General features: G+C 68.5%; 53 protein-coding genes (2 of these 53 only partly in view). 25 read left to right on the forward strand and 28 right to left on the reverse strand.

The window, feature by feature from the left end; translation table 11 throughout:
- Positions 1-857, reverse strand: partial view of an MFS transporter gene (locus tag ACIA12_RS11640; RefSeq protein ID WP_396366859.1) — the 5' portion only. Its footprint begins 589 nt before the window's first position; 857 of the gene's 1,446 nt are visible here — the first part of the coding sequence; it begins with the start codon at positions 855-857; the stop codon falls past the left edge of the window.
- 128 nt (positions 858-985) lie between these two features.
- Between ACIA12_RS11640 and ACIA12_RS11645 the strand changes: the two genes are divergently transcribed.
- A complete protein-coding gene (locus ACIA12_RS11645) occupies positions 986-1,330 on the forward strand; it encodes an ArsR/SmtB family transcription factor (RefSeq protein ID WP_396366860.1) in 345 nt (114 codons plus the stop codon).
- Here ACIA12_RS11645 and ACIA12_RS11650 read toward each other — a convergent pair.
- Positions 1,327-2,088 (reverse strand): SDR family NAD(P)-dependent oxidoreductase, encoded by a 762-nt coding sequence (locus ACIA12_RS11650; protein ID WP_396366861.1) that lies wholly within the window; start codon positions 2,086-2,088, stop codon positions 1,327-1,329. The genes ACIA12_RS11645 and ACIA12_RS11650 overlap by 4 nt on opposite strands.
- Before the next feature lie 230 nt (positions 2,089-2,318).
- On the opposite strand from ACIA12_RS11650, the gene ACIA12_RS11655 reads away from it, so the two are divergent.
- Both ACIA12_RS11655 and ACIA12_RS11660 read left to right on the forward strand, forming a co-directional pair.
- Positions 2,319-3,257 (forward strand): ScbA/BarX family gamma-butyrolactone biosynthesis protein, encoded by a 939-nt coding sequence (locus ACIA12_RS11655; RefSeq protein WP_396366862.1) that lies wholly within the window; start codon positions 2,319-2,321, stop codon positions 3,255-3,257.
- Between the two features lie 3 nt (positions 3,258-3,260).
- Entirely contained in the window at positions 3,261-4,175 is a 915-nt protein-coding gene (locus ACIA12_RS11660; RefSeq protein WP_396366863.1) for an NAD-dependent epimerase/dehydratase family protein, read from the forward strand.
- Here ACIA12_RS11660 and ACIA12_RS11665 read toward each other — a convergent pair.
- From ACIA12_RS11665 to ACIA12_RS11695, 7 genes are all read right to left on the reverse strand, one after another.
- The gene (locus ACIA12_RS11665; protein WP_396366864.1) at positions 4,172-5,425 is read right to left on the reverse strand and encodes a hypothetical protein; all 1,254 of its coding nucleotides are present in this window, start codon (positions 5,423-5,425) and stop codon (positions 4,172-4,174) included. The genes ACIA12_RS11660 and ACIA12_RS11665 overlap by 4 nt on opposite strands.
- Positions 5,422-6,189 carry a WecB/TagA/CpsF family glycosyltransferase gene (locus tag ACIA12_RS11670; RefSeq protein ID WP_396366865.1) on the reverse strand — a complete coding sequence of 256 codons (768 nt, stop codon included), beginning with the start codon at positions 6,187-6,189 and terminating at the stop codon, positions 5,422-5,424. The genes ACIA12_RS11665 and ACIA12_RS11670 overlap by 4 nt, the downstream gene beginning before the upstream one ends.
- Before the next feature lie 3 nt (positions 6,190-6,192).
- Positions 6,193-7,227 carry a GDP-mannose 4,6-dehydratase gene (gene gmd, locus ACIA12_RS11675; protein WP_396366866.1) on the reverse strand — a complete coding sequence of 345 codons (1,035 nt, stop codon included), beginning with the start codon at positions 7,225-7,227 and terminating at the stop codon, positions 6,193-6,195.
- Positions 7,224-8,186 carry a GDP-L-fucose synthase family protein gene (locus tag ACIA12_RS11680; protein WP_396366867.1) on the reverse strand — a complete coding sequence of 321 codons (963 nt, stop codon included), beginning with the start codon at positions 8,184-8,186 and terminating at the stop codon, positions 7,224-7,226. Before ACIA12_RS11680 ends, gmd begins: the two co-directional genes overlap by 4 nt.
- Complete coding sequence (locus ACIA12_RS11685; RefSeq protein WP_396366868.1) at positions 8,186-9,769, reverse strand: sugar transferase; 1,584 nt, start codon at positions 9,767-9,769, stop codon at positions 8,186-8,188. Before ACIA12_RS11685 ends, ACIA12_RS11680 begins: the two co-directional genes overlap by 1 nt.
- 284 nt (positions 9,770-10,053) lie before the next feature.
- Positions 10,054-10,329, reverse strand: a complete 276-nt coding sequence (locus tag ACIA12_RS11690; protein ID WP_396366869.1) for a hypothetical protein — start codon at positions 10,327-10,329, stop codon at positions 10,054-10,056.
- The gene (locus tag ACIA12_RS11695; RefSeq protein ID WP_396366870.1) at positions 10,329-11,138 is read right to left on the reverse strand and encodes a PspA/IM30 family protein; all 810 of its coding nucleotides are present in this window, start codon (positions 11,136-11,138) and stop codon (positions 10,329-10,331) included. Before ACIA12_RS11695 ends, ACIA12_RS11690 begins: the two co-directional genes overlap by 1 nt.
- 165 nt (positions 11,139-11,303) lie before the next feature.
- Between ACIA12_RS11695 and ACIA12_RS11700 the strand changes: the two genes are divergently transcribed.
- On the forward strand, positions 11,304-11,894 hold the full coding sequence (locus tag ACIA12_RS11700) for a DUF3043 domain-containing protein (protein WP_396366871.1): 591 nt from the start codon (positions 11,304-11,306) through the stop codon (positions 11,892-11,894).
- 69 nt (positions 11,895-11,963) lie between these two features.
- Positions 11,964-12,905 (forward strand): hypothetical protein, encoded by a 942-nt coding sequence (locus ACIA12_RS11705; protein ID WP_396366872.1) that lies wholly within the window; start codon positions 11,964-11,966, stop codon positions 12,903-12,905.
- Here ACIA12_RS11705 and ACIA12_RS11710 read toward each other — a convergent pair whose 3' ends face one another.
- Entirely contained in the window at positions 12,906-13,232 is a 327-nt protein-coding gene (locus ACIA12_RS11710; RefSeq protein ID WP_396366874.1) for a YciI family protein, read from the reverse strand. It abuts the gene before it with no gap.
- Between the two features lie 103 nt (positions 13,233-13,335).
- On the opposite strand from ACIA12_RS11710, the gene ACIA12_RS11715 reads away from it, so the two are divergent.
- From ACIA12_RS11715 to ACIA12_RS11770, 12 genes are all read left to right on the forward strand, one after another.
- A complete protein-coding gene (locus ACIA12_RS11715) occupies positions 13,336-14,349 on the forward strand; it encodes an aldo/keto reductase family protein (RefSeq protein WP_396366876.1) in 1,014 nt (337 codons plus the stop codon).
- Positions 14,346-14,555, forward strand: coding sequence for a hypothetical protein (locus ACIA12_RS11720; RefSeq protein WP_396366877.1), 210 nt, complete (start codon positions 14,346-14,348; stop codon positions 14,553-14,555). The genes ACIA12_RS11715 and ACIA12_RS11720 overlap by 4 nt, the downstream gene beginning before the upstream one ends.
- A 48-nt stretch (positions 14,556-14,603) precedes the next feature.
- Positions 14,604-15,311: an SCO2322 family protein gene (locus ACIA12_RS11725; protein WP_396366878.1), complete on the forward strand. Its 708-nt coding sequence runs from the start codon at positions 14,604-14,606 to the stop codon at positions 15,309-15,311.
- Entirely contained in the window at positions 15,312-16,409 is a 1,098-nt protein-coding gene (locus tag ACIA12_RS11730) for a CbiQ family ECF transporter T component (RefSeq protein WP_396366879.1), read from the forward strand.
- Complete coding sequence (locus ACIA12_RS11735) at positions 16,406-18,016, forward strand: ABC transporter ATP-binding protein (RefSeq protein ID WP_396366880.1); 1,611 nt, start codon at positions 16,406-16,408, stop codon at positions 18,014-18,016. Before ACIA12_RS11730 ends, ACIA12_RS11735 begins: the two co-directional genes overlap by 4 nt.
- On the forward strand, positions 18,013-18,819 hold the full coding sequence (locus ACIA12_RS11740) for an ECF transporter S component (RefSeq protein ID WP_396366881.1): 807 nt from the start codon (positions 18,013-18,015) through the stop codon (positions 18,817-18,819). The genes ACIA12_RS11735 and ACIA12_RS11740 overlap by 4 nt, the downstream gene beginning before the upstream one ends.
- Entirely contained in the window at positions 18,812-19,513 is a 702-nt protein-coding gene (locus tag ACIA12_RS11745; protein WP_396366882.1) for a bifunctional adenosylcobinamide kinase/adenosylcobinamide-phosphate guanylyltransferase, read from the forward strand. The genes ACIA12_RS11740 and ACIA12_RS11745 overlap by 8 nt, the downstream gene beginning before the upstream one ends.
- Before the next feature lie 23 nt (positions 19,514-19,536).
- On the forward strand, positions 19,537-20,472 hold the full coding sequence (locus ACIA12_RS11750) for an adenosylcobinamide-GDP ribazoletransferase (RefSeq protein ID WP_396366883.1): 936 nt from the start codon (positions 19,537-19,539) through the stop codon (positions 20,470-20,472).
- A 140-nt stretch (positions 20,473-20,612) separates the two neighbouring features.
- Positions 20,613-21,803, forward strand: coding sequence for an ROK family protein (locus ACIA12_RS11755; protein ID WP_396366884.1), 1,191 nt, complete (start codon positions 20,613-20,615; stop codon positions 21,801-21,803).
- Between the two features lie 103 nt (positions 21,804-21,906).
- A complete protein-coding gene (locus ACIA12_RS11760; protein WP_396366885.1) occupies positions 21,907-22,986 on the forward strand; it encodes a sugar ABC transporter substrate-binding protein in 1,080 nt (359 codons plus the stop codon).
- Between the two features lie 123 nt (positions 22,987-23,109).
- A complete protein-coding gene (locus ACIA12_RS11765) occupies positions 23,110-23,922 on the forward strand; it encodes an ATP-binding cassette domain-containing protein (protein WP_396366886.1) in 813 nt (270 codons plus the stop codon).
- Positions 23,919-25,214, forward strand: a complete 1,296-nt coding sequence (locus ACIA12_RS11770; protein ID WP_396366887.1) for a sugar ABC transporter permease — start codon at positions 23,919-23,921, stop codon at positions 25,212-25,214. Before ACIA12_RS11765 ends, ACIA12_RS11770 begins: the two co-directional genes overlap by 4 nt.
- 105 nt (positions 25,215-25,319) lie before the next feature.
- On the opposite strand, the gene ACIA12_RS11775 is transcribed toward ACIA12_RS11770, so the two are convergent.
- The 12 genes from ACIA12_RS11775 to gcvT all read right to left on the reverse strand — a co-directional run bounded on the left by ACIA12_RS11775 (position 25,320) and on the right by gcvT (position 41,470).
- Entirely contained in the window at positions 25,320-26,171 is an 852-nt protein-coding gene (locus ACIA12_RS11775; protein WP_396366888.1) for an IclR family transcriptional regulator, read from the reverse strand.
- Between the two features lie 44 nt (positions 26,172-26,215).
- A complete protein-coding gene (locus ACIA12_RS11780; protein WP_396366889.1) occupies positions 26,216-27,028 on the reverse strand; it encodes an iron-sulfur cluster assembly protein in 813 nt (270 codons plus the stop codon).
- Complete coding sequence (locus ACIA12_RS11785; protein ID WP_396366890.1) at positions 27,028-28,056, reverse strand: amidohydrolase family protein; 1,029 nt, start codon at positions 28,054-28,056, stop codon at positions 27,028-27,030. The genes ACIA12_RS11780 and ACIA12_RS11785 overlap by 1 nt, the downstream gene beginning before the upstream one ends.
- 12 nt (positions 28,057-28,068) lie before the next feature.
- Positions 28,069-29,097, reverse strand: coding sequence for an NAD(P)-dependent alcohol dehydrogenase (locus ACIA12_RS11790; RefSeq protein ID WP_396366891.1), 1,029 nt, complete (start codon positions 29,095-29,097; stop codon positions 28,069-28,071).
- 131 nt (positions 29,098-29,228) lie between these two features.
- Entirely contained in the window at positions 29,229-32,186 is a 2,958-nt protein-coding gene (locus tag ACIA12_RS11795) for a BTAD domain-containing putative transcriptional regulator (RefSeq protein WP_396366892.1), read from the reverse strand.
- Between the two features lie 223 nt (positions 32,187-32,409).
- On the reverse strand, positions 32,410-33,459 hold the full coding sequence (locus tag ACIA12_RS11800; protein ID WP_396366893.1) for an ABC transporter ATP-binding protein: 1,050 nt from the start codon (positions 33,457-33,459) through the stop codon (positions 32,410-32,412).
- Positions 33,460-33,467: 8 nt separating this feature from the next.
- On the reverse strand, positions 33,468-34,580 hold the full coding sequence (locus ACIA12_RS11805; protein WP_396366894.1) for an ABC transporter ATP-binding protein: 1,113 nt from the start codon (positions 34,578-34,580) through the stop codon (positions 33,468-33,470).
- On the reverse strand, positions 34,577-35,569 hold the full coding sequence (locus ACIA12_RS11810) for an ABC transporter permease (protein WP_396366895.1): 993 nt from the start codon (positions 35,567-35,569) through the stop codon (positions 34,577-34,579). The genes ACIA12_RS11805 and ACIA12_RS11810 overlap by 4 nt, the downstream gene beginning before the upstream one ends.
- 93 nt (positions 35,570-35,662) lie before the next feature.
- The gene (locus ACIA12_RS11815; protein ID WP_396366896.1) at positions 35,663-37,417 is read right to left on the reverse strand and encodes an ABC transporter substrate-binding protein; all 1,755 of its coding nucleotides are present in this window, start codon (positions 37,415-37,417) and stop codon (positions 35,663-35,665) included.
- A gap of 41 nt (positions 37,418-37,458) precedes the next feature.
- On the reverse strand, positions 37,459-38,466 hold the full coding sequence (locus tag ACIA12_RS11820; RefSeq protein WP_396366897.1) for an ABC transporter permease: 1,008 nt from the start codon (positions 38,464-38,466) through the stop codon (positions 37,459-37,461).
- A gap of 379 nt (positions 38,467-38,845) precedes the next feature.
- Complete coding sequence (locus ACIA12_RS11825; RefSeq protein ID WP_396366898.1) at positions 38,846-40,093, reverse strand: BTAD domain-containing putative transcriptional regulator; 1,248 nt, start codon at positions 40,091-40,093, stop codon at positions 38,846-38,848.
- A 270-nt stretch (positions 40,094-40,363) separates the two neighbouring features.
- Positions 40,364-41,470: a glycine cleavage system aminomethyltransferase GcvT gene (gene gcvT / locus ACIA12_RS11830; RefSeq protein ID WP_396366899.1), complete on the reverse strand. Its 1,107-nt coding sequence runs from the start codon at positions 41,468-41,470 to the stop codon at positions 40,364-40,366.
- A 156-nt stretch (positions 41,471-41,626) separates the two neighbouring features.
- Here gcvT and ACIA12_RS11835 point away from each other — a divergent pair, with 156 nt between their 5' ends.
- Complete coding sequence (locus tag ACIA12_RS11835; protein ID WP_396366900.1) at positions 41,627-43,120, forward strand: leucyl aminopeptidase; 1,494 nt, start codon at positions 41,627-41,629, stop codon at positions 43,118-43,120.
- Here the strand turns inward: ACIA12_RS11835 and ACIA12_RS11840 are convergent.
- Together ACIA12_RS11840 and ACIA12_RS11845 are read right to left on the reverse strand one after the other, a co-directional pair.
- Positions 43,117-43,437: a cupin domain-containing protein gene (locus tag ACIA12_RS11840; protein ID WP_396366901.1), complete on the reverse strand. Its 321-nt coding sequence runs from the start codon at positions 43,435-43,437 to the stop codon at positions 43,117-43,119. The genes ACIA12_RS11835 and ACIA12_RS11840 overlap by 4 nt on opposite strands.
- Entirely contained in the window at positions 43,434-44,117 is a 684-nt protein-coding gene (locus tag ACIA12_RS11845; RefSeq protein WP_396366902.1) for a DUF2848 family protein, read from the reverse strand. The genes ACIA12_RS11840 and ACIA12_RS11845 overlap by 4 nt, the downstream gene beginning before the upstream one ends.
- Before the next feature lie 88 nt (positions 44,118-44,205).
- On the opposite strand from ACIA12_RS11845, the gene ACIA12_RS11850 reads away from it, so the two are divergent.
- Positions 44,206-45,558: an MFS transporter gene (locus ACIA12_RS11850; protein ID WP_396366903.1), complete on the forward strand. Its 1,353-nt coding sequence runs from the start codon at positions 44,206-44,208 to the stop codon at positions 45,556-45,558.
- 1 nt (position 45,559) lies between these two features.
- On the opposite strand, the gene ACIA12_RS11855 is transcribed toward ACIA12_RS11850, so the two are convergent.
- Positions 45,560-46,201: a GntR family transcriptional regulator gene (locus ACIA12_RS11855; RefSeq protein WP_396366904.1), complete on the reverse strand. Its 642-nt coding sequence runs from the start codon at positions 46,199-46,201 to the stop codon at positions 45,560-45,562.
- 29 nt (positions 46,202-46,230) lie between these two features.
- Here ACIA12_RS11855 and ACIA12_RS11860 point away from each other — a divergent pair, with 29 nt between their 5' ends.
- Positions 46,231-47,001, forward strand: a complete 771-nt coding sequence (locus tag ACIA12_RS11860) for a carbon-nitrogen hydrolase family protein (RefSeq protein WP_396366905.1) — start codon at positions 46,231-46,233, stop codon at positions 46,999-47,001.
- A gap of 4 nt (positions 47,002-47,005) precedes the next feature.
- Here ACIA12_RS11860 and ACIA12_RS11865 read toward each other — a convergent pair whose 3' ends face one another.
- The gene (locus ACIA12_RS11865) at positions 47,006-47,323 is read right to left on the reverse strand and encodes a hypothetical protein (RefSeq protein ID WP_396366906.1); all 318 of its coding nucleotides are present in this window, start codon (positions 47,321-47,323) and stop codon (positions 47,006-47,008) included.
- A 135-nt stretch (positions 47,324-47,458) separates the two neighbouring features.
- Between ACIA12_RS11865 and lpdA the strand changes: the two genes are divergently transcribed.
- The 3 genes from lpdA (at position 47,459) to ACIA12_RS11880 (ending at position 51,974) form a co-directional block, all read left to right on the forward strand.
- Positions 47,459-48,847 carry a dihydrolipoyl dehydrogenase gene (lpdA, locus tag ACIA12_RS11870; protein ID WP_396366907.1) on the forward strand — a complete coding sequence of 463 codons (1,389 nt, stop codon included), beginning with the start codon at positions 47,459-47,461 and terminating at the stop codon, positions 48,845-48,847.
- Between the two features lie 121 nt (positions 48,848-48,968).
- Positions 48,969-50,984: a 2-oxoglutarate dehydrogenase, E2 component, dihydrolipoamide succinyltransferase gene (gene sucB, locus ACIA12_RS11875; protein ID WP_396366908.1), complete on the forward strand. Its 2,016-nt coding sequence runs from the start codon at positions 48,969-48,971 to the stop codon at positions 50,982-50,984.
- A gap of 102 nt (positions 50,985-51,086) precedes the next feature.
- Positions 51,087-51,974 carry a TIGR01777 family oxidoreductase gene (locus ACIA12_RS11880; protein ID WP_396366909.1) on the forward strand — a complete coding sequence of 296 codons (888 nt, stop codon included), beginning with the start codon at positions 51,087-51,089 and terminating at the stop codon, positions 51,972-51,974.
- A gap of 17 nt (positions 51,975-51,991) precedes the next feature.
- Here ACIA12_RS11880 and ACIA12_RS11885 read toward each other — a convergent pair whose 3' ends face one another.
- On the reverse strand, positions 51,992-53,356 hold the full coding sequence (locus ACIA12_RS11885; protein WP_396366910.1) for a protein kinase: 1,365 nt from the start codon (positions 53,354-53,356) through the stop codon (positions 51,992-51,994).
- Between the two features lie 120 nt (positions 53,357-53,476).
- On the opposite strand from ACIA12_RS11885, the gene lipB reads away from it, so the two are divergent.
- Both lipB and ACIA12_RS11895 read left to right on the forward strand, forming a co-directional pair.
- The gene (gene lipB, locus ACIA12_RS11890; protein ID WP_396366911.1) at positions 53,477-54,196 is read left to right on the forward strand and encodes a lipoyl(octanoyl) transferase LipB; all 720 of its coding nucleotides are present in this window, start codon (positions 53,477-53,479) and stop codon (positions 54,194-54,196) included.
- A gap of 144 nt (positions 54,197-54,340) precedes the next feature.
- Positions 54,341-55,681: a hypothetical protein gene (locus tag ACIA12_RS11895; protein WP_396366912.1), complete on the forward strand. Its 1,341-nt coding sequence runs from the start codon at positions 54,341-54,343 to the stop codon at positions 55,679-55,681.
- 55 nt (positions 55,682-55,736) lie between these two features.
- Here the strand turns inward: ACIA12_RS11895 and ACIA12_RS11900 are convergent, their stop codons facing one another.
- Positions 55,737-56,333, reverse strand: partial view of a LysR family transcriptional regulator gene (locus ACIA12_RS11900; protein WP_396366913.1) — the 3' portion only. 369 nt of this gene lie beyond the right edge of the window; the window shows 597 of its 966 coding nt (coding positions 370-966); its start codon lies off the right edge, out of view; its stop codon occupies positions 55,737-55,739.

Genomic DNA, 56,333 nt, shown 5'->3' on the forward strand with positions numbered 1-56,333 from the left:
ACCGTGCTGTACGTCGCGCCGAAGACCAGCGCGATCGCCATCGCGGTGCTGAGGCTGCGGTTGGTGAACAGGCGCAGCGGCATCAGCGGATCGGCACTGCGGCCCTCGATCACGGCGAAGGCCGCGAGCAGGACGACAGCGGCGACGATGCAACCGATGATCTCGGGCGAGGCCCAGCCGGAGACCGGGCCCTGCACCAGCACGAAGACGACCAGGGTGATGCCGACGGTCGCGGTGATCGCGCCGGGCAGGTCGAAGGTGCGGCCGTGCTCGCGGGCACCGTCGCGCGGGATCAGCGCGAGGGCGAGCAGAGCGGCGCCACCGGCGAGCGGGACGTTGACGAAGAACACCGCGGCCCAGCCGAAGGCACTGGTCAGCACGCCACCGAGGATCGAGCCGACGCACAGACCACTGGCTCCGCAGGCGCTCCAGACGGCGAGCGCGCGATTGCGCTCCTTGCCCTCCTGGAACAGCGTGTTCACCAGGGCCAGAGTGGCCGGGAACAACAGCGCGCCGCCCAGGCCCTGAACCGCGCGGACACCGATCATCACGCCGTCGTTCGGCGACAGGCCACCGATCAGCGACGAGATCGAGTAGATGCTCAGCGCCAGCACGAACATCCGCCGCCGCCCGAGCAGGTCAGCGGCCCGGCCGCCGAGAACCAGCAGGCCGCCGAAGGCCACCGCGTAGGCGCTGATCACCCACTGCAGGTTCTGCGAGCTGAAACCGAGCGCGCTGCCGATCTCCGGCAGGGCCACGTAGACGATGTTGAAGTCGATCGTGATGATCAGCTGCGCGAACCCGAGCAGCAGCAGGATCTGACCGAGCCGCCTCGGCGGCGCTGCGGTGATGGACATGAGACTCCCTCAAGAGGACAACCGTGAATTGGATGACCGTACGTGGATAGTCGTACAGTTATCTCGCTGCGGGTGTCAAACGAGCTACCAGGAGTTAGTCATTACGGTTGTCCGCGTACACTTTCACCGTGCTCGAACCACATCACCCGGCTCGTGACCAGATCCGTCTCGAGGACGTGCTGGCTGCCCTCGGCAACCCGCTGCGGATGACCGTGCTCCAGGTCCTCGCCGACGGCGGGGAGTATCCGTGCGGCGCCATCGTCGAGGGAGTGTCGAAGTCGACCCTCACCCACCACTGGCGGGTGCTGCGCGAGAGCGGCGTGATCAACCAGCGCGCCTCCGGGCGGGAGCTGCTGCTCTCGCTGCGCCGCGACGACCTCGACGCCCGCTTCCCCGGCCTGCTCAGCACGATCCTGGCAGCTCACCAGCAGCCCGCGGACGCGGTCGAAGCCGGCCCCTCTCCCCGTACCTAGGCGGTAACGCCGCCGTCGGCGACCAGGTCGTGACCGACCACGAACGCCGCTTCGTCCGAGGCCAGCCACAGCACGGCCGCCACGATCTCGTCGGTACTTCCCACGCGACCGATCGGCACGACGCCCGCAAGCCGCGCGGCGCGACCATCCACGTCCTCACCCGGACGGAACGACATCGCGGTGTCGGTCGCGCCGGGGCTGACCGCGTTGATCCGGATGCCGTCCTTGATGTGGTCCAGCGCGGCGACCCGGGTCAGCGTGCTCGCCGCGGCCTTCGACGCGGCGTACGCGGCCATCCCGGGCCGGCGGCCATGGGCGCCGATGTTCGAGCTGGTGTTGACGATCGCGCCACCACCGTTGTCGCGCATGTGCTGGATCTCGTACTTCAGCGAGAGCAGCAGCCCGGTCAGGTTGATGTCGACGGCCCGCTGCCAGACCTCGAGGTCGATGTCGCCGACCGGTCCGGGCTTGGGAAACACACCGGCGTTGTTGTGCGCGATGTGCAGACCACCGTGCTGCTCCACGGTGGTCCGGACCAGATTGGCGACCTCGTCGGCCTTGCTGACGTCGGCCTCGACGGCGCTCGCCTTGCCACCCGCCGCCTCGATCAGCGCGACGGTCTCCTTGATTCCCTCGCTGCCCCGGGCCGCGGCGACCACGGTGGCGCCTTCGCGCGCGAACGCGAGGGCGCTGGCCCGGCCGATGCCGCTGCCGGCACCGGTGACCAGGACGACCTTGCCCCCGAAACGATCGGTCATGTACTGCTCCTCTTCTTGTCTGCGCCGCCGCCACGGTTACCCGCGACGGCAGGAGAAGACAACGCGCGCCGCGTTACTTAGTCAGGTACGGGTCACCGATGAGACAACGAGTCCCTCAGGTGGATAGCAGACCGGTCGGTATGTATCTTGCTAGGCACCGGCCCCCGCCCGGCCGGTTCCGAGGGGAGTCGGAGGCTCGCGCCTCCGCTCGATGGAGGGGTCCAACGAGCATGTCCACACCGATCGCGACTGCCGCCGATCGGAGCCCGCTGACGGCTTCGATCCCAGTTCTCACCAGTACCGTGCCGAGCCAGTACGTCCATCGCGCCGCCATCGCCGAGGTGCTTCTCACCTCCTGGCACGCCGACCGCCCGGACAGTTTCAGCGTCACGGCGCAATGGCCGCGCTGCCACGCCTTCTACACGCCGGTCGCCGGGCAGCGCTGGCAGGATCCGATGCTCGGCGCCGAAACCGTCCGGCAGGCCGGGCTGCTGCTCGCGCACGCCGAGTTCGGGGTCCCGCTCGGCCACCAGTTCCTGGTGTCGGAGCTGTCCTTCGAGACGACGCCGGAAGCCCTGCGGGTGTCCAGCACGCCGACCGATCTCGAACTGCAGGTCACCTGTCACGACATCGTCCGCCGCGGCAGCCGCCTCAGCGGGATGCGCTACGAGGTGAAGTTCTTCCGCGACGGCGTCCTGGCCGGCTCAGGCCAGGCCAAATACACCTGTACTTCGCCGTCCGTCTACCGCCGCCTCCGGGTCGACCGGGATCTCGCTCCGATCCCAGAGCTCACCCCGGAGTGCCCGGTCGCCGTCGGCCGGACGGACGCGCGGGACGTAGTACTGACTCCGTTCGACGGTGGCTCCCGCCGGCTGCGGGTCGACCTGTCCCATCCGGCGCTGTTCGACCATCCGCTTGACCACGTACCGGGGATGCTCCTGCTCGAGGCGGCTCGGCAGGCAGCGCTCGCCGCGTCCTTCCCGGAGTCGGTGCTGCCCGTCGCGCTGGACATCGATTTCCTGCGCTACACCGAGCTCGACCAGCCCTGTGTGGTGACAACCGTGCGCGGCCAGACCGGCAGCGACGGTCGGACACCGATCAAGGTGACCGCGACCCAGGAAGGCGAGGCCGTGTTCACCTCGACCGTGACCGTCGAGCCGGTCCGCTGAGAGATGACGACGGTCACCATCACCGGCGCGACCGGCTTCGTCGGCCGGCAGGTCGTCCGGGCCCTCACCCGGCCGGACGTCAGCCTTCGGCTGGCCACTCACCGCAAGCCGATGGCTGCGGCGCCGCCGGGCAGTGTCGTGCAACCGGTCGATCTCGCGGTGCCGGGATCGCTGACCGGCCTGTGCGATGGCGCTGACGTCCTGATCCACTGCGCCTCGCTGATCGGCGGCACGACGGCCGCGAGCAACGCGGTGAACGTCGACGGCACCCGCACCCTGTTCCGCGTCGCCGCGAAGGCCAAAGTCAGCCGGGTGATCTACCTGAGCACAGCCAGCGTGTACGGCCGTGGCGTCTACCGCAACGCCTCGCCCGACGAGCTGATCCCCGCCCCGCTCTCGATCGCCAGCCGCACCAGGCTCGCCGCCGAGCAAGAGGTCCTGGCGGCGGGCGGTGTCGTCGTACGGCCCTATCTCGTGTACGGCGACGGCGACCGCTGGGTCATTCCCGGACTGGCGAAACTGCTCGGCGCCCTGCGCGCTGACGTCGACGGCTGGCCGGCGCGGGTCTCGATGGTTGATGTCGAAGACCTGGCTCAGGGCCTCGCCGGTCTGGCTCTCGCCCCGGCACTCAGCTCGGCGATCTACCACGGGAACCATCCGCTGCCGGTGCCGGTGGCCGAGCTCATGGAGGCTATTTCCTGCTTGCTGCCAAGGACTTCTGATGGCCCGACGAGTCTCACGTACGACGAGGCCGCGGCGCGGCTGACTGCTGTCGGTGGCTCGACGCACGCGCTCGACATGATCGCCACCGATCACTGGTTCGAGAGTGCGAGCCTCTGGCGCGACACAGCGTGCGATCCCGGCCCTGGCTTCGCCAGCCGGTTCCCCGACCGCCTCGACTGGTATCGCCAGGGCTAGCGCGGATTTGCGGCGCGGTGCGCTGCGATGGCTCGGTGGGCTTCGTTCCACCACAGCAGGAGCGTGCAGAAGGACGCGACCGCAAGACCCCAGGCAGCACCCTTGGGTCCTTCCAGGAAGGCTCCCCCGACGCCGATGGTGATCAGGATGATCGACGAGATCAGCCTGACCCGCAGGCCACGGGTGGCAGCGGTCAATGCACGCAGGATGGCGAAGGCGCCGGCATTGGACGCTCCTAGTGCCTGCAGCAGGATCACCGGCACCAGTACCGTCCTGGCTTGAGTCCAGACACCAGGGCCGAGCAGGTGCTCCCCCACGGTCTCAGGGAGCAGCAAGAAGACCGCTCCCCAGGCCAGGGCACCAGCACCGACTCCCAGCGAGATCGCCAGGCCAACCAGCCACAAGCGCCGGTACGAGTGCTTCAGCGCACGTGCGGCCTCCGGTACCGCGATCATGCGGATCCCCTGGTTCAGCACGTTCACCGGGCCGAGCAGTACCTGCGCACCCCGGATACCGGCCGTAGCGACCAGCCCTGCGGCCACCGTGATCCCCAGCATGTACACCTGGATCGTGCCGCTAACGGCGAGCATCTCCCCGACGTACTTCGGCGTGAGATCGCGATGCGTGAGCAGCCACTCCTTGATCAACTGCCGACGCGGACTCACTCCAGCCTGGAAGCGCCCGGCTATCGCAGCGACCACCGCACCCAGGCCCCAGCCCAACGTCAGCGAGAATGCCGTGTCCGTGTTGGTCAGGTAGAGCCCGCCGAAGATCGCACCCATCGCGAGCAGCCAGATCAGGTCGTTGAGGAAAGCCTTCTGCCCTTCCCCCACGACGAAGAAGGCCCAGCGCCACGCGTCCTGCAGCAGCAGGCCCGGCAGAGTCAGCGCAAACGCCAACAGCACGCCCTTGGACGGCACGCCGGGGAACAGCGCGATCGCGAGGCCGACGATCATCCCCATCAGACCGGCGAACAGCGCCGTCGCGGTCGCCGCTCGGACAGCACGCTGCCACGCCGGGTTGCGGTCGCCGGAGTACCGGACGGACAACGGCTCGGTGGCCACCGCCCGGGAGACGTTGAGGGCGATCGTGTATCCGCCGAAGGCGAGCGCGTAGACGCCGAAGTCGGACACCGTCCCACTGCGTGCGACCAGCACGCCGACCGCCAGATTGCTCAGGCTGGACAGCGCTTGGTCGCCGAGCCCCCAGCCCGCCCGGCCGGCAGGACCGGCCAGCTTCGACAATTTCAAGATGCGACGGGCCTCGGCGGCTTCCGCAGGATGCCCACCCCGAACTTCGGAATGCCCAGCACGTACCGCCGCCAGAGCCGGCGCGGCTCCTTGTAGATCCGGTAGCTCCACTCGAGCCCGGACTTCTGCATCCACTTCGGCGCGCGGTCGACCCGGCCGGTGTGGAAGTCGAAAGCCGCGCCGACGCCGATCAGGATCGCCGCGTTCAGCCGGTCGCGGTGATCGGCCATCCAGCGCTCCTGCTTCGGTGCGCCGAGACCGACCCAGATGATGTCCGGGTTCGCCTCGTTCAGCCGGGCGACGATCTCATCGTCCTCCTCGGCGGTCAGTGCCCGGTACGGCGGCGAGTAGGCGCCCGCCACCTTCAGCCCCGGATGCCTTGCGGTAAAGGTGTCGCGCAGCTTCTCCGGTACGCCGTCGGCACCGCCGTAGAAGTACTGCGACCAGCCGCGAAGCTCGGCCTCGGCCATCACACGCTCGATCAGGTCCGGCCCGCAGACCCGGTCCATCCGGTCGAAGCCGGCCTTCTTGCCGGCCCAGACCAGCGGCATCCCGTCGGGCAGCGTCATCCCGGACGTGTTGTAGACCTGGGTGAGCCTGGCGTCGGCGCGAGCCTGCAGCAGCGCGTTCATGTCCGAGACGCAGACCAGGTGCCGTTCGCCGCCGTCGATCCAGCGCGCGAAGGTGCCGACGGTGTGCTCCATGTCGGTGACGCTGACATGGATGCCCAGTACGTCGACGCGGTCCTGTGTCTCAGCGGTCATCGGTCAGTCCTCGCGGGTCAGGGCGGCGAGATCGGCGTCCACCATGATGCGGACGAGCTCCGGCACGTGCACCTGGGCCTTCCAGCCCAGCTCGGCGAGCGCCTTCGACGCGTCGCCGATCAGCGAGTCGACCTCGGTCGGCCGCTCGTAGCGCTGGTCGTAGTCGACGTACTGCTCCCAGTCCATCCCGGCGTGCTCGAAGGACAGCTGGACGAAGTCGCGGACCGAGTACGACGTACCGGTGGCGACCACGTAGTCGCCCGGCTTGTCGTGCTGCAGCATCCGCCACATGCCCTCGACGTACTCCGGCGCGTAGCCCCAGTCGCGACAGGCGTCCAGGTTGCCCAGGTACAGGCGCTTCTCCTGGCCGAGCTTGATCCGGGCGACCGCCCGGGTGATCTTGCGGGTCACGAACGTCTCGCCGCGGCGCGGGCTCTCGTGGTTGAACAGGATCCCGTTGACCGCGAACATGTCGTACGCCTCGCGGTAGTTGCGGGTCATCCAGTACCCGTACAGCTTGGCCGCGCCGTACGGCGAGCGCGGGTAGAACGGGGTCTCCTCGTTCTGCGGCGGCGGCGTCGCGCCGAACATCTCCGAGCTGCTGGCCTGGTAGAAGCGGCAGTTCAGCCCGATCATCCGGATCGCCTCGAGCAACCGGGTGGTGCCCATCCCGGTGGTGTCGCCGGTGTACTCCGGTTCGTCGAAGCTGACCCGGACATGGCTCTGAGCGGCCAGGTGGTACACCTCGTCGGGCTGGATCGACGCCAGCAGCGTCACCAGCCGCGAGCCGTCGGTCAGGTCGCCGTAGTGCAGGAACAGGCGCTTGTCCTGCTCGTGCGGATCCGTGTACAGGTGGTCGATCCGGTGCGTGTTGAAGGTGCTCGCGCGGCGGATCAGGCCGTGCACCTCATACCCCTTGCCGAGCAGCAGCTCGGCCAGGTACGAACCGTCCTGGCCGGTGATGCCGGTGATCAGAGCCTTCTTCGCAGCGCCCCCGGCTGCGGCGTGCTCCGGCGTGTGGCCCCCAGTGGTGGTCATGCGTCGTTCCTCCCGTTGGCGAGGTACCAGGCGTAGACACTGGCCACGCCCTCCTCGAGGTCGATACCGGGCTTCCAGCCCAGGGCGCCGAGCTTGCTCACGTCGAGCAGCTTGCGCGGTGTGCCGTCCGGTTTCGACGGATCGGTGCCGATGGCACCGTCGTAGCCGACCGCCTTCGCGATGATGCCGGCCAGCTCGCGGATCGTCACGTCGGTACCGACGCCGACGTTGATCGGGCCCGGCTCGTCGTACTGCTCCAGCAGGTGCAGGCTCGCGTCGGCCAGGTCGTCGACGTGCAGGAACTCCCGCCGCGGGGTTCCCGTCCCCCACAGCACGACCTCGTCGGCTCCTGCCTGCTTCGCGTCATGGAACCGGCGGATCAGGGCCGGCAGCACGTGCGAGCTGGTCAGGTCGAAGTTGTCGTTCGGCCCGTACAGGTTGGTCGGCATCGCTGAGATCCAGCGCAGGCCGTGCTGGCGGCGGACCGCCTGGACCTGCATGATGCCGGCGATCTTGGCGATCGCGTACGCGTCGTTGGTCGGCTCGAGCTCACCGGTGAGCAGGCTCGACTCCTTGATCGGCTGCTCGGCGAACTTCGGGTAGATGCAGGACGACCCGAGGAAGAGCAACCGCGGCACCCGGACGTCGAGCGCGGCGTCCATCAGGTTGACCTGGATCCGCAGGTTGTCGCTGAGGAACTCGGTCGGGTGGTCGCGGTTGGCCAGGATCCCGCCGACCTTCGCGGCGGCGTCGATCACCACCTGCGGGCGGTGCTCGGCGAAGTAGGCTAAGGTGGCGTCCCGGTCGCGCAGGTCCAGCTCCTTGGAGGTCGCGCCGATCAGATCGGTGAAGCCCTCCGCCTGGAGCTTGCGCCAGATGGCCGAACCGACCAGGCCGCGGTGTCCCGCGACATAGACCTTTGCGTTCCGGTCGAGCCGGCCATCCACGACGTCTCCCATCAGTAGGCACCAGACCCGCGGATCACCGCGCGGGCCGTCTTCCACAAGATCAGCAGGTCCAGCGTCATCGACCAGTTGTCGACGTAGCGCAGGTCGAGCACGACCGATTCTTCCCACGACAGATCGCTGCGGCCGCTGACCTGCCACAGCCCGGTCAGTCCGGGCTTGACCAGCATCCGACGGGTGTCGTCTGCGGCGTACAGGGCGACCTCTTGCGGCAGCGGCGGGCGCGGGCCCACCAGCGACATCTCGCCGCGCAGCACGTTGATCAGCTGCGGCAGCTCGTCCAGCGAGAACCGGCGCAGGATCCGGCCGAGGCTGGTGACGCGAGGATCGTCGCGCATCTTGAACAGCATCCCGTTGCCGTCGCTGAGCGCATGCAGGTCGCCCAGCCGTTGCTCCGCGTCGACGAACATGCTGCGGAACTTGAGCATCGAGAACTCTTCGCCCGCGCGGCCGACCCGGCGCTGCTTGAACAGCACCGGTCCCTTGCTGCTCAACCGGACCGCGACGGCGAGGCCGAGCAGCAGCGGCGACAGCACGATCACCAGGATCAGGGCGAGCATCCGGTCGAAGACGCCCTTCAGCAGGTGCGGTCCACCGCTGACCGACGGGCGCTCCAGGTGGAGGAGCGAGAGCCCGGCGACCGGACGGACCGAGATCCGCGGACCGGCGACCTCGATGATGCCTGGCGACACGATCAGCTCGACGCCGCGCTGTTCCAGCGCCCAGGACAGCCGGCGCAGCGACTGACCGGCGAGGTCAGGATCGGAGGCGACGGCGACGACATCCACGGCGTGCCGGTCGACGGCGGCCATGATGTCGGCCTCGTCCAGCTCGTCCGGGCCGAGCAGCAAGGCGTCGTGCTCGCGGTGCGGCCTGCCGTCGCCACGGGGGCGACAGGTCGCGACCACCCGGAAGCCGTCCGAGGGACGCTTCTCGAGATGTTCGCTCAAGGTCGCGGCCTGGCCGTTGCGGCCGACGACCAGCACCCGGCGCATGCAGCGGCCGCGGTACCGGTGCCGGCTGAGGTCACGGCGCAGGCCGTACCTGAGCAGCAGCGCGAGGAGCACCGTGGCCGGGATCGCCAGCACGACGAAGCCGCGGGCGATCTCACTCTTGGTGGCGTACGAGACGATCGCGACGACGGCGGTCAGCCCGGCGCCCGAGCGCAGGATCGAGCGGAACTCGTCCGGTCCGGCGCCGAAGAAGCGCGGCTCGTAGCCCTTCGACATCGCCACCGCGGCGACCCATGCCAACGGCAGCAAACTGCCGAAGACCAGGTAGGCGCCGCCGACCTGGTAGCCGAACCTGGTCAGCAAGGCGATCGAGACGCCGATGACGGCCGCGAGCAGGTCTCCCCCGAGAGCTGCCCAGCGGTAGACCGCCACCCACTGCGGCTCGGTCAGCCGGGCCGACCGCGGCACGATCGCGGGCACCGAGTCCGGCACCACCCAGACCGGGCGGCGCCGGTCGAAGTACTCCGACGGCACGACCGTGGTCTGCAGCGTCGCTGATGGCAGGCCCGTCGACGACAGGCCCGTAGTAATGGTCGCGTCTGTTTCAGACGCGGCTTCCCCCATGACGGCATGATCCGTCACCCTTAGTCACCCCCCGGTGAACCGGCCGCGTTTCGAGTCACACTCTGTCACAATCTCCAGTGGACCCAGTCGCGTTACGCCGTGAAGTACACCGTCCCGTCGACGGCAGTTCACCGAGGGTACTACGCGCAAAGCGGGTCCGACAGTAGTAACTACGGAGTGTTGGGAAGCGTTACGCACGGGAGTTCGGGGCTTCCTCGGACACGGCACCGCGGGACCGTGACGACGGTCCCGCGGTGTTCGCAAGGGGTGGTGGAACAGCGTGCTCAGCCGGCGATCAGGCCGTCGCCGCTGATCAGTTCGCGCATCTCGGCCAGCGTGCTGTCACCCGGCGGCAGGATCGCGTCGGAGTCGTGCAGCTCGGTGTCCGGCACCCGGTCGCCGGCCCGGACGAACGCCAGCAGCGCGGCGAAGGTGGTCTTGAAACCCTCTTCGTCTCCGGCCGAGACGGCCTTCTCCAGGTCGGTGTCGACCAGGTTGAGCTGGTCCAGCTTGTCGTCGGCCAGCTGGTACTGACCTTCGCCCATGATCCGGACGATCATCACGCGTCTCCATCCTGCGGTCGGACCGGCTGCTGCACGGGTTGCTGAGCCGGCTGCTGGGGCTGGGCCGCGCCGGGCGCGTCCTGGGCGATCTGCTTGGGCGCCTCGGCCGGAGCGATCTGTGCCTTCAGGGCGGCGAGCTCGGACTCCACGTCCGAACCCGTCGACATCCGCTCGAGCTCCAGCGTGATGCTGTCCTTGGACGAGCCCGAGGCGTCGTCGAGCGCGCCGGAGGCGAGCAGCTCGTCGATCGCGCCGGCCCGGGCCTGCATCTGCAGGGTCTTGTCCTCGGCCCGCTGGACCGCCAGACCGACGTCGCTCATCTCCTCGGAGATGCCGGAGAAGGCCTCGTTGATCCGGGTCTGCGCCTCGGCGGCGGTGTAGGTGGCCTTGATCGTCTCCTTCTTGGTGCGGAAGGACTCGACCTTGGCCTGCAGCCGCTGCGAGGCGAGGGTGAGCTTCTCCTCCTCACCCTGGAGCTGGGCGTGCTGGGTGGTCAGGTCGTCGATCTGGCCCTGCAGCCCGGACTTGCGGGTGAGCGCCTCGCGGGCGAGGTCCTCACGGCCCATCGAGAGCGCCTTCTGGGCCTGGTCCTGCAGCTTCTGCGACTGCGACTGCAGCTGTGACGCCTGCAACTCGACCCGCTTGCGGCTGGTGGCCACGTCGGCCACACCCCGGCGCACCTTCTGCAACAGTTCGAGCTGCTTCTGGTACGAGTAGTCAAGGGTCTCGCGAGGATCCTCAGCCTTGTCCAAAGCCGAATTGGCCTTGGCCTTGAAGATCGTCGACACCCGCCTGAAGATGCTCATCGATATCCGTACCCCTTCTGTGCCGGAGGTGACCCGGCGTGCGTGTCAACCACCCTATGTCCCTGCGGGTCACCACACCATCAGGACCGGCCCGGATAAAGTGGACCAAAGGTCCGGGGACCACCCCGAGACCGGCGCCGCCAGTCCCGAATGAGGTTCATCCCCGTGTTCCGTCGTACCAAGTCTGAGACATCGTCCCAAACGCAGGCCACGGCCCCCCAGCCGAAGGTCGGGGGCAAGGGGCGTCCGACCCCGACCCGGCGCGAGGCCGAGGCGTCCCGCAAGGCGGCGCTGAAGAAGCCGCGCAACCGCAAGGAGGCGGCGGCGTACCGGCGGGAGAAGGTACGGACCGAGCGCGCCAAGATGCAGGACGCGATGAAGACCGGCGACGACCGGTACCTGCCGGCCGCCGACAAGGGCCCGGTCCGCCGGTTCGCCCGCGACTACGTCGACGCCCGCTGGTCGGTGATGGAGTTCGCGCTGCCGGTGCTGCTGGTGATCTCCCTGGTCGGGGTCGTTTTCTCTCAGGCCTTCCCCTGGTTGCCCGGACTGGTCAACATCCTCTTCCTGCTGATGATCGTCGCGATCGCGGGCGACTGGTTCATCGTGACCGGCGGGCTGAAGCGCGCGGTCAAGGCCAAGTTCCCGAACGAGTCGGCCAAGGGCATCGGCTTCTACGCGGTCCGCCGGACCATGCAGATGCGCCGCTGGCGCCTGCCCAAGCCGATGGTCGCCCGCGGCGAGAAGCCCGCGTAACTTTCCGGCCCCCAGCGGTATCGAAGTAGGCAGAAGCATTACTTCGCACTGTGGACCAAGGGGCTGCACATGTCCGGTCGGCCGATCGCAGCGGCTGTCGCCGCGTTGCTGGTACTGACGATCACCCCCGGGGCCGCGCGGGCCTCGGGTACGCAGGCATCGGGGCAGGCAACGGCCGCCGCCGCGTGCGCGATAGCGCTCGGGTCGGTGACCGCCGGTGGCGACCACACGACCAGCGGGATCATCGCCGGCTCGCCACCGACGGTGCAGGAGGGCCGTACCTTCACCGACATCTACCCCGACGGCCAGGTCCGGCTGAGTTCGATGATCGCGATCGATCCGGACGTCACCGGTACCGGCGGGGTGTACTCGGGCTTCGTGGTGATGGGCTCGACCATGTACAACAGCGGATTCGTCCTCACGGAGGACGGCGAGGTCGACCGGTCGAGGCCGACGGTTTCCCGGGTCGGTGGCGGCTGGGGTGAGATGACCTTCTTCGAGACCAGCAAGTACTGGGACTACCCCGCCCTACCCAACCTCACCACCCAGTACGCTCTGCGCTCCGACGGGGTGCTGATCCGCTGGGAGATGCGTCCCGCCAGGCTCTGGGCCAACAAGCAGACCGCGGGCGGGTTCGCCGCGGTGAAGACGATGGCGCTGATCAGCCAGACCAAGACGTACGAGACCTTCCTGGCGAACACCCGGGGCGGCGCCCTCTACACGATCCGGATCCCCCGGACCTCGCCGATGAAGCCGGTCGTCAAGTTGGTCCGCAGCTCGACCTGGCAGGGCTTCGAGGCGCTGATCGCCGAGAAGTGCGGCCAGTACGGCACGCTGCTGCTCGGCATCGACAAGGACACCCGGTCCGGCTACCTGTACGCCGTCGGCCACGCGAACGGCGCCGCCACCGTGATCAAGGGACTCGGCAGGGTACCGGCGACCTTCGCCGACGCCGTCTACTTCCGCCACGCTCTCCGGCCCGGTGACGCCCCGACCCTGTTCGGGGAGTGATCAGGCGTCGAAGGGAGTGACCTCGATCGGGCGGGCGCAGGCCGCGCTCGCCCGGGTCGCCCAGTCCTGCGCGGTCGCCAGGTCGGGTGCCTCGATCACCCAGAAGCCCGCCATGTACTCCTTGCTCTCCACGAACGGCCCGTCGGTGATCAGCACGTCGCCCTGGTGGGCGCGGACCACCGACGCGGTCGTCCGCGGCTCCAGGCCGCCACCGAAGACCCAGACGCCCTTGGCCACCATCTCCTCGTTCAGCTTGCCGACGTCGCCGCGCTCGTGCTCGTCGGACTCGCCGTCCACGTGAATCACGCCCAGCAGGTACTGCGTCATGGCACTCACCTTCCGTTCTCGTCGTACGGGTCATCCCCTACACGAGGTGGACCCGCCCGGATCGACACCGCGTCCAAGAGTTTCTCGCAGTAGGGTCAGTGGCATGGACTTTCGGTATCTCGGAAACAGTGGGTTGAAGGTCAGCGAGATCTCGTACGGGAACTGGCTCACGCACGGGTCGCAGGTGGAGAACGATCAGGCCAAGGCCTGTGTGAAGGCGGCCCTGGAGGCCGGGATCACCACCTTCGACACCGCGGACGTCTATGCGAACACCAAGGCGGAGACCGTCCTGGGTGAGGCGCTGGAGGGCGTGCGGCGCGAGTCCCTGGAGATCCTCACCAAGGTGTACTGGCCGACCGGGCCGGGCGGACCGAACGACGCCGGGCTGTCCCGCAAGCACATCCACGAATCGATCAACGCGTCGCTGAAGCGGCTGAAGACCGACTACGTCGACGTCTACCAGGCACACCGGTACGACACGGAGACGCCGCTCGAGGAGACGATGGAGGCGTTCGCCGACGTCGTCCGGGCGGGCAAGGCGCTCTACATCGGGGTGTCGGAGTGGACCGCGGAGCAGCTCCAGGAGGGCCACCGGCTGGCTCGTGAGCTGCACGTCTCGCTGGTCTCCAACCAGCCGCAGTACAGCATGCTCTGGCGCACGATCGAGGCCGAGGTGGTCCCGGCCTCGGAGGAGCTGGGCATCGGCCAGGTGGTCTTCTCCCCGATCGCGCAGGGCGTGCTGACCGGGAAGTACAAGCCGGGCGCCGAGCTGCCGGCCGGGTCGCGGGCGACCGACGACAAGGGCGGCTCGAACATGATCAGCCGGTACCTGAACGACGACGTGCTGACCCGGGTGCAGGAGCTCCAGCCGATCGCGGACGAGGTCGGGCTGTCGATGTCCCAGCTCGCGATCGCCTGGGTGCTGCAGAACCCGAACGTCTCCTCGGCGATCACGGGCGCCTCCCGGCCCGAGCAGGTCACCGAGAACGTGAAGGCGGCCGGAGTGAAGCTCGAGGACGGGCTGCTGAAGCGGATCGACGAGACCCTCGGCGGCATCGTCGAGCGGGATCCGGCGAAGACCGCGCAGAACTCGCCGCAGACCCGGCCGGGCTCATGAGCTGGACCTGGCGGTTCGAGACCGCCACCGGTGAGACCGCCGACCCGGGCGACCTGACGGGTGCTGAGTTCTCCGCCCAGGGCGACGCCGAGAGCTGGCTGGGCGAGACCTGGCGCGAGCTGGCCGAGAAGGGCGTCGGGCAGGTCTATCTGCTCGAGGACGGCCGTGAGGTCTACGGCCCGATGAGCCTGGCGGCCCAGGAGTAGCTGACTGTAGCGGTCGTGGCCCGGAGCCCGGGAGATAGGCTCCGGGCCATGATTGCTGTTAAGCGACTGGTCCTCGCGCTGCTGGGCGGCCTTTTGCTCGCTGGTGGCGTTGGTGTGACCGCCCAGGCCGAGGACGGGTACCGGTTCTGGGGTTACTACCAGTACACGGCTGGACAGTGGGCCTTCGCTCAGAAGGGCTCCGAGGCCGTAGTACCGGCGGACGGCGCCGTGGAGGGCTGGCGGTTCGCCGTGGGTGGCTCCAAGCCACGGGTGCCCCGCGCTGCTGGGGACTTCAACGCCATCTGTGGTGCGACTCCTGCCGAGACCGGCAAGAAGCGGATCGCCCTGGTGATCGACTCCGGTACTCCGGCCGACTCGGCCTCCGGCGCGACTCCTCCCCCGGCGAGTGGCACCTGTGTCGTCACTGACCTCAAGGCGACCGGGGCGAAGATCCTGGCCGCGGTGAAGCCGGTGCGGATCGAGAAGGGCCTCACCTGCGCGATCGACGGCTACCCGGCGACCGGCTGTGGCGACCAGGTCAAGAACATCTCCGTGCCCGCCACGGACGAGCCGGTGAAGCTGGAGATCGGCCCTGCGGTCGGAGCCGCCCCCTCCGCCACCCCGTCAGGCACCCCGGCTGACAACCAGCCGGCCAAGGGACACAAGGTGGGCTGGGCGGGTGGCGTACTGATTCTGCTCATCGCGGTCGGCGGGTACCTCACCAGCCGCCGCCGTAGGAAGTTCTTGAAGCAATAGGTGCGCGCTGTCAATCGTCCCGACCTCCCCAGAGCACTGCACCCGGGGGCTTGGTGGCTGTGGGCGCTGGGGCTTGCCGTGGCCGCCAGCAGGACCCGCAATCCCCTCCTGCTGATCCTCATCCTGGTGATAGCCGGCTTCGTGGTGGCTGCCCGTCGCAGTGACGCTCCCTGGGCCAACAGCTATGTGGCGTTCCTCAAGCTCGGTCTGGTCGTCATCGGTATCCGGGTGGTGCTGCAGGCGCTGCTGTCGACCCGCTCGCAAGGCAACACGCTCCTGTTCACACTGCCGCAGATTCCCTTGCCTGACTGGGCCAGTGGCGTAAAGCTCGGCGGTGAGGTCACAGCCGAGGCAGTACTGACCGCCCTGTACGACGGTGGCCAGCTCGCGGTGATGCTGTGTTGCATCGGCGCCGCCAACGCGCTGGCCAGTCCGCGCAGGCTGCTCAAGTCGCTACCGGGTGCCCTTTACGAGATGGGCGTCGCCTGCGTCGTCGCATTGACCTTCGCACCGCAACTGGTCACCGATGCTCGCCGTATCCGGGCCGCTCGACGTCTACGCGGCCGCACCCGCGGTTCCTTCCGTACTACCGCCATGCCGGTCCTCGAAGGCGCACTCGACCGGTCGGTCGAGCTGGCTGCGGCTATGGACTCCCGTGGCTACGGCCGAACTGCGCATGTCCCCCGGCGGCAGCGGCGGATCACTGGTGGCGCAGTACTGCTTGGGCTGCTCGGGATCGCCTTAGGCGTCTATGCGTTGCTGACTGACTCCATGGCCTTCCCCGTCGCCGCTGGTGCACTAGCTGTCGGATTGCTGCTCGCTGTCGGCGCCATGGCGGTCGGGCGGCAGCGGGTGACTCGTACCCGCTACCGGCCGGATCCGTGGGCCTTGCCCGAGTGGCTCGTCTGCATGTCGGGTGCCTTGGCTGCTGCGGTGATGATCGTCGCTGCTGCTCGTGGAGTGCCTGGGTTGGTCCTGCCGGGTCCCTTGGTCGTTCCGCCGGTGCCCTGGCTGCCGGTGATCGGTCTGCTGTTCGGTCTGGCTCCTGCGGTGGCCGCTCCGCCATTGGCCCGACGACGTGAGCTGGTACCGGCATGATCGAGTTCGACCGCGTGACGGTCACCTACGACGGCGCCACCGAGCCGGCCGTCCGGGACGTGAGCTTCACCATTCCGGAGGGCGAGCTGGCGCTGGTGATCGGCCGGACCGGGTCAGGCAAGTCGACGCTGCTCCGGACCATCAACGGGCTGGTCCCCCACTTCACCGGCGGGACGCTGGCCGGACGAGTGCTCGTCAACGGCCGGGACACCCGCGAATACCGGCCGCGCGATCTGGCTGACGTGGTCGGCATCGTCGGGCAGGACCCGATGGCCGGGTTCGTGACCGACACGGTCGAGGACGAGCTGGCTTACAGCATGGAATCGCTCGGGATCGCGCCGGACGTGATGCGGCGGCGGGTCGAGGAGACTCTTGATTTGCTGGGGCTGGCCGGCGTACGGGACCGGGCGCTGACCTCGTTGTCGGGCGGACAGCGGCAGCGGACGGCTATCGGGGCTGCGCTCACCTCTCACCCTGCGGTACTCGTCCTGGACGAGCCGACGTCGGCGCTGGACCCCCAGGCGGCTGAGGAGGTGCTGGCCGCGTTGCAGCGGCTGGTGCATGACCTGGGCGTCACCGTCGTGATGGCGGAGCACCGGCTTGAGCGGGTGATTCAGTACGCGGACCGGGTGATCGAGGTGCCTGGAGGTTCGGGTGCAGTCTCTACCGGGCTCCCTGCCGACCAGATGATCACTGCGCCGGTCGCGCCGCCGGTGGTTGAGCTGGGTCGGCTGGCTGGTTGGTCACCGCTGCCGCTGTCCGTGCGAGACGCCCGTAGGGCTGCAGTCGCGCTGCGCTCCCGGCTGACCAATCTGGCTCCGCTGAGGCCAGCAGCTGTCGAGGGGCGTGAGTTGGCCTCGTGCAAGGACCTTGTGGTCGCCTATGGCAGCACCCCGGCTCTGCGTGGGGTGTCGTTGAGCATCAAGTCCGGCGAGGTCGTCGCGCTGATGGGCCGGAACGGCGCGGGCAAGTCCACGCTGCTCAATGCACTGGTCGGGCTCGTGCAGCCGCGTTCCGGTAGCGCTGCGGCGGCTGGGGCCGACCCGCGGCGTACCAGGCCGGCGCAGTTGGTGAAGGCTGTCGGGTTGGTGCCGCAGGAGCCGGCTGACCTTCTCTATGCCGCCACTGTGGCTGACGAGTGCGCGGGGGCCGACAGTGACTTCCGGGTGGCGGCCGGGAGTTGCCGGGCGGTACTGGACCGGCTCGCACCGGGTATCGATGACCAGTTGCACCCGCGCGACCTGTCGGAGGGACAACGGCTCTGCCTGGCGCTGGCGGTCGTACTGTGCGGTGCTCCTCCCCTGTTGTTGCTGGACGAGCCCACGTGTGGGTTGGACTACGGCGCCAAGCACCGGTTGGTCGAGATCCTGCGGGAGCTGGCGCTGGCCGGGCACGCGGTGGTGCTGTCGACACATGACGTGGAGATGGTGGCTGAGGTCGCTAATCGCGTGCTGGTGCTGGCTGAGGGCGAGTTGGTGAGTGATGGCGAGACTGCGACGGTCATCGCGGGCTCCCCGGCGTTTGCTCCTCAGGTGGCGAAGATCCTGGCGCCACTGCCGTTCCTGACCGTCGGCGAGGTCGCTTCGGCGCTGGAACGGGCGTCGTGAGACTCGTCCGGCTCAAGCCGCGCAGTACGGCGACGCTGGTGCTTGCTTCTGTCGTGGGGGTTCTGGCGTTCGGGTGGCCGCTGCTCTGGTCGTCGTCACAGGGCGGGGAGTCGGCCATCGGGCATACGACCGATGCGCCTTGGCTCTTTGTGCTGTTGCTGCCGTTGCTGGTGGCCGTAGTACTGGCTGAGCTGTCCGAGGACGGGATCGACGCCAAGGTGATCTCGCTGCTGGGCATGCTCGCGGCGGTTGGGGCTGCACTGCGGGCGCTCGGGCCTGGGACTGCTGGGCTGGAGCCTGGGTTCTTCCTGTTGATCCTGGCGGGGCGGGCGTTCGGGGCTGGCTTCGGTTTTGTGTTGGGGGCTGTGTCATTGCTGGCCGGGGCGCTGGTCAGCGGCGGGGTCGGGCCGTGGATGCCGTTCCAGATGTTCGCCTGCGCTTGGGTTGGGTGCCTTGCCGGGCTACTGCCCCGGGTGGGTGGGCGACTGGAGTTGCTGCTGCTGGCGGCGTACTCGATGGTCTCCGGGGTGCTCTATGGCCTGGTGATGAACCTCTGGTTCTGGCCCTACGCCACCTTCGGCAGCGACTTCTCCTTCATCCCCGGCGACTCACTCGCCGACAACCTGCACCGGTACGGGTTGTTCGTGGTGGCGACGTCGCTGGGATGGGACATCCCCCGCGGTGTGCTGTGCGCGGTACTGGTGCTGGTCCTCGGCCGCCCGATCCTCAATGCCTTCCGCCGGACAGCCCGCAAGGCTGCCTTCGACGTACCTGTTGTGTTCGAGAGGGGGTCTGATGGCTGAACTGATCACTGGGCCTGACGGGGCGGTGGTGGACGGCGTACTGCGTCTTGGCATCGATGGAGTGGTTGGTGCAGCCGGTTACGAGGTGACGACAACCAGAACCCCCAGCGGCCTCCGGTACGACATACGGACACCAACTGGCGAGCAGTTGTCCTGGACAGCTCCTGCGGTGGCGCAGAGAACTCTGGTACTCGGCGGTGCTCGCTCCGGCAAGTCAACCGAGGCCGAGCGGCTCCTGGCCGGCCATGCCGACACCGTCTACGTCGCCACCGGTGGCGACGGGTCGGCTGACCCGGAGTGGGCTGAGCGGATCGCGTTGCATCGCGCACGGCGTCCCGCATCCTGGGGACTCGTCGAGACCATCGATCTGGTGCCGTTGCTGGAGAGCCCCGGACCGCCGCTCCTGATCGACTGCTTCACGCTCTGGCTGGCGCGGGTGATGGACGAGTGCGAGGTCTGGACCGACCACAGCCGGGCAGCCGAGGTCGAGAGGCGGATCGAGCACCTCGCCGAGGCCTGGACAGCAACCACCAGGTTGGTCGTTGCTGTCAGCAACGAAGTGGGCTCAGGCGTAGTACCGGCCGACGCCGGCACCCGGCTGTACCGAGACCTGATGGGCCGCGTGAACGCCACCCTCGCCAGGCGCTCGGAGACGGTCCTGTGGTGCGTCGCAGGACGAACCATCGCGATCTGAAATCAGCTGAGGAGAGCACAGAGATGGTTGATGGGTTGAAGCTCGCGTTCGGGACCTTGTCGGTTTTGCCGGTGGGGGCGCCGGGGGTTGTGGATCGGCGGGTGGCTGGGCGGGCGATGGTGTGGGCTCCGCTGGTCGGGTTGGTACTGGGCGGGATCGCCGGGTTGGTGGTTTATGGCGCCGACCGGCTGAAGCCCGATGCGCCGTTGCTGGCGGCGGTACTGGGGGTCATCGTGCTGATGGCCTTGTCGGGCGCCTTGCATCTGGACGGGCTGGCGGACAGCGCCGATGGCTTCGGCAGCCGGCGGGATCGCGAGACCAAGCTGCGGATCATGAAGCAGAGCGACATCGGACCGTTCGGGGTGGTGTCGATCGCGGCCGTCCTGCTGATCGACGTTGCCGCCCTACACACCTGCATCCAGAACGGTTTCGGCTGGCAAGCACTGGTCATCGCCGCCGTCGCCAGCCGCCTCACCCTCCCCTGGTCCTGCCGCACGTCGGTCCCGTCCGCCCGCCCCGACGGCCTCGGCGCCATGGTCGCCGGCACAGTACGCCCGTACGCCGCCGCGCTCCTCACCCTCGTCACCATCACCGCCGCCGCAACCCTCGCCTGGCTAACCTCCCGCGCCACCACCCGCGGTTGGTGGGCGTACAGCGACGAGGGCAGCATCCCGGTCGGCGGCCTCTTCGGCAGCGGCCAGTCCTACCCGCCCAGCAGCCGGCCGTGGGACAGCAACTACCTCCCCGGCAACACCCAACTGGCGGACTGGCTCGGCCTGTCAACGCTCGACCTCACCATCCTCGGCGCAACCGTCGCGGTGCTCGGTGCCGTCCTGCTGAGCTTCGCCGCAACGCGGCGTACCAGGAAATCCCTCGGCGGCATCACCGGCGACACCCTCGGCGCCACCGTCGAACTCGCGCTGCCCGTGACGCTCATCATCCTCGCCTTCACCAGCTGAGCCACCAACGTGCATTAGTGTCCTTTCGGGCATAGGGGTGGGCAGCACTACGCGTAACGGTGAGGACACGTGACGGTTACCCGGAGATTCCATGACGGCGGTTCGGGAACGAACCCGCCGCGATCCGTTATCTTTATGTAATGAACGCAACCCGCCCAGCGCCTGGCTCGCAGGCTTCGCTGCGCGAAGCCAACCGCGAGCGCGTCCTGGGGGTTGTCCGGCGGCACGGGCCGCTCACCCAGGTGGAGATCGCCGCGGCCTCCGGGTTGTCCGCCGCGACCGTGTCGAACATGGTCAAGGAGCTCGACGCCGCCGGCATGGTCGGGCTGTCCCGCAGCATCCGCAACGGGCGTCGCGCGGTACTGGTCTCCCTGGCCTCCGGCGGTGGCTTGCTGGCCGGAGTCGCCTTCGGTGAACGCGATGTCCGGGTAGCGATCGCCTCAGAGAGCCGCGAGATCCTCGCCCAGCAACTGATGCCACTCCAGGCCGACCACGTCGCCGACGACGGCATGGAGCGCGCCGCCCGCCTGCTCGCCGACCTGTGCGAGACGGTCAACGCCAGCGTCGAGGACATCGGCGCGATCGGCTTCGGCCTGCCCGCGCCCGTCGACTCGGTCAGCGGCGAGGCGGGCTCCGACGCCGTACTGCCCGGCTGGCGCGGCGTGAACGTCGCCGAGGCGATGGCCGGCCACCTGCGCGCCCCCGTCGCACTCGACAACACCGCCAACCTCGCTGCCCTGGGTGAACTGCGCGAAGGCGCCCTGCGCGGCGTGAAACACGGTTGCTACATCAAGTTCTCGTACGGCGTCGGCGCCGGCATCGTGCTCGGCGGCGAGGTCTTCCGCGGCTCCGCCGGTACCGCGGGCGAGATCGGCCACCTCACCATCGACGAGAACGGGCCGATCTGCCGGTGCGGCAACCGCGGCTGCCTCGACACCTTCGTCGGCTCGCGCGCATTGCTCGCCAGCCTGCAGGCCTCCCATGGAGCGCTCCGGCTCCGGGACATCGTCACCCGCGCCCTGGCCGGTGATCTCGGCTGCCGACGGGTGATCGAGGACGCCGGACGCCGCGTCGGAGTCGCGGTCGCCGGCCTGGTGAACCTGTTCAACCCCGAGGTGATCGTGGTCGGCGGCAAGATGGCCGGGGCCGGCGACCTGATCATGCTGCCGCTGCGGGAAGCCCTCGACCGGTGCGCGATCCCGAGCGCCGCCGCCACCGTCGAGCTCCGGCCCGCCGAGCTCGGTGACGATGCGGATGTGCTCGGTGCCATTCAGTTGGCGTCGGTGCTGAGCCATGCCCGGACGGCCCGGGCGCTCGAGACAACCGTGTAACAACGATATGTCTATTTCTTGAATTCAAGCCTTGACGTCAAGCTGGTTCTGGGTCTTGACTCTGCTCAGGCCTACTCGGGCCCTCACGTCAAGGAGTCGCTCTATGTCCGTCTCACCAACCCGTCTTGTCGGCCTCGGCATCGCCGTATCGGCCCTTGCCCTCTCACTGGTGGCCTGTGGGTCGGACGACAAGTCCGACGCCGCCGGCGGCGGTGACAGCAAGGGCGGCAAGATCGCCCTGCTGCTGCCCGAGTCGAAGACGACTCGCTACGAGGCGCTCGACCGCCCGCTGTTCACCGAGGCCCTCAAGGCCGAGTGCGCGAGCTGTGAGCTGATCTACAGCAACGCCGACCAGGACGCCTCCAAGCAGCAGACCCAGGCCGAGGCCGCGCTGACCCAGGGCGCCAAGGTCCTCGTGCTCGACCCGGTCGACGGCAAGGCCGCCGCCGCGGTCGTCGCCGCCGCGAAGGCGCAGAACGTCCCGGTGATCGCCTACGACCGCTTCATCGAGGGCGCGAACTACTACGTCTCGTTCGAGAACGAGGCCGTCGGCAAGCTGCAGGCGCAGACCCTGGTCGACGCCCTGAAGGCGGCCGGCAAGACGTCCGGCAACATCGCCGAGATCAACGGCTCGCCGACCGACCCGAACGCGGCCGACTTCAAGAAGGGCGCGCACAGCGTGCTCGACAGCTCCGGCTTCAAGATCGCCGCCGAGTTCGACACCCCGGACTGGAGCCCGGACAAGGCCCAGTCGTGGATGGAGGGCCAGCTCAGCGCCATCAAGTCCGACCTGGTCGGCGTCTACGCAGCCAACGACGGTACCGCTGGTGGCGCTATCGCGGCCCTCAAGGGTGGTGGCGTGAAGCCGCTGCCGCCGGTCACCGGTCAGGACTCCGAGCTCGCCGCGATCCAGCGGATCGTCTCCGGCGACCAGCTGATGACGATCTACAAGGCCGTCAAGCCGCAGGCCACCGCCGCCGCCAAGGCCGCCGTCGCGCTGGCGAACGGTGGCAAGGCCGAGTCGACCGGTGACTTCAAGGGTGTTCCGGCCACGATTCTCGACCCGATCGCCGTCACCAAGGCCAACATCAACGACACTGTGGTGAAGGACGGCATCTACAAGGTCTCCGACATCTGCACCGCGTCGTTCGCCGCGGCCTGCACTGCCGCCGGCCTCAAGTAACTCCCGGCCGCAACCGATGCCGGCCCGCCCCCGGGCCGGCATCAAGCAGAGCCGAGGTCCGGGTGGGCACCCAGGTGCCCACCCGGACCGAAGCCGGAAAGCAAGCCCTCAGGAGGCTGATCGATGACTGTCACACCCACCCCTGTCACGGCCGCCGGCACGGTGCTGGCGCTACGGGGTGTCTCCAAGCGCTTCGGCGCCGTCCAGGCTCTGAAGAACATCGAGCTGGACGTGCGCGCTGGTGAAGTGCTCGCCCTGGTCGGCGACAACGGCGCCGGCAAGTCGACGCTGGTGAAGACCATCGCCGGCGTCTACACCGCCGACGACGGCACCATGGTGTTCGACGGGCGGGAGGTACGGGTGCACAGCCCGGCCGAGGCTCAGCAGCTCGGCATCGCGACCGTGTTCCAGGACCTGGCCCTGTGCGACAACCTCGACGTCGTCGCGAACCTGTACCTGGGTCGCGAGCTGCGCAAGGGCAAGGTGCTCGACGAGGTCGAGATGGAACGCTCCTCCTGGGAACTGCTCCGGCAGCTGTCCGCCAAGATCCCCAGCGTCCGGATCCCGGTCGCCAGCCTGTCCGGCGGTCAGCGCCAGACCGTCGCGATCGCCCGCAGCCTGCTCGGCCAGCCCAAGGTCGTGATGCTCGACGAGCCGACCGCCGCCCTCGGCGTGGCGCAGACCGCCGAAGTACTGAACCTGGTCGAGCGACTCCGCGAGCGTGGTCTCGCGGTGATCCTGATCAGCCACAACATGGCCGACGTGATGGCGGTCGCGGACCGGGTCGCCGTACTGCGCCTGGGCCGCAACAACGGGGTCTTCAACGTCGCCGAGACGAAGTCCCAGGACATCATCGCCGCGATCACCGGTGCCACGGACAACGCAGTCTCCGAGCGCGCGGCGCGCCGGACCCAGCAGGAAGGTTCCGCATCATGACCACCCCGGTCGACGGATCGCAGGCACCCGTGCAGGACGCCGTGCCCGAGACGCACGATGCGGCCGCACTGCCCGCCGATCTCCAGGACGAGCGCCTGATCGCCAGCCACGGCATCAGCGGCGCGGTCTCCGCCTTCACCTCGCGGCTGCGCTCCGGCGACCTGGGCTCGGTCCCGGTCGTGGTCGGCCTGATCATCATCTGGGCGGTCTTCCAGATCTCCAACAGCTCCTTCCTGACCAGCCGCAACCTGGTCAACCTGACCCTGCAGACCACCTCGGTCGGAGTCATTGCCCTCGGCATCGTTCTGGTCCTGCTGCTGGGCGAGATCGACCTATCGGTCGGCTCGGTCAGCGGTCTGGCCGCCGCGGTGCTGGGCGTGACGTTCGTCAACAAGGGCTGGCCGCTGGTCCTGTCGCTGGTGGTCGGCGCGGTGATCGGCCTGGCGATCGGGTTGTTCTACGGAGCTCTCTACACCCGGTTCGGCGTACCGAGCTTCGTGATCACGCTGGCCGGTCTGCTCGGCTTCCTCGGTCTGCAACTGCTGGTGCTGGGCAAGGAAGGCACGCTGAACATCCCGTTCGACTCGGGCATCGTGAAGTTCGCGACCCAGGACTTCCTGCCGCCGGCGGTCGCCTACGGGCTGGTCGCCGTGGTCGTCGCCCTGTACGTCGTCAGCCGGCTGCGCAGCCGCAACGCCCGGTCGAAGGCCGGGCTGTCCGCCGCGCCCACGTCGATGATCGCGATCAAGGCGGTCGCGCTGGCTCTGGTGCTGTTCATCCCGGTGATGGTGCTGAACGGCGACCGTGGTGTCTCGGCGATGTTCCTGCTCTTCGTCTTCTTGGTGGTGGCGACGGACTTCATGGTCCGGCAGACCCGCTGGGGCCGCTCGGTGCTGGCGGTCGGCGGCAACGTCGAGGCCGCTCGCCGGGCCGGTATCAACGTCCGGTTCATCTATCTGTCGGTCTTCGCGGCCTGCTCCACCTTCGCGGCCGTCGGTGGCATCCTGGGTGCGGCCCGGCTGATCGCGGTGAACCAGAACAGCGGTGGCGCGGACACCAACCTGAACGCGATCGCCGCCGCGGTCATCGGTGGTACCAGCCTCTTCGGCGGCCGCGGTTCGGCGTACTCCGCACTGCTCGGCGCGCTGGTGATCATGTCGATCAACAACGGCCTGGCGCTCCTCAGCCTCGACTCCAGCGTCCGCTACATGGTGACCGCCGGCGTCCTGCTGATCGCCGTCACCATCGACTCCCTCAGCCGCCGCAGCCGCCAGGCGCACGGCAGGGCATAACCCGGTGGGCTGCTACCTGATCCCCTGCTCGGTAGCAGCCCGCCGTTCCAACGAACGGATCGCCACTCCCCGCCCGGGGTGGCGATCCGTTTCTTTTTGCCTGTACTAGCGGGAGTTCACCGCACGGGTGGCGACCAGCGCGCCCCGGCGTACCGCGCGTTCGACGGTCCAGCGGCGGGCGGCGAAGTCGGCTGAGGGCAAGGAGATCGCGACCGAGGCCAGTACCGCGCCCGCGCTCGATCTGACCGGGGCGGCCAGACACGTCAGGCCGTCCTGGAACTCGCCGATCTCCAGCGCGACGCCGGACAGCCGGACCTTCTCCAGGTGGCTCTCCAGCTGGGCGCGATCCGTCAGGGTGCTGGCGGTGCACTGCCGCAGGCCGACGCGGTCGAGGTAGGCGCCGCGATCCTCCGGGGTCATCGCGGCGAGCATCACCTTGCCGAAGGCGGTCGCGTGCGCCGCCTCGTGGAAGCCGATGTCGAGCACCTGGACGCGCGGCCGGCGCTCCGAGTCGACGACGTGCGCGACCACCACGTCCACCTCGCGGTAGACGGCGTAGTACGCCGCCGCGTCGGCCTCCAGGTGCAACCGCCGGACAGCAGCCGCAACCAGCGGTCGTACCTCCAACTGCCGCTCCAGCCCTTGCTCGAGCAGCCGCACCCTGTACCCCAGCCCGTACCGATGATCCTGCGCGAGATGCACCAGATACCCGGACTCGGTCAACGTCGCCAGCAGGTGATACGCCGACGGCAACGCCAACTCCAGATGAGCCGCGATCTCCTTGGCAGTAACCCCATCCTTGCTACCAGCAACAAACTCCATCGCCCGCAAGGCTCTGGAGACAGACTGCACCGTCCCCGCCACCGGCTGACCGCGCATCCCGCCCGGCGCACCGGTCGAGAGCGCGGCTCCTCCTCCGCCGCCGGCGGAGTCGAGGTGGGAGGGCGAGGTCTTCACGAGTGACAGCCTGCCCCGAACGACTTCGGCAAGGCGCAGTTGTCTCAACTTGAGACGATCACCTGGTCCACGTCGGCGGGGCGGGGGAGGTTGTAGCGGACTGAGAGGAGGCCTCGGCAGAGGCCGGAGTTGCCTTCGATGCTGATTCGGGTGGTTTTGGCCATCCGGAGTTGGAGTGGGAGGTCCAGCTGGGTGATGGGGGTGCCGTCGTCGTGGAGGAGGAGGGGTGCGTCGGGGCCGGACGGGAGGTTGAGGTCGTTGCGGCGGCGGGTCAGGCGGTCGAGGTCTTGGCCGGCGCAGGCGTCAGCAAGCGACGCGCTCGCCAGGTCGGATACGGACCAGCCTTGTTTGACCAGGTGCGAGGCGACCTGCTCCTGGCAGGCGCGGTGGGCCTTGCGCTGGAAGGTGATGCGCAGTTCCTCCAGCTCATCGTCGGCCAGCCCAGGGAACGAGCCGGCAAAACCCCGTCCGCCCGCGACGCCGGCGTTGATCTCGTCGGAGGCGAAGTGGTCGAGCAGGCGGATCACCAGGTTGCGCACGCCCGGGACGGCCGCGACCGCGTCGTACGCATCCGCGACCATCAGATAGGCGAAGTTCGGCGCGCAGAAGTACGTCGGCAACCGCAGCTCCACGGTCAGCACGGCCGGCTCGGACAGTACCGCCGACACGAACCCGAGCTCGGTGATCGGCGAGTCCAGCTCGGGATCCCGTACCGTCCCCAGCGCCGCCCAGATCGAGTCGTCCACCCCATCCGGCCGGACCTTCAGCCCACCATCCGGCCCACCGGTCGGCCCGCCAGCCAGCCCACCGGCCGGCCGCGTGGTCGCCGGTGCGGCGGCGGGAAGATCGGTGGCCATCAGGCGACCGACACGGGTTCGGAGCCGACCGCGCCATCGGGCGATTCCGGCAGCCGCAGCTCAACCGGTACTTCGATCCCGTACAGCTTGGCCGCGTTGAGCCCGAGGATCTTCTTCTTCACCTCGACGGTGAGCTCGGGGTACTCGGTCAGCTCGGCCGGGTACTGGAAATCCACGAACCGCTCGATCAACCAGGCCGGCGTCCAGATCGCATAGTCGCTGGCGAAGGTGATCCGATCCGGCCCGATCCAGTACAGCAACTCCCCGAGGATCTGCGCGAAGTACTTCGGCCGGCTGTGGATGAACGGCATCGCCACCGCCAGCCCGCCGTACACGTTCGGCTCCTGGGTCGCGATCCAGCAGAAGTCCTCGAGCCGCGGCAGCCCGACATGCTCCACGATGAAGTTCAGCCCGGGAAAGGCCGAGGCGACCTCATCCACATCGGCCACGTCGAACGCGTCCCGGTTCAGCGGATAGATCGTCGGGCCCTTGTGGATGTGGATGTTGCGGATCCCGAGCTCCTCGCACCTCTCCAGGTACCGGTACGACCAGGGGTCGGTCAGCTTCCAGCCCTTGGAGTCACCCTTCCACTCGGCCGTGTAGAGCTTCACGCCCTGCAACTCCCACCGCTCGGCGAGGTCGGCCAGCTTGGCCAGCCCGGCTTCGCCGTCGCGCGGATCCCAGGCGCCGTCCACGATGAACTTGTCCGGGTGCTTCTCCGCGATCGCGCCGTCCTGCTCGGTCGTGTTGAAGCCGTTGACGTAGAAGTCGGTCAGGTACGTCGGCTGGAAGATCGCCCGGTCGACATATCCGTCGGTGAACAAATCCTTGATGATCCGCTCCTCCGACTGTTTGTGGAACTCCTCCAGCGTCCACACCCTGTCGGCCGGCGACAGGTTGCGGTGGTAGTCGTAGAAGCAGTTGATGAACCCTTCGCCGTACCGGTTGGCCTGGTTGGCCGGCGTCGCGTCCCACGCGTGCACGTGCCCGTCGACGATGAAGTAGTCGTTGCCGTCCTTGCTGTACATGGAAAAGCTCCTTCAGCTCGTCAGGATGGCGCGGCCGCCGGGCACCCGGCCGCCGTCGAGATCGTCCAGCGCGGTCAGCGCGTCGGCCAGCGAGTACTGCTTGGTGGCCAACTTGACCCGGCCCTGCGCCGCCAGCGTCATCAGGTCGTCCAGGTCGTTGTAGGAGCCGACCAGGTTGCCGATCACGTTGATCTCGCGGGAGATGATGTCGATCGTCGGTACGTCGACCTTGCCGCCGTACCCGATCACGAAGTACGAGCCGGAGTTGCGCGTCATCGCCACCCCGTCGGCCTCGGTCCCGTGCTCGCCGACGAAGTCGAGCACCACCTGCGCGCCCTCACCGCCGGTCTGGTCGAGTACCGCCGCCACCTGGTCGCCGTCGCTCAGCACCGTGTCGTGCGCCCCGAGCTTCGACGCCTTCTCCAGTACTTCGGCCGACCGGTCGACCACCGTGATCCGGGCCGGCGTCATCGCGACCAGGCACTGCAGCCCGATGTGGCCCAGTCCCCCGGCGCCGATCATCACGATCCGGTCGCCCGGATGCACCAGCGGCACCGCCTTCCGGACCGCGTGGTACGCCGTCAGCCCCGCGTCAGCCAGCGCCGCGACATCGGCCGGCGCCAACCCGTCGTCGAGTTTCACCACCGAGCGGATCGAGGTCCGCAGGTACTCCGCCATCCCGCCGTCCCGGTTGATCCCGGGGAACTCGGAGTTGCGGCAGTGCACATCGTCGCCGGCCCGGCAGGCCCGGCAGAGTCCACACGTCACCAGCGGGTGGAGGATCACCTTGTCGCCCACCGTCACCCCGGTCACCGCCTGGCCGACCTCGACGATCGTGCCGGCGTTCTCGTGGCCGATCACGTACGGCAGCTCGACCCCGGACTTCTCCGCCCACTGCCCTTCGATGATGTGCAGATCGGTCCGGCAGACCCCCGCGGCGTCGACCTTCACGATGACGTCGAGCGGCCCTTGCAAGGCCGGATCGGGGATGTCGTCGAGGGTCGGAGGTTTGCCGTACTCATGGACTCTGACAGCCTTCACCGTGGCCACTTCCCTACTCTTCGGCGGATCGGTGCTCCGATGCTGCCGATCCGCCGGCCACGGCGAAAGAGCCGTTATCGCCTTCCGATAACGCAGAAATGTGCGGCGGAGTGATCCGCGGTGTACTCCCCTCAAGCACGGCGAGCAGGATTGAGCGGGTCTCGGTCGTCGTTGTCCAGGAGGTACCGGATCTGGTGCTCGACCAGGCGGTCGCCGCGCTGCCGGGCGTCCTCGATCAGCTCCAGCCGGATCCGCCGCCCGGTCCAGAAGTCCCCGAGTGCCATCGCCAGATCCGACTCGTAGGCGCCCATCAGCACCGCCACCCGCACCCTGGGCGACTTCTCGAACCAGGTCCTGGCGACATCGAGCAGGCGGCGCGCCTCGGCCAGATCCCCCTGTTTGATCGCCATCGAGGCCAGCAGACAGTCGACCTGAGCCTCGAAGAAGCCGCTCCGCAGCAGCCGGCAGACCTCGCGGCAGCGGGTCAGCCGAGCAGCGGCCTCGTCGTACTGCCCGCTCTCGACCAGCACCTCGGAGGACAGGATCAGCGCGTAGATCTCGTGCATGGTGTCGCTCGGGACGACCTCGAGGACCTCCCGGTACCAGCGGTCGGCGGAGGCATAGTCGTGCCGCTCCGCGCTGTTGGAAGCGAGGTTCCGGACCACGGCCGGCCTCAGCTCGGCCGGCCCGGCGCGGTGGTCGATCAGCTCCAGCGCCTCCTCGAGCGCCTCCCGGTCGCGGTCCAGCCTCAGGTCGTGACGGGCGTGGTTCGCCACCTGGATCAGGCCCCTGACCTGCAGCTCGACCGACTCGATCGCGCGCGCCTGGGTGACCACCCGCTCCGACATCGCCAGCAACTCGGCCGCACTCCCCTCGTACGCCGGAATGAGCCCGAGGTCGACCCGCAACGCCAACTCAATCGCGTCACTCCGCCGCAACGCGGGCTCGATCGCGTCACTCCCCCGCAACGCGGGCTCGATCGCGTTGCTCCCCCGGAACGCGGGCTCGATCGCGTCGTCACCCCGCAAGGCGTCCCGGATCGCTTCGAGCATCCCGATCCGCTGCTCCCGCTGGTCGCTGACCACGTAGAAACCGTTGATCCGCAGCCCGAGCCAGGCGGCCAGCTCGATCCGGCCGGTCCCGAGGCAGGCAGCCACGGCCGCGTCGATCAGCGGCCAGGACTGCTCGAACCACGCCATCGGATCGGCGAGGATCGACGCCTCGGTCTCCGGCAGTACCGGATGGTCCGGATCGGGCAGCGCCGCCGCCAGCGTGACGCCGTGAGCGGCGTTGCTGTCGGCAAGCACCTCGAGTTTGTACACGGCCTCCAGGTACCGCCTGAGCGACTCGTCCGCCCCAGTGGCGGCGGCGAGTTGCTCGGCCGCATAGGCACGGACCAGGGCGTGCATCTTGTAGCGCTGTTCGGTGACGAGCTCGACCAGGCCGAGGTCGACCAGCCGGTCGAAGATCGCGGCGCCGGCCGACTCGTCGCAGTCGAGCAGCGGCGCGGCCACCCAGGAAGGGAACTCGGTGACGCCCACCAAGGACAGCCGCGCCAGCAGGTCACGAGCATCCGGATCGGCCAGGGCAAGCGTCCGGCCGAGACTGGTCCGTACCGCGAGGTCGCCGGCCACCATCGAGTCGAGACGCTGGTCGTCGTCGGCGAGGGCGCCGGCGAGTTGCGGCAGGGCGTCGTCACCCGACAGGGCGAGGCGTGAACCGATGATCCGCAGGGCCAGCGGAAGGCCGGCGCACTCGTCGGCGACGGCGGCGAGGGTCGACTGCTCGCGCAACGTCCGCCCGATCAGCCGGGCCAGCAGGCCGCGGCTGGTCAGTGGGTCCAGCGGGAGCACCTGGCGATGAACCGCGTCGGTCAGCTCCGGCAGGGGTTTGCGCGAGGTGACGATCGCCGCGCAGCGGGCGCCGGCCGGCAACAGCGACGTCACGGTCTCAGCGTCGAGCGCGTCATCGAGGACGACGAGTACCGCGCGGTCGGCGGTCAGCTCGCGGAACGCCTGCTCGCGGTCGGCCAGCGTCGCCGGGACCTGGGAGTGCTCGAGCCCCAGGGAGCGAAGCATCCGGCCCAGCAGTGTCCGGGCCGGCAGCCCTTCTCCGCCGACGTCCTGAAGTCGCGCCAGTAGTTGACCGTCGGGGAACTGCTCCGCAACCAGGTGCGCTGATCGCGTTGCTGCCGCGGACTTGCCTACTCCGGCGCCGCCCCAAAGGCAGTACACCGCAGGCCGCTGGCGCGCGGGGGTCGTCAGCACCCGCACCACGTCAGCCAGTAGATCGTCGCGTCCCACCAGCAGGGAGATGTCGACCGGTAGCTCTCTGGGCACGGCGCTCTCGGCTCGTGGCATCGCTGAGAGTCGAAGGCTCGGGTCGTCGCGCAGGATCGCCAAGTGGAGTCGCCGCAGCGCCGGTGCCGGGTCGAGTCCGAACTCCTCAGCCAACCGCATGGCACCATCCACGTATGCCTGCAACGCCTCGGGTTTGCGGCCGGAGCGATAGAGGGCGGTCATCCAGGCGAGCATCAGGCGCTCGCGCTCGGGATGTTGCCGGACGAGGCCGGCCAGCTCGGCTTCGACCTCGGCATGCCGGCCGGCTTGCAGATCCGCGTCGACCCGGTCCTCGACGGCGGACGCGTGCTCCTCGACCAGGCCCGCGGTCAAGCGGTCACGAGTGGCCTGCGGCGTCAGATCTGCCAGCGGGTCACCATGCCAGAGGTCGAGGGCCCGGCGCAGGCCATCGGCCCGGAGTACCGGATCGGACTCCTTGCGCGCCGAAGCCAGTTGACGACGGAAACGCTCGACGTCGATCGAGTCGGGGGCTACCTGTACGGCGTACCCGGCGGCAGTGCTGGTGATCGTGATGCCGGGCAGCGCCTTGCGCAGGCGAGAGAGGTAGACCTGCAAGGAACCGCGGGCATCGGCCGGCGGGTCGTCCGGCCAGAGCAGGTCGACCAGCTCCGCGAGCGGCACCGACTCATTTGCCCTCAGCAACAAAATGGCAAGCAACGACCGCTCCTGCCGGCGCAGCGGCGCTGCCTGCCCGCCCACCTCGATTGCCCCCAGCAAACGAAAGTCCATGGCTGAACAGTAGTGTCCCGCAAGCGGCGTCGCTCGAACGATAGCGGTGTCCAGGTGCGTGCATCGCGGTGCTTGAGCAGTGGCCTCGATGCGGAGCATCGTGGGCGCTGGGCAAGTGCCGTGAGGTGCGTGCCTGGGCGCCGATAGCGTCGAGCGACGCCGCTTGCGGGACACTGGACGCCCTGCCGACGAAAATCTGTCGGCAGGGCGTTCCTGTGGACAACTAGGCCGTGGCTGCGGTCAGGTCGACCTTCGGTTCGGCGAAGTGGCAGGCGGCGGCGTGGCCGGGGCCGGACTTCGGCTTGCCGATCAGCAGTGGCTCCTGGGTGGTGCAGATGTCCTCGGCCTTCCAGCAGCGGGTCCGGAACCGGCAACCGCTCGGCGGGTCGATCGGCGACGGCACGTCACCGACCAGCCGGATCCGCTCCTTCGGCGGGGTGCCGCGGATGGTGCCCAGATCGGGAGCGGCCGACAGCAACGCCTGCGTGTAGGGGTGCTGCGGCGCGTTGTAGATCTGGTCCCGCGGGCCCTGCTCGACGATCTTGCCCAGGTACATCACCGCGACCTCGTCACAGAAGTGCCGGACCACGCCGAGGTCGTGCGCGATGAAGACGAAGGCGATGCCCAGGTCGCGGCGCAGGTCCTCCATCAGGTTCATCACCTGGGCCTGGATCGACACGTCGAGCGCGGAGACCGGCTCGTCGGCGATGATCACCTCGGGCTCCACCGCGAGCGCCCGGGCGATCCCGATCCGCTGGCGCTGACCGCCGGAGAACTCGTTCGGGTACCGGTTGTGGTGCTCGGGGTTCAGCCCGACCCGCTCCAGCAACTCCTGCACGCGAGCCAGTTCCTGACCCTTGGGGACCAGGTTGTGCACGCGCAGCGGCGTGGTCAGGATGTTGCTGACCGTCTGCCGCGGGTTCAGCGAGCTGTACGGATCCTGGAAGACGATCTGCAGCTGCCGCCGGAACGGGCGCAGCTGCTTCTCCTTCATCCGCGCGATGTCCGTGCCCTTGAACAGGATCTGGCCGGCCGTCGGGGTCAGCAGCCGGGTGATCATCCGGCCCGTCGTCGACTTGCCACAGCCGGACTCGCCGACCAGGCCGAGGCTCTGGCCCGGCAACAGGTCGAAGCTGACCCCGTCGACGGCCTGGACTACCTTCTTGGTCCGGCCGAACCTCGCCGCCTCCTTGATCGGGAAGTGCATCTTGAGGTCGCGGATCTGCAGCAGCGGGCCGGCGGTGGCGTCCACCGGACGCGTTGTGTCGCTCATCTCTCTCCTCAGCCCAGTCTCGGCGCGACCTCGGCCTCGTAGATCGAGGCCTTGTCGTGCAGGTGGCAACGGGACGTGTGCGCGGCGGCACCGTCGACCGGAAGCAGCTCGGGCAGGTCGGTGGTGCAGCGTTCGCCCTTCACCCGGTCCTTGTAGAGACAGCGCGGGTTGAACGAACAGCCGTCCGGCAGCGCCAGCAACGACGGCGGCAGACCCTTGATCGGGCGCAGCTTCTCGCTGGCCGCCGAGACCGTCGGGATCGACTCCAGCAGACCCCAGGTGTAGGGCATCCGCGGCCGGGCCAGTACGTCCTCGGCCGTGCCGTACTCGACGCAGCGGCCGGCGTACATCACCAGGACGTCGTCGGCCATCTCGGCCACCACGCCCAGGTCGTGCGTGATCAGCACGATCGCCGAGCCGAACTCCTTCTGCAGCGTGTTCAGCAGGTCCAGGATCTGCGCCTGCACGGTGACGTCGAGCGCGGTGGTCGGCTCGTCGGCGATCACCAGCTTCGGGTCGTTGACCAGGCCCATCGCGATCATCGCGCGCTGCCGCATACCGCCGGAGAACTCGTGCGGGTACTGCTTGTACCGGCGGACCGGGTTCGGGATGCCGACCAGGTCGAGCATCTCCAGGGCGCGCTTCTTCGCGACGTCCTTGGACACCTTGTGGTGCACCCGGTACGCCTCGCTGATCTGCGCGCCGATCGTGTAGAGCGGGTGCAGCGACGACTGCGGGTCCTGGAAGACCATCGCCATCGCGTCGCCGCGGACCTTCATCAGCTCCGACTCCGGCAGCCCGACGAGCTCGTCGCCGCCCAGCCGGATCGAGCCGGTGATGGTGGTCCGCTTCGGGTCGTGCAGCCCCATCACAGCCATGCTCGACACCGACTTGCCGGATCCGGACTCGCCCACGATGGCGAGCGTCCGGCCCAGCGGTACGGCGTAACTGAGCCCGTTCACGGCGCTGACCACACCGTCCGCGGTCGGGAACCGCACGGTCAGGTCCCGCACCTCGAGGTACGGCGTCTCACCGCTCGGCGTCAGGGTCGAGCGCCGTTCCCGGGTCGCGACCGTCGGGTTGCGGCCGGTTCCGTTGAGCACTGGTTCCTGCGTCGTCACGCGAGCCTCACTCTCGGGTCGATCACGCTGTAGGCCACGTCGACCAGGAAGTTCATCGCGACCAGGATCACCGAGGAGATCAGCACCGTGCCCATGATGACCGGCAGGTCGTAGTTCTTCAGGCTCTCCAGCACCAGGTTGCCCAGCCCGGGCAGGTCGAAGATCCGCTCGGTGAAGATGGCGCCGGCCAGGCTGGTGGCGATGTCCAGACCGAAGATCGTGACGACCGGGATCAGGCCCGATCGCAGCGCGTGTTTGTAGGTCACCACCCGGTCGGACAGGCCCTTGGCCCGGGCCGTCCGGATGTAGTCCTCGCTCAGCGTCTCCACCATCGAGCCGCGCGAGTACCGGGCGTACTGGGTGCAGCTGTAGACGCCGAGCACGAGCCAGGGCGTCAGCAACCCGGTGAACCACTTCGCCGGGTTCTCCGTCAACGGCGTGTAGCCGCCTCTGGGCAGGATCGGGTAGAGCACGGTCAGGTAGAGCGACAGCATCAGCGCGACGATGTAGTACGGGATCGAGCTGAGCATCAGGGTGCTGCTCATCAGCACCCGGTCAGCGGTGGTACCGCGGCGTTTCGCGGCCATCGAGCCGACCGTGACGCCGACCGTCAGCACGATCACGGCGTACCCGAGGACGAGAGAGACCGTCACCGGCAGCCGGCTGGACAGCATCTCGGTGACCGGCCGGTTGCTCTTGAAGGAGAAGCCCAGACAGGGTGCCTTGCAGTCCTGCACGACCCCGGAGGTGGTGAAGGTGCGGCCGGCGAAGATCCCGGCCGTGTACTCGGCGAACTGCTGCACCTTGGGTCGGTCCAGGTGCAGGTTTTCCTTGATGTCGTTGTACCGCTCCTGGGTGCAGTTGCGGTCACCACAGATCGCCGCGGCCGGGTCGGTCGGGGCGACGAAGAACAACGCGAAGGTCGCGACCAGCGTGACCAGCACGACACTGAGCGCGCTCACCAGCCTGCGCGCCACGAAGTAGAGCACGAGGTTTCTCCTCACCGGTCGGGGTGGCGGCCGGACCGTTGTCCGGCCACCACCCCTTCATTCAGATCAGACGACTGCCTGGGGCAGAACCGATCAGGGCTGCTTCAGGAACAACGAGGTGAACTCGGGCATGCCCTGGGTCGGGTCGTTGACCGCGTGACCGATGTTCTTCCCGACCGGGAAGGCGCTGGCCGCGTAGTACAGCGGGACCGACGGCAGGTAGTCCTGCATGATCATCTTGTCGACCTTGCTCCACTCCTTCAGCTGCTCGTCCGGGCTGAGTCCGGCGACGCGGTCGATCTCGGCGTCCAGCTTCGGGTCCTGCAGCTGGCCCTGGCTGTTGCCCAGGGCAATCGCGTCGGACTTGTAGAGCACCGGGAACCAGCTGGTGCCGGTCGGCCAGTCGGAGCACCAACTGCCCGGGGCCTTGCCGATGTTGACCGGAGCGTCCTGCTTGCCGATCAGGGAGCGGATCTTCGCCGACGGAACCCCGATGGTACGAACCTTGAAGCCGGCCTTCTGGAAGTACTGGGTCCGCAGCGAGTTCACCTGGGTGAGGATCGGGTCGTCGTTGGAGTAGTACCAGCTGAGCTCGAAGTTCTCCTTGCCCAGGTCCTTCAGCTTGTCCTTGACCTTCTGCGCGACGGCCGGGTCGGCGGCGCCCCTGCCCTTGCCGTTCAGGCCGGGGAGTTCGTACTTCACGAAGCCCGGGACGGCCGGCGGCAGGTAGGTCGAGGCCGGGATCGCGGTGTCCGGGGTCAGGCCGGCGACCTTGCGCCAGTCCTCGAACGGGTACGCCTCGGCGATCAGCTTGCGGACGTCGAACGGGATCTTGCGGGTGTCCATCGAGAAGGTGTACACGCACGGCGAGTCACCCCTGATGATCTGCGTCGGGTCCTTGACCTCGTTCAGCAGCGACGCGTCCAGGTTGGTGTAGTTCAGCGCGTTGGCGTCGGTGCCGCTGCTGGCCAGGACCTGCCGCTGGACCTTGACCCGGTCTTGGGCGAACTTGAAGTCGAAGCCGTCGACGTACTGGTGCCGGACCGGGTCGGTCGCCGGGTCCCAGTAGGTGTTCTTGACCAGCTTCAGCTCCGCGCCCGGGGTCAGCGAGGCGATCTTGTACGGGCCGGTCGCCTTCGGCTTGAGCTCGTACTCCTTCTTGGTGTCGGCCTTCTCCGGGATCGGCGTGAACAGCGGGAACGCCGCGTAGAACGGCAGGTCGTCGAACTTCTTGGCCAGGTGGATGACCAGGGTCGAGTCGTCCGGCGTCTCGACGCCGGCGTAGTTCTTGCCGTTCGGGCCGTACGGGCCCTTGTAGGTCTCGCCGTCCTTGAAGAACTGGATCTGGTACGCCGGGCCGCCGTCGAACAGGTCGTGCGCGAACGACCGCTTGATCGCGTACGCGTAGTCGACCGCCCTGACCGGCGTGCCGTCGTCGTACTTGATGCCCTTCTTCAGCTTGAAGGTCCAGGTCAGGCCGTCGGCCGACTTGGTGCCCAGGTCCTCGGCGAGGTCCGGGACCAGGATCGGCTTGTGCGTCTTGTCGTCCAGCTTGTACTGCGTCAGTGCCCGGAAGTACAGCTTCTCGATCTGGGTGCCGTCGACGTAGTAGGTGTCGGTCGGGTCGAAGTTGTCGGGGACGACGTCGGACAGGACGGAGATGGTCCCGCCCTTCTTGGCCCCTTCGATCTCCGGCGCCGGGCCCTTGGCGGTCGCGTCGGTCGCCTTGACCTGCGCGCCGCCGATGGTGGCGTCGCTACCCGGCTTGTTGCTCGCCGACGGGCTGCCGCAGGCCGCTACGGCCAGCATGACCGTCGCCGTCACCGCGGTGATCCGTGTCCACTGCATTGTCGTGATTCTCCTTTTCTGCCGCTGGGGCAAACGCCGGGCTACCGACGAGTCTTGGGGTCGAAGGCGTCGCGCACCGCGTCACCGAGCAGGGCCAGCGCGAGCACCAGGATGGTGATGCCCAGCACCGGCAGCCACAGGTAGAGCGGGTCCGCCTTGAACCAGTTGGTGGCGTTGGCGATCGTCTGCCCCCACGACGGTTTCGGCTCGATCAGCCCGACGCCCAGGAAGGACAGACCCGCCTCCGCCGTGACGTAGGCCGGCAACGCGAGCGAGGCCGAGATGACGATCGGGGCGACCAGGTTCGGCAGCAACTCCTTGAACAGGACCTGCCAGGTCGGTACGCCGATCGCCTTCGCGGCCAGCACGAACTCGCGCTCGCGCAGCGACAGCACCTCACCGCGGATGATCCGGGCCAGCCCGGCCCAGCCGAAGAACGAGAGCACGAAGATCAGCACGTAGAACCGGGTCGACGACTGCTCGGCCGGCGTGAGGTTGAACGACCCACCACGCAACGACTCCACGATCGGCACCATCGCGATCGCGAACAGCAGGTAGGGCAGGCTCAGCACGAAGTCGATCACCCAGGAGATGATCCGGTCGACCCAGCCGCCGAGGAAGCCGGCCAGCAGACCGGCCACGACGCCGACGACGGTGCCGATCACGGTCGCGACGAACGCGACGATCAGCGACGGCTGCGCGCCGTACACCCAGCGGGCGAAGTTGTCCCGGCCGGTCTTCGGCTCGACCCCGAACCAGTGCTGCGCGTTCGCCAGGATCGTCGGATAGCCGAACTCGTCCACGAGCTCGGTGTGGAAGGTGCCGACGTCGGCGCCCTCGAGCTTGGTCAGCAGCGGCGCGAAGATCGCGACCAGGATGAAGAAGACGACCAGTGAGGCGCAGACGATCGCGACCCTGTCCTTGCGCAGCCGGTCCATCGCGATCCGGGTCGGGGACTTGCCGTGCGCCACCGACGCCGGACGGACCGGCTCGGCCGACGACGGGTGGTCCTCGATACCTACGGTCGAGTCGGGTGACCCAATACTCATGCGTGCTCCGTCAGCTGGTCAGCCAGAAATCCGAGGGGGGCAGGATCGGCGGCGGTCTGTGGATCGTGCCGAGCCTTTGCTCCGGGGGGCCATGCAGCCAAATTCGCTTGACAAGGCCGGATCGTCCGGAGCCGCGCGCTAGCCTGCCCGACACTTCAGCGCCAAAACCAGCCGGTTCCGTGACCAGTGCACAAATCGTTACCCCAGGGCAGACCGGACCAGAACATTTGCCGCCAATAGTGACGCTCCGCGCCCGGCTCCTCGCCAAAAGCGTCGGCACAGCGCCGTCAGTGGCCCTGCTGTGCCAGGTCGTGACGGAGGGTGTCCGGCAGACTGCGGAATGGGATGCCTTGAAATTGTCACACTATTGCCGGTGAATTCATTCTGAATGGCTTTCCACCCGGCGAATCTCGCGATGAATGGCGTCTTCCAGACCCAGCAACGGATCGCGGGAAGTGGCAATGACCGCGCATCTGCCTTCGGCCGGCATCAGCGGCCGCAGCTGGCCGGCGTTCCGCACGTCGTCGAAGACCAGCAGAACCGCCCGGCCGGCCAAAGTGCTGCGGAGCAGGGACGACCGTTCCTCCAGCGAGTCGGGAAAGGTCTTCACCCCCAGCGACCGCAGGAGCCGCGCAAGGACGGTCGACGCGTCTCCGTTCATCTCTCGCAGCCGGACATGGAGCTGGCCATCCGGATACTCCTCAGCGAGCCGATGCGCGAGCCGCACGGCCAGCGCCGACTTCCCCACCCCTGCATCACCGTAGAGACACAGCACGTCGGGTACACCGTTTCCCTTGCGTGCCAGTACTTCGGACAGCTCGGCGAGGAGCTCGTCGCGACCGATGAGGAGCACTTCGTCGCCAGGGAGTTCCCGCGGACCGGTCTCGGGCGGAGTGAGGTTCAGCGATCGGTCCTGTCGCAGCATCGCCACCTGAAGATCGCGGACCTCCCGGCCAGGCTCGACGTCCAACTCCTCCCTCAGGTGACGCACCAGTTCGGCGTAGACGGCCAGCGCGTCCGCCTGTCGCCCCGACCGGTACAACGCCAGCATGCGTGCCGCTGCCAGCCCTTCGCGCGTTGGCTCGGCGCCGGTGAGCTCCGCTAGCTCCGGGAGCAGTTCCTGGTGCCGTCCCAGTGCTAACTCGGTCCGCAGCCGTTGCTCTTGGGCAGCCCACCGAGACTCATCGAGAGCGGCGCACAGTCGTTGGCGCACATCCTCGGAGGCGACGTCTGCCAGGGCAGGTCCGCGCCAGAGTGCCAGCGCCTCAACCAGTACCTCCCGGCGGCGCTCCAGATTCGGTAGTACCTGGGCCTGCTGGACCAGTGCGGTGAACTTCTCGACGTCGGTCCGGCCGGCGGTTCCCTCGAGCGCGTAGCCGCGGGCACCGGCCAATAGCTGGGCATCCGTCAGTACTGCGCGCAGCCGAGATGCATAGACCTGCAGTGCCCGCTTCGGGTTGCCCGGCTGCTCCTCGGGCCACAGCAATCCGATCAGCCGCTCGGTTGGTACTGCCTTTCCCGGCTCAAGCAACAGGACGGCGAGCAGCAACCGCTCCTGCCTCCGCTTGAGCTCTACCTTGCGGCCGTCCGCCCAGACCTCCACCGGACCCAGCAAGCGGTATTCCACCTGCGCAGGGTAACGCGGTGGTAGGCGCTGGGTAACAGGTTCGGCAGAGGCTGCGCGTATGCGCGCTTCGCGGAGTAACCCGGTGGTCCTGGTGACGGCATTGCTCGGGCTGGTGTCCAGCCTGCTCACACCTGTGCCGCAGCCAGAACGCGGGTGGTGCGTGAGTGCCCACGGAGTACAGGCTCACTGCCGCGGTACTGCGGCACCGCGGGTGCGGGCCGAACCCCGGGTCAGGACGACCGGGGTTCGCCGGCGGCGTACGGGCTGGGCTCAGCTCTCGCGGACGTGCACGGTGACGAACGGCGGCTTGACCACCTCGAAGGCCTCCTGCCGGCCACGGATGTCCACTGCGACCTGGTCGCCTTCCTTGACGGCCGCGTCGAGCAGCGCCAGGGCAATGCCCTTCTTCAGCGTCGGGGAGAAGGTGCCGGAGGTCACCTCACCCACTGCGGTGCCGGCGGGGTCGACGACCGTCATGTGAGGCCGCGGGATACCCCGGCCGACCGCACGGAGGCCGCGCAGGATCTTGGCCGGGCCGGCTTCCTTCTCCGCGCGCAGTGCCTGGTCGCCCCAGAAGTGCTCCTTCTTCCAGCCGACGGCCCAGCCAGAGCGCGCCTGGACCGGCGTGATCTCCGGCGAGATGTCCTGGCCGTGCAGCGGGTAGCCCATCTCGGTCCGGAGCGTGTCGCGAGCGCCCAGCCCGGCCGGTACGAGGTTGTACTGCTCCCCTGCCTTCAGCAGCGCGTCGAAGACGGCCACGGCAGCCTCGTTGGGCACGACCAGCTCATAGCCGCGCTCACCGGTGTAGCCGGTGCGGCAGACGACCACTGGACTACCTTCGAAGTCAGCCACGGTGAAGGACATGTAGTCGTGGCCGGTCGGCAGGCCGATCGCCTTGACGACCTCGTCGCTGTCGGTGCCCTGGACGGCCAGGATCGCGTAGTCGTCGTGGGTGTTGGTCACCACGACGCCGTCCGGCGCCTGCTCGGCGAGCCGGCGGACCACCTCGGCGGTGTTGGCCGCGTTCGGGATCAGGAACACGTCGTCGTCGGCGTGCAGGTACGCGATCAGGTCGTCGACCACGCCGCCGTCCTCGGCACAGCACAGCGTGTACTGCGCCTGGCCGGGGGCGATCTTGCCCAGGTCGTTGGTCAGGCAGGAGTTCACGTACGCCGCGGCGCCCGGGCCCTTGACCGTCGCCTTGCCGAGATGGCTCACGTCGAAGACCCCGACCGACGTCCGGACGGCGGTGTGTTCGGCGACCACCCCGCTGTACTCCAGCGGCATCTCCCAGCCGCCGAACTCGGCGAACTTGGCGCCGAGGGCGACGTGCCGCTCGTGCAACGGGGACTTCTTCAACGCCTGCGACTCGGTCATGCAGCGGAACTTACCGGACGCCGCGACCCGGCGATGCGGCCGACATCACCCGCTGGGAGTCGGATCACCCAGTTGTGACGCGTAGCATGCGGGGGCAGCATCTACGTACCGTCACGACCGGCACCTGCCACCCGGTCAAGGAGGACTGAGGATTTCGTGAGCACCATCACCCTGAGCAAGTCCGATCCGGCCGGCGTCAAGACCGACGTCCTGGTGATCGGCGTGGTCAAGCTCGACGGCGGCGTCACCCTGCCCGCCGGCACCGAGTCGCTGAACGCCGCGTACGGCGGGAAGCTGGTGGAGGTGCTGGCCGGCCTCGGCGCCACCGGCAAGGCCGGTGAGGTCACCAAGGTCCCCGGGCCGAAGCCGGGCAGGTCGGCCATCGTGATCGCCGTCGGCCTCGGCGCCGCGCCGGACGGAGCGCTGAAGACCGAGGACCTGCGGGTCGCCGCGGGAATCGGCGTGCGGGCCGCCAAGAACGGCCAGTCGATCGCGTTCGCGCTGCCGACGCCGGATGCCGAGTGCGTCCGGGCGATCGCCGAGGGCGCGCTGATCGGCCGGTACACCTTCAACGCCTACAAGTCCGAGGCGAGCACCGACGCGCCCGGCAACGTGATCGTGCTGACCGACCTGGCCCGCAACCGCGACGCCAAGGCGGCCCTGGAGCGCGCCGAGGTGACGGCCGACGCGGTCCACCAGGTCCGCGACTGGGTGAACACTCCCCCGTCCGACCTGCACCCGGCCGAGTTCGCCGCGCATGCGGTGAAGCTGGGCAAGGAGTACGGCGTCAAGGTCGAGGTACTGGACGAGAAGGCGCTCGCCAAGGGCGGGTACGGCGGCATCCTCGGCGTCGGTCAGGGCTCCACCAACCCGCCGCGGCTGGTCCGGCTGACCTACACGCCGAAGAAGCCGGTGACGCACCTGGCCTTCGTCGGCAAGGGCATCACCTTCGACTCGGGCGGCCTCTCGCTGAAGACCGCCAGCGGCATGATCAGCATGAAGTCCGACATGGCCGGCGCGGCCGCCGTGATCGCTGCCACGGTCGCGATCGCCCGGCTCGAACTGCCGGTCCAGGTGACCACGTACGCCGCGATGGCCGAGAACATGCCGTCCGGCTCGGCGGCCCGCCCGTCCGACGTGCTCACCATGTACGGCGGCAAGACGGTCGAGGTGCTCAACACCGACGCCGAAGGCCGCCTGGTGCTCGGTGACGCGCTGGTCCGCGCCTCCGAGGACCAGCCCGACCTGATCGTCGACGTGGCCACCCTGACCGGCGCGTGTGTCGTTGCCCTGGGCACCAAGGTGGCCGGCGCGTTCGCCAACACCGACGTCGCCCGTGACCGGGTGGTCGACGCCGCAGTCGCCGCCGGCGAGGCAATGTGGCCGCTGCCGATCCCGGCCGAGATGCTCGACAAGCTGCGCTCGCACTCGAAGATCGCCGACCTGGCGAACATCACCGGCGAGCCTTGGGGCGGCGCTCTGGCAGCAGCGGCCTTCCTTGGCGATTTCGTTGCTGAGGGCATCGATTGGGTGCACCTCGACGTAGCCGGCCCGGCTTTCAACGACGGCGGGCCGTCGGGCTACACGACCAGCGGTGGTACCGGGTACTCGGTCCGTACGCTGGTCGAGCTCGCCGCTGCTGCCAGCTAGTAACGGGTCTCCAGCATTGTGCAGCCCTCGTCGGTCCGGTACGGCCCATGTGGCATACCGGGTCGGCGAGCTGCGTAGTCCCCTGCAGTGAAGGTCTTGCCGAGGGTGAGGTCGGTCAACGAGCCTTCGAGCAGGTAGACCTCCTCGAAGTACTCGTGCCTGATCACCTCGTCGCCCGTGCTGGTGCCGGGTGCCCAGCGGGCGATCCTGGTCAGCATGCCGTCTTCGGCTCGGGTGAGGACGCGTTGGGTGATTCCTGGGCCGTCTTCCGTCCAGGGCACGTCGGCCGCTGGGAAGAACTCGTACTCGGCCTTCATTCCCAGGCCGCCGCGAGCTGCTCGACCGAGTAGACGATCCGGCTGGTCAGGCCGCGCGGGTCGGTCAGCTCGACCCGCCACGCGTCGGCGAACTGGTCGACGCCCGCGATCATCGGGATCGTCCCGCTGAGCACCACCGTGCCCGGCACCAGTCTCTTGCCGAGCTCCTTCACCCAGTACGACGGCGGCAGCAACTGGGCGAGCGTGCCGTCCTGGATCAGCTCCTCAGTGTCGCCGTGGCGCACCCAGGCCTTCAAGGTGAACTGGTCGAGCTCGCCCTCGATGGCTTTGAGTGGCCAGGCCACGTCGCCGAGCACATCAGGTGCTGACTGCTTGCTCCAGGCGACCCCGTGCACCTCGAGCGCCCGGTCGGTGTGATCGCACGCGACGGTCAGCAGCAGGTCATCCGGCCCGTCCCCCACGATCAGCGCCCACTCGGCCTCCCCCGAGGTCTTGCCGTGCGCCACCTGTACTACCTCCGGTCGGCTCACCAGGCTGGCCGACAGCGGGTAGAGGGTCGGGATCCGCTTCGGCGCGGGCACACCCAGCTCCGCCAGCTCGTCGACGTGGTGCTGGACCTGCTGGGTGTCACGGCCGGCGTACCCGGCATTGAGCGCATAGCGGACCTCGATCTCCCGCTCGGAGCCGTCCGGGAGCGTGAATCGCAGGGTCTGGGGCACGGGAACCTCCACTGAATTCGAGTCAGGGCTTGCGTGAACACGTTGTATACAGCAAGTATGGAGCAACGACGCGAGGAGGTCCACCCCGATGCCCACCCCCACCGCCCCCGCCGCCTCCAGCGGCCCCATTGGCTCAGCCGGCTCCACCGGTGATCGGCGCAGTCTGTACAAGGCGTTTGCCGCGAGCCTGTCCGGCACGTCGCTGGAGTGGTACGACTTCGCCGTCTACAGCTCCGCGGCCGCGCTGGTCTTCGGTGACCTGTTCTTCCCGGGCAGCGAGCCGTTGACCGGGACACTGCAGGCCTTCGGCACGTACGCCGTCGGCTATATCGCCCGGCCGCTCGGCGGCATCGTCTTCGGCCGGCTGGGCGACGTGATCGGCCGCAAGAAGGTACTGGTCGCCACCCTGCTGCTGATCGGCATCGCTACCTTCTTCATCGGGCTCCTGCCGACACATGCGCAGGCCGGTGCGCTTGCACCGACTCTGCTGGTGTTCCTGCGGTTCATCCAGGGCGTGGGAGTTGGTGGTGAGTGGGGTGGAGCGGTCCTGCTGAGCAGTGAGTTCAGCCAGGCCGGGCAGCGGGGCTTCTGGGCCTCTGCCGCTCAGGTGGGTCCGCCGCTCGGCACGTTGATGGCGAACGGCGTACTGGCGGTACTGGCCGGGTTGCTGTCCGAGGATCAGTTCTTGAGCTGGGGTTGGCGGGTTGCGTTCCTCTTGTCCGCAGTACTGGTTGCCTTCGGGCTGCTGATCCGGACGAAGCTGGAGGAGACTCCGGTGTTCAAGGAGCTGGAGGCTCGTGGGGACCGGCCGACCGCGCCGGTGACGGAGGTACTGCGGACGCAGACGCGCGGGCTCGTCGCGGCAATCCTGTCGCGGGTGGGACCGGACGTGCTCTATGCGATGTTCGCCGTCTTCGTGCTGACCTATGCGACCAAGAATCTGGGGATGAGTCGAGGACAGGCCGTGACGGCGGTCCTGGTCGGGTCTGCTTTCCAGGTAGGGCTGATTCCCTTGTCTGGTTGGCTTTCCGATCGGTACGGGCGGCGGCTGATCTACGGGATCGGCGCGGTCGGCGGGGCGATCTGGAGTGTGGTGTTCTTCGCGATGGCGTCTTCGCTGGCCACTGTGCTGCCGGGTGTGGTGATCGGGCTGGTGTTCCACTCGCTTATGTACGGACCGCAGGCTGCGTTTGTGTCGGAGCAGTTCACGGCACGGCTGCGGTACACGGGTAGCTCACTCGCGTACACGTTCGCCGGGATCATCGGGGGCGCGCTGGCGCCGCTGGCCTTCACCTACTTCCTGGCGAAGACCGGTACCGGCTATGTGATCGCGTTGTACATCGTGGTGGCCTGTGCCGTCACCCTGGTCGGCTTGCGGCTGGGGCGGGCGGTACAGGACGAAGAGGTGCAGGACTCTGCTGTCGCTGTCAGCCCTGCATGAGTCAGCCCTGCATGAGGATGGAGCCGGTGGTGTCGAGGTGGCGGAGGATCGCTTGTTCGGCCTCGGTCGCATCACCCGAGGCGAGGCCGTCGACGATCGCCTGGTGTTCGGCCAGTACGTCCTGGCGCCTAGTGGTGCTCCGCTGCAACGCCACTACTCCCAGGAGCACGTGGCGAGCACGCAGGCTCTCGTACAGCCGGCCCAGCACGGTGTTGCCGGCTGCTTCCACCAGCAGCGCGTGGAACTGGCTGTCGAGCTCGATGAACTCCTTGGCGTCGCCCGCCTCGACTATGGCCCGCTGCTGGTCGAGCACCGCGGACATGGCGTCCACCGGCGCGCCGTCTGACGAGGCCAGGCAGGTGGTGGCGGCCCAGGACTCGATGACGCCGCGGGCCTGCATCATCTCGGCGATCTCCCGGCCGGGCAGGGGTGCGACGAACGCTCCTCGGTGCGGGACCAGTTGCACCAGGTCTTCCGCGGCCAGCATGAGCAGGGCCTCTCGGACCGGAGTACGGGAGATTCCGACCTCGGTCGCGACGGCCTGCTCGTTGATGAACGTCCCGGAGACCGCTGGATCGCTCAGCACGGTCCCACGCAGGTACTGGTAGGCACGGTCCCGGCCGGAGTCCCCACTCAATTGCATACTCAATGTATACAGCCTATGGAGGGTTCATGACATCCCTGCGCGTCGCGGCCGCCCAGATCAGCACCGGCCCGGACCCAGTGGCCAATCTAGCCACCGCCACTGAAGCAGTACGCCGTGCCGCCGATGCCGGCGCCGCCCTGGTCGCCCTCCCCGAGGCGACCCTGGCCGCCTTCGGCACCGACCTGCGAGCCGTCGCCGAGCCCCTGGACGGCCCATTCGCCACCGCCCTGCGCAAACTGGCCGCCGACCTCTCCATCGTCATCATCGCCGGCCTCTTCGAACCGTCCGACGACGGCCGAGTCCACAACACCCTCCTGGCCACCGGCCCCGGAGTAGAGGCCTCCTACCGCAAGATCCACCTCTACGACGCCTTCGGCTCCCGCGAGTCCGACCTGGTCGCCCCCGGCAAAGACCTGGTGACCTTCGAACTGAACGACATCCAAGTCGGCCTGGCCACCTGCTACGACCTACGCTTCGCCGCCCAGTTCACCGCCCTGGGCCGAGCCGGAGCAGAACTGATCGTCGTACCAGCCTCCTGGGGCGCCGGCCCCGGCAAAGAAGAGCAGTGGGACCTGCTGACCCGAGCCCGAGCATCCGACGCCCAATCCTGGCTGCTTGCCTGCGACCAGTCCTGGACTCCGCCGGTCGGTACAGACCCGCTCGGTATCGGCCGCAGCGCGCTGATCGATCCGCTGGGGCACACCCGCGCTCGGCTGGCCGCGGAGGCCGACCTACTGGTGGGCACCGTGGACACCGAACTCGCGGGCGCTGTCAGAGCCCGCGTGCCCATCCTCTGAAGGGTTAGGCGAGGCCGTTCTTTTTCATGCGGGCGTTGTATTCGCGCATGCGGGGTGGGTAGCCGACCACGGCGGCGTCGTAGGAGGGGACGCCCATCTTGTTGGCGAACTGGTGGGCCCATTGGACCGAGGGGACGCGGCGGCGGGTCCATTCGCCGTCGATGGCTACCAGTAGCAGGGTGTAGTCCGTCACCGCGGTGCGCGGCTCGACGAAACCCTCGACGCCCTGCCGCGTCTGGGCGAACTCCCGCAGGTGCGCCTGGTCGGGCGTGTCCGACTTGCGCATCGTGCCCGGCTTCTGCCGGCGACCGAACCACTTCATGGGAGCAAGTGTCCACTATTCCGGCAAATCCGGCCCGGAGGCGACCCGGACCGCCGACGGTGACAAGATGACGCCCGGGCCGGAACTCCGCGATCCGGGGCCGCCCGCCGACCTTGACGCCCCACGGAGGAACTCGTGACGAACACGGCAGACAGCAGCACGACGTACGACCTGTTGATCCTCGGCGGAGGCAGTGGTGGCTATGCCGCCGCGCTGCGGGCCGCAGTACTGGGGATGTCGGTCGCACTGGTGGAGAAGGACAAGCTCGGCGGCACCTGCCTGCACCGTGGCTGCATCCCGACCAAGGCTCTGCTGCATGCCGCCGAGGTGGCCGACTCGGCCCGCGAGGGCGAGCAGTTCGGCGTCCGGACGACGCTCGAGGGTGTCGACATGGGCGGCGTGAACAAGTACAAGGACGGTGTCGTCGACCGGCTCTTCAAGGGCCTGCAGGGGCAGATCAAGTCCCGCGGCATCACCGTGATCGAGGGCGAGGGACGACTGACCTCGCCGACCACGGTCGCGGTCAACGGCACGACGTACACCGGCAAGAACGTCATCATCGCCTCCGGCTCGTACTCCCGCTCGCTGCCCGGGCTGGAACTCGACGGCAACCGGGTGATCGCGAGTGAGCACGCGCTGACGCTGGACCGGGTGCCCGAGTCCGCGGTGATCCTCGGCGGCGGCGTGATCGGCGTCGAGTTCGCCAGCGCCTGGACCTCGTTCGGCACCAAGGTGACGATCGTCGAGGCGCTGCCCCGGCTGGTACCGGCCGAGGACGCCGACTGCAGCAAGACGCTCGAGCGTGCGTTCCGAAAGCGCAAGATCAACTTCAAGACCGGTACTCCGTTCGAGTCCGTCGACACCCACGACAACGGGGTCCGGGTCACCGTCGCCGGTGGCGAGGTGATCGAGGCCGAGGTGCTGCTGGTCGCGGTCGGCCGCGGGCCGAACACGGCCGGGATCGGGTACGAGGAGGTCGGGATCGCGCTCGACCGCGGCTTCGTCACCGTCGACGCGCACCTGCAGACCAGCGTGCCGGGCGTCTACGCGGTCGGCGACATCGTGCCCGGCCTGCAGCTCGCGCACCGCGGCTTCCAGCAGGGCATCTTCGTCGCCGAGCACCTCGCCGGGCTGAACCCGGCCCCGATCGACGAGCTCGGCATCCCACGCGTCACCTACTCCGAGCCCGAGGTCGCCTCCGTCGGCCTGACCGAGGAGCAGGCCAAGGCGAAGTACGGCGAGGTCGAGATCCTCAACTACAACCTCGGCGGCAACGGCAAGAGCCAGATCCTGAAGACCCAGGGCTTCGTGAAGCTGGTCCGGGCCAAGGACGGCGCCGTGGTCGGCCTGCACATGGTCGGATCCCGGGTCGGCGAGCTGATCGGCGAGGCGCAGCTGATCTACAACTGGGAGGCCTTCCCCGCCGACGTCGCGCCGCTGGTGCACGCCCACCCGACCCAGAACGAGGCCCTCGGCGAGGCGCACATGGCGCTGGCCGGCAAGCCTCTGCACTTTCATGAATAAACACAGGCACGAATAGATTCTGACCGTCCCTGCCGGCGGGTCCTGCTGACCCAGATCCCGCCGGTTCGGGCGGCACCGTAGGCTGAACTCGAACCGAATAGACGAAGGAGCAACGACCGTCATGCCGACCTCTGTATCCCTGCCGGCCCTCGGGGAGAGCGTCACCGAAGGAACCGTCACCCGCTGGCTCAAGCAGGTCGGTGACACGGTTGCTGTCGACGAGCCCCTGCTGGAGGTCTCGACCGACAAGGTCGACACCGAGATCCCCTCCCCCGTGGCCGGCACTCTCCTGGAGATCAAGGCCGCCGAGGACGAAACCGTCGAGGTAGGCGCCGAACTGGCGGTCATCGGCGACGCCGGCGAATCCACCGGCTCCGACAGCTCGTCCAACGGCCAGGCTGCCCCTGCCGAGGAGGCCCCCGCTCAGAAGGCTCCGGCTGAGGAGGCCCCGGCTGAGGAGGCCCCAGCCGCACCTGCCGCCGAAGCCCCGGCTCAGGAGGCACCTGCTGCTGAGGCCGCACCGGCTCCGGCCGCGCAGGAAGCCCCGGCCCAAGCCGCTCCGGCCGCCTCTGGTGGTTCCAGCTCCGGTACTTCGGTAACGCTGCCTGCGCTGGGTGAGAGTGTTACTGAGGGCACGGTGACCCGCTGGCTGAAGCAGGTCGGCGACGACGTGGCCGTCGACGAGCCGCTCCTCGAGGTCTCCACCGACAAGGTCGACACCGAGATCCCCTCCCCAGTGGCCGGCAAGCTGCTGGAGATCAAGGTCGCCGAAGACGAAACCGTCGAGGTAGGCGCCGAACTCGCCATCGTCGGCTCGGGCGACGCAGCCCCCGCCGCCTCAGCTCCGTCCCAGTCGGCCCCCTCCAACGAGCAGGCCACCCAGCAGGCCGAGCAGGCACCCGCTCAGCAGGCCGAGCAGGCACCCGCCGCAGCTCCGGCTCCGCAGGCAGCCCAGGCTCCCGCTGCCCAGGCTCCGGCCGCGCAGGCACCCGCACCGCAGGCACCGCCCGCGCAAGCACCGGCCCCGCAGTCGGCACCCGCGGCCCAGGCTCCGACCAACCAGGCACCCGCACCGCAGGCTCCGGCTGCCCAGGCACCGCAGCAGTCGGCTCCCGCGCCTCAGGCGGCGCAGCCTGCGGCTCAGGCGCCGGCTCCGCAGGGCGGACAGGCTCCGGCCGCGTCGTCGAACGGGTCTTCGTCAGAGGGCCCGAACTACGTCACCCCCCTCGTCCGCAAGCTGGCGACTGAGCACTCGGTCGACCTGGGCAGCGTCCAGGGCACCGGCGTCGGTGGCCGCATCCGCAAGCAGGACGTGCTCGCCGCTGCCGAGGCCCAGAAGGCCGCGGCCGCAGCAGCTCCGGCAGCTGCCGCAGCGCCGGCCTCCGCGTCCGCCCCCGCGGCGAAGACGGCAGCGCCGGTCAGCCCGCTGCGCGGCACGACCGAGAAGATGAGCCGGATCCGCAAGGCCATCGCCAGCCACATGGTCAACTCGCTGCACGTGTCGGCGCAGCTGACCACCGTGGTCGAGGTCGACGTCACCGAGATCTCCAAGCTCCGGAACGCGAAGAAGGCCGAGTTCGAGGCCCGCGAGGGCGTCAAGCTGTCCTTCCTGCCGTTCTTCGCGCTCGCCGCGGTGGACGCGCTGAAGCAGTACCCGAAGCTGAACGCCTCGATCAACGACGAGGCCGGCGAGGTCACCTACCACGCCGCCGAGCACCTGGGCATCGCCGTGGACGCCGAGAAGGGCCTGATGGTCCCGGTCGTGCACAACGCCGGTGACCTGAACATCGCCGGCCTGGCCAAGAAGATCGCCGACCTGGCCGCCCGGGTCCGCACCAACAAGGTGCTGCCGGACGAGATGGCGGGCGGCACCTTCACGATCACCAACACCGGCAGCCGGGGCGCGCTGTTCGACACCCCGATCCTGAACCAGCCGCAGGTCGGCATGCTCGGGACCGGCTCGGTCGTCAAGCGCCCGGTCGTCATCACCCACCCGGAGCTCGGCGAGACGATCGCGATCCGGCAGATGGTCTACCTGGCGCTGACCTACGACCACCGCTTGGTCGACGGCGCCGACGCGGCCCGCTACCTGACCGCGGTCAAGCAGCGGCTCGAGGAAGCCCAGTTCGACGTCTGATCCGGCAACGGATGCAAGGAGCAGAGGCCGCCGCCCCGGCCTGACCGATTCGACCAAGGTCAGGCCGGCCGCGGCCGGCCTGGGAAGCCGGAGCTGTGACTCGTGAAATATGTGCTCGCCGGTTCGTCCGGCTTCCTCGGCAAGGCATTGGCGCGGGACCTGCTGGCCGGCGGCCACCAGGTCGTCCGGCTGGTACGGCGTGAGCCGTCCCAGCCGAGCGAGGTCCGGTGGGACCCCGCGCGTGGACAGTTGGATCCCTCCGCTCTGGAGAACGCCGACGTCCTGATCAACCTGGCCGGCGCGAACATCGGCCGGCCGTGGACCCCGAAGTACCGGAATGCGATCCGGGAGAGCCGGGTCAGTACGACCGCCACGCTGGCCGAGGCCGCCACGCGGCTCGAGCGGCCGCCGGTGTTCATGAGCCAGAGCGGTATCGGTGGCTACGGCAAGGACTGTGGCGATCAGATCCTCACCGAGGAGTCCGAACTCGGCGATGGGTTCCTGGCCGAGGTGGTGCGGGTCTGGGAAGGCGCTGCCGACCCGGCGCGCGAGGCCGGTTGCCGGGTCATCGCGTTGCGCACGGGCGTCGTACTCGACCGCTCGGCGCCCGCGTTTCAGTTGCTCTCGTTGCCATTCCGGGTGGGCTTCGGTGGACGGCTCGGCTCTGGCAAGCAGTACTTCCCGGTGGTCTCGCTGGCCGACTGGCTCGGCGCGGTCCGGCACTGCGCCGAAAACGACCAGGTCTCCGGGCCGGTGAACGTCACGCTGCCGGAGCCCACCACCAACCAGGAGTTCACGAAGGCCCTGGGTGCTGCACTGCACCGACCGACGCTGCTGCCGGTCCCGTCGTTCGTCCTTACCACTGTGCTGGGCGAGTTCGCCTGGGAGTTGATCGGCAGCAAGCGCGCACTCCCCAACGCACTGCTCTCTTCCTCCTACACCTTCAAACACCCCACAGCAGAAACCGCGCTGCAGTCCGCCCTCGCGTAACGGACGCTTCTGGCTGGTCATGCTTTGGCTATCGCGGAGATGCGCCAGGTGGTGGCGGCTGCCGTCAAGGTGACTCGGCGGGTGGTCGGTTTGCCTGGTGGGAAGGTTGTTCGTTGGCCGGCCGGGTTGACTGCCACGCCGGCGACGAAGCGGTCGACTACTCGTAGTACGACCGTTGTCTTGCCTGGGGTTTCCACGGTCACGGACTGGATCTGGAGGCGGAGTCCTTCGATGCGGAGTTGCTGCTTTCGGTAGGAGGACAGGAGCTCGCGGTCGGCGGACCAGGGTGAGCTGCCGGGGACGTAGACGGCGTTCAGCTCAGTGGGGTCGAGCGTGGCGAAGGCGCGGGAGCGGCGTACATCCAAAGCCTGCAAGGTCTGCAACCACTTCCTGCTGTCCGCGGTCCGGGTCGAGTGAACTGCTGGACTGCGCGGTGGAGTCGCTGGAGTGGGCGGTTGAGTTGCCGGCTGGTGTGGGGTGGTTGGCCGGGTGGGCTGGTCTGCGGCGGCGGTGGAGTTGGTGGCTGGGTGACCGAGGACGCCGACGGCTGCCAGGCCGATGACCAGGGTTGTCACCGCACCCGCTCCGCAGGCCGCGAGGATGCCGTAGGCGGCGCGTTTGGTGCGCAGGAACTTCAGTGCGGATTGGCGGGTGCCGCCGCGCTTTGGGGTTGGTGGCTGAGGTCGCCGGAGGCTCAAGGCAGGAGGCGTAGCGGGCGAAGGTGGGCTTGGCGTGGCGGGCTCGGGGTCCTGGGTGAAGTTGAGGGAGATGGGGAGTGGGGTCGCCCGGTGGAGGGTTTGCTGGGCCAGGAGAGCTGCGGTGGTGGTGAAGAGGGATGAGGGAAAGGTCTTCGGGGTGCCGCCGGCCTGATGAGCGATGGCGCCCAGGGCTGCGAGGTCGGCTTCGGGGGTGCTGGGCGGCGTCAGGGCACGGAGGCCGGCATCGGTGATGACAGGGCGGCCGTCGGCGTCGAACATGATGTCGTTGAGGTCCAGGTGACCGTGGGTGAGACCGCTCTGGTGCAAGGCGGACAGGCCTTGGGCCAACGGGCTGATGAGGGTCACCAGTTCGCCTGGCGAGAGCGTGCCGCGGCGCTCGAGCAGGGACGTGAGCGTGCCGGCAGCGACGTACTGGCTGAAGAGGAGCCACTCTCGGTCGGACTGTCTGACCTCGAGCAGGCGGGCGATGTGCGGATGGTCGATGGTGCGGACGAGGTCGAGGTCGCCGATGAACTCGTTCGGCGCCAGGACTGCGGTTTTCGGGATGCGTTTGAGCACAGCGTGCCGCCCGGTGGCCAGGTCCCGGAGCAGCCAGACGGTACCGGCCGAGCCAGACCCGAGCCCACGGCGCAAGCTGTAGCCGGAGATGTCTTCGGATTCCATACCCAAGAGAGTGCCCGGATCGGCGCCGGCGCCCCGGAAGTTATCCACAGCCACCGCCGGGACCGGGGTCCTGTGGATGGCGGCGAACGGTCGCGGGAGCGGCCGCCTACACTCGAAGGCGTGAGGGCTATCAAGTATGTGGAGGCCGGTTTCGGCGCTGACGCGGTTGACTACGAGACGGCCTGGGCCGAGCAACGACGGCTGCACGCGCAGGTTGCCGAAGGCACCGGGCCCGACACGGTCATCATGCTGGAGCACCCGCCGGTCTACACCGCCGGCAAGCGCACCGAGCCACACGAGCGACCAGTGGACGGTACGCCGGTGGTCGACGTCGACCGCGGCGGCAAGATCACCTGGCACGGACCCGGCCAACTGGTGGGGTATCCGATCGTCAAGCTGGCCTCACACGTGTACGTCGTGGACTACGTGCGCCGGCTGGAAGAGGCGCTGATCGCGGTCTGCGGTGAGCTCGGCGTACGGACCGGGCGGGTCAAGGGCCGCAGCGGCGTCTGGGTGCCGGCCGACGAGCGCGGGCGGGAGCGGAAGATCGCGGCGATCGGGATCCGGGTGGCGCAGAGCGTCACGATGCACGGGTTCGCGCTGAACTGCGACAACGACCTGACCTGGTTCGACCGGATCGTGCCGTGCGGGATCGCCGATGCCGACGTGACGACGCTGTCAAAGGAGCTCGGCCGGGACGTGTCCATCGCCGAGGTGCTCGAGCCGGTCCGGCGGCACCTGGATGTGCTGCTGTCCTGGCAGGAGTACGAGCGCACACCGGACCTCGATCACCAAGACGACCCGGCGCCGACCGGTATCACGTACGGCCTCACGGTCTGACCGCACGGAGCGGACCGTACGGCCTGATCGTCTGACGGCCCGGGGCGAACGTTCCGCCTGATCGCTTGCTCGCGCGGGACGGAGCGTAAAGATTGCGCGAAGTGTCTGCGCTGTGCGGAGCGTAAACGTCGCTACGGTGGGGATGTGTCCAAATTTCTCGGCTTCCTCCTTGGCATCGCGGTAGCGCTCGTCGGGCCGGCCATGTTCGGCGTCCTCGCGGCGGACGGCGGTATCAAGCTGAACGCGAAGGAGATGGCGCTTGCCTACGGCATCGGTGCGCTGATCTTCTGGGCCGTGGTGTCGTACTTCTCCGGGGCCGCGGCGATCGGAGCGGCGCTGACCTTCGGCGCGATGATCTACACCGTGCACTGGATCCCCAACCGGATGACGAACTTCCTCAACGACGTTCCCGGGGTGACGACGGGGATGATCGACGGGATCAAGCAGTACACCGGCAATGGTGTGGTGCCGATTCTCGCGGTGATCTCGTTGGTGTTCGGGATCCAGTCGATCGTGCGGTCGGTGCAGCGGCGCCGGCGCGAGCGGGTGGAGGCGGAGCGCCGGCAGCGTGAGCAGGAGGCCGCGGTGCAGGCGCAGCAGATGCCGCAGCCGCCGGTGGCCGGGTATCCGGTTGCCGGGGGCGACTACCAGCCGGACGACCGGTTCGGGAACAACTTCGGGAACAGCAACTACGACGACCTGTTCGAGGAGGAGCCGGCGCCGTTCACGCCGCGGAACCAGGCGGACGAGCAGACGGCGCAGTTCTCCCGGTCCGAGGCGCCGGCGGAGTACGACGACGATCGCGACGAGACGCGGCTCGTTCCCACGGACGCCGACGAGACCGTGATGGTTCCTGCCGGTGAGAAGACCGTTGCCGACAGCTACGACGAGGAGCCTGCAGAGGCACCGGACGAGGTCGAGACCCAGGCTGTCAGCACGGACGAAGCACCCACCACCCAGCAGGCAGCGCCCGACGAAGCCGCCACACAGCAGGTCCCCACGGAAGAAGCTGCTACGCAGCACGTGGCAACAGAAGAGCCCGCGGAGGCTGCAACACAGCGGGTGCCGATGGAAGAGCCCGCCGCGACACAGCGGGTGCCCGTCGAAGAGCCGGCGGACGCTGCTGCGCAGCCGGTTGAGGATCGGGATGAGGAGACTGTTGTGCCGGTGCCTGAGCCGGAGGCTGTGAAGCCTGTTGCGCCTCGGGTCGCGGGTGGTGCTCCCAGCGCCGCACCGCAGGTTGGCGGACCGCAGGGCGCAAGTTCGCAGGGTGACGACGGCGGCGAGGCCACCCAGCCGATGCCGGTCGCGCGGCCGGAAGCACCCAAGGCTTCGTTGCGCAAGGAAGAGATGGGCCAGCAGTACCGGGAGCGGATGGATCCGCCGGACGTGGATGACACCGGCGAATTCTTCGTCGGCGCGTTCGAGAACCCGCCCGCGCAGACCACCCAGCGGATGGAGCTTCCGGGCCAGTTCCGGAGCTGACAACCAAGCAGCCCAAGTAGAAGAGCCTCCGCCAAAGCGGAGGCTCTTCTAAGTTTCAGGCGACGTGCATCCGCTGATGCTGACCCCACCGAGCATGCTCGGCAAAGGCTTCGTCGTAGGCATGGATCGCCATCTGGCACACATCCCCCGCCATCTGCGCCCGCGGAGAATCGGTGCTCCAAGCAAGCATCAGCCGCCGATGGATCGGATTCCCCACCAACGGCCGGGTGGTGACCTCGGACGACAACATCCGGTACGACGTAGGCGAGATCAACGCCACGCCCTGCCCGCTCGTCACGAATCCCATCAGCACCGACGTGTCCACCGAGTGATGCTCGATCCGCGGCTGGAACCCGGCATGCTCACAAGCCCCCCGGAACAACACATGGAACCCGCTGTCGTCCGGCGGCTCCCCGATCCACTCCTCATCGGCCAGGCTCGCCAGCTCGATCTCGCCACGATGCCGGGTCGCCACGGCGAGCGGATGATCAGCCGCCAGTACTACGTAAGCCGACTCCGACTCGACGATCGTGCAAGCCTCGACCCCGCTCGGCAACCGCAGCTCGAATCCCGGGAACTCCCGCAGCAACGCGAAGTCGAGCCGCCCGTTCTCCAACTGCTGCAACAGCACGCTGGTGGCCCACTCGACCTC

Source organism: Kribbella sp. NPDC051620, assembly GCF_044453825.1.
In the GTDB taxonomy this organism is placed as follows: Bacteria; Actinomycetota; Actinomycetes; order Propionibacteriales; family Kribbellaceae; genus Kribbella.

Bases quoted from the DNA above. Each gene is read 5' to 3' on its own strand.
- ACIA12_RS11725 (WP_396366878.1), top strand. From the start codon at position 14,604: ATGATTGCTGTTAAGCGACTGGTCCTCGCGCTGCTGGGCGGCCTTTTG.
- ACIA12_RS11680 (WP_396366867.1), bottom strand. From the start codon at position 8,186: ATGGGAGACGTCGTGGATGGCCGGCTCGACCGGAACGCAAAGGTCTAT.
- sucB (WP_396366908.1), top strand. From the start codon at position 48,969: ATGCCGACCTCTGTATCCCTGCCGGCCCTCGGGGAGAGCGTCACCGAA.
- ACIA12_RS11650 (WP_396366861.1), bottom strand. From the start codon at position 2,088: ATGACCGATCGTTTCGGGGGCAAGGTCGTCCTGGTCACCGGTGCCGGC.
- ACIA12_RS11865 (WP_396366906.1), bottom strand. From the start codon at position 47,323: ATGAAGTGGTTCGGTCGCCGGCAGAAGCCGGGCACGATGCGCAAGTCG.
- ACIA12_RS11660 (WP_396366863.1), top strand. From the start codon at position 3,261: ATGACGACGGTCACCATCACCGGCGCGACCGGCTTCGTCGGCCGGCAG.
- ACIA12_RS11860 (WP_396366905.1), top strand. From the start codon at position 46,231: ATGACATCCCTGCGCGTCGCGGCCGCCCAGATCAGCACCGGCCCGGAC.
- ACIA12_RS11795 (WP_396366892.1), bottom strand. From the start codon at position 32,186: ATGGACTTTCGTTTGCTGGGGGCAATCGAGGTGGGCGGGCAGGCAGCG.
- ACIA12_RS11690 (WP_396366869.1), bottom strand. From the start codon at position 10,329: ATGATCGTCCGGATCATGGGCGAAGGTCAGTACCAGCTGGCCGACGAC.
- ACIA12_RS11800 (WP_396366893.1), bottom strand. From the start codon at position 33,459: ATGAGCGACACAACGCGTCCGGTGGACGCCACCGCCGGCCCGCTGCTG.
- gmd (WP_396366866.1), bottom strand. From the start codon at position 7,227: ATGACCACCACTGGGGGCCACACGCCGGAGCACGCCGCAGCCGGGGGC.
- ACIA12_RS11885 (WP_396366910.1), bottom strand. From the start codon at position 53,356: ATGGAATCCGAAGACATCTCCGGCTACAGCTTGCGCCGTGGGCTCGGG.
- ACIA12_RS11850 (WP_396366903.1), top strand. From the start codon at position 44,206: ATGCCCACCCCCACCGCCCCCGCCGCCTCCAGCGGCCCCATTGGCTCA.
- ACIA12_RS11685 (WP_396366868.1), bottom strand. From the start codon at position 9,769: ATGGGGGAAGCCGCGTCTGAAACAGACGCGACCATTACTACGGGCCTG.
- ACIA12_RS11695 (WP_396366870.1), bottom strand. From the start codon at position 11,138: ATGAGCATCTTCAGGCGGGTGTCGACGATCTTCAAGGCCAAGGCCAAT.
- ACIA12_RS11670 (WP_396366865.1), bottom strand. From the start codon at position 6,189: ATGACCGCTGAGACACAGGACCGCGTCGACGTACTGGGCATCCATGTC.
- ACIA12_RS11855 (WP_396366904.1), bottom strand. From the start codon at position 46,201: ATGCAATTGAGTGGGGACTCCGGCCGGGACCGTGCCTACCAGTACCTG.
- ACIA12_RS11785 (WP_396366890.1), bottom strand. From the start codon at position 28,056: ATGTACAGCAAGGACGGCAACGACTACTTCATCGTCGACGGGCACGTG.
- ACIA12_RS11755 (WP_396366884.1), top strand. From the start codon at position 20,613: ATGAACGCAACCCGCCCAGCGCCTGGCTCGCAGGCTTCGCTGCGCGAA.
- ACIA12_RS11770 (WP_396366887.1), top strand. From the start codon at position 23,919: ATGACCACCCCGGTCGACGGATCGCAGGCACCCGTGCAGGACGCCGTG.
- ACIA12_RS11815 (WP_396366896.1), bottom strand. From the start codon at position 37,417: ATGCAGTGGACACGGATCACCGCGGTGACGGCGACGGTCATGCTGGCC.
- ACIA12_RS11820 (WP_396366897.1), bottom strand. From the start codon at position 38,466: ATGAGTATTGGGTCACCCGACTCGACCGTAGGTATCGAGGACCACCCG.
- ACIA12_RS11710 (WP_396366874.1), bottom strand. From the start codon at position 13,232: ATGACGCAGTACCTGCTGGGCGTGATTCACGTGGACGGCGAGTCCGAC.
- gcvT (WP_396366899.1), bottom strand. From the start codon at position 41,470: ATGACCGAGTCGCAGGCGTTGAAGAAGTCCCCGTTGCACGAGCGGCAC.
- ACIA12_RS11750 (WP_396366883.1), top strand. From the start codon at position 19,537: ATGGTTGATGGGTTGAAGCTCGCGTTCGGGACCTTGTCGGTTTTGCCG.
- ACIA12_RS11840 (WP_396366901.1), bottom strand. From the start codon at position 43,437: ATGAAGGCCGAGTACGAGTTCTTCCCAGCGGCCGACGTGCCCTGGACG.
- ACIA12_RS11780 (WP_396366889.1), bottom strand. From the start codon at position 27,028: ATGGCCACCGATCTTCCCGCCGCCGCACCGGCGACCACGCGGCCGGCC.
- ACIA12_RS11705 (WP_396366872.1), top strand. From the start codon at position 11,964: ATGTCCGGTCGGCCGATCGCAGCGGCTGTCGCCGCGTTGCTGGTACTG.
- ACIA12_RS11765 (WP_396366886.1), top strand. From the start codon at position 23,110: ATGACTGTCACACCCACCCCTGTCACGGCCGCCGGCACGGTGCTGGCG.
- ACIA12_RS11745 (WP_396366882.1), top strand. From the start codon at position 18,812: ATGGCTGAACTGATCACTGGGCCTGACGGGGCGGTGGTGGACGGCGTA.
- ACIA12_RS11720 (WP_396366877.1), top strand. From the start codon at position 14,346: ATGAGCTGGACCTGGCGGTTCGAGACCGCCACCGGTGAGACCGCCGAC.
- ACIA12_RS11760 (WP_396366885.1), top strand. From the start codon at position 21,907: ATGTCCGTCTCACCAACCCGTCTTGTCGGCCTCGGCATCGCCGTATCG.
- ACIA12_RS11735 (WP_396366880.1), top strand. From the start codon at position 16,406: ATGATCGAGTTCGACCGCGTGACGGTCACCTACGACGGCGCCACCGAG.
- ACIA12_RS11715 (WP_396366876.1), top strand. From the start codon at position 13,336: ATGGACTTTCGGTATCTCGGAAACAGTGGGTTGAAGGTCAGCGAGATC.
- ACIA12_RS11655 (WP_396366862.1), top strand. From the start codon at position 2,319: ATGTCCACACCGATCGCGACTGCCGCCGATCGGAGCCCGCTGACGGCT.